Origin of the sequence: Acidovorax sp. SUPP3434, from assembly GCF_030159015.1 — a bacterium.
In the GTDB taxonomy this organism is placed as follows: domain Bacteria; phylum Pseudomonadota; class Gammaproteobacteria; order Burkholderiales; family Burkholderiaceae_C; genus Paracidovorax.
Genome location: NZ_BQXL01000001.1, coordinates 225,203 through 281,339 on the forward strand (window position 1 = coordinate 225,203; position 56,137 = coordinate 281,339).

Consider the following 56,137-nt stretch of genomic DNA (forward strand, 5'->3'; position numbering starts at 1 on the left):
GGCTCGGCGCCTTTGCTCTGCAGCAGGGCCTGCCATTCGGCATCGGTCTTTTTGATGGGAAAGGTCATGATGAGCAGCTGATTTCGATGGAGGAAGCCCAGTCGGGCGGGAAGTCGGCCCAGGCCTCGTGGCCCGGGTGTTCGTCGAACGGTTCGGCCAGCAGGGCCTGCAGGGTGTGCAGCGGCGCGAAGTCGCCTTGCGTGGCCGCGCGGATGGCCTGCTCTCCCAGGTGGTTGCGCAGCACGAATTTCGGATTGCATTTCAGCATCGAATCGGCCATATGCCGGGGATTTGATTGTCCTGTGCGCTCTGAAAATGATAGCAACCACGCCTCCCAGCCCGCCCGGTCGATGAACAGGTCGCGCACGGGTTCGAAGTCCCCGCTGGCCACGGCATGCGACAGGCGGCGCCAGAAGATGGGGTAGTCCACCCCGCCTTGGGCCAGCAGGTTGAGCAGGCCGTCCACCAGCGCGGCGTCGCCGTCGTGGGCGGCCTGCAGCCCGAGCTTGCCGCGCATGCGCTGCAGGAACGTGGCCGGGAACACGGTCTGGTAGGACGCGAGCGCTGCCTGCGCCAGCGCCACGTCCTCGATCAGCGGCAGCAGCGCCTGGCCCAGCCGGAACAGGTTCCAGTAGGCCACGTTGGGCTGGCGGTTGAAGGCGTAGCGGCCCTGCGTGTCGCTGTGGTTGCACACATGGCCCGGCACGAACGCGTCGAGGAACTGGAAGGGCCCGTAGTCGATCGTGAGGCCCAGGATGCTCATGTTGTCCGTGTTCATCACCCCGTGGCAAAAGCCCTGCGCCTGCCAGTGGGCGAGCAGTTCCGCCGTGCGCTCGCTCACCGCCTGGAGGAGGGCGGCGTAGGGGTTGCCGCCCGGCGCATCCGGGCCGCGGCACTCCGGGTAGTAGCGGTCGATGACGTAGTCGGCCAGCGTGCGCAGCTGCGGCAGCAGGTCGCGCGCCGCGAAGTGCTCGAAGTGCCCGAAGCGGATGAAGGCCGGCGCGGTGCGGGTCACGACGGCGGCGGTCTCCACCACCTCGCGCTGCACCGGGGCGGGCGAGCCGGTCAGGGCCAGCGCCCGCGTGGTGGGCACGCCCAGCGCATGCATGGCTTCGCTGCACAAAAATTCGCGGATGCTCGAGCGCAGCACGGCGCGGCCATCGCCCATGCGCGAATACGGCGTGCGCCCGGCGCCCTTGAGTTGCACCTCCTGCCCGCCGGAGGTCTCGCCCAACAGGATGGCGCGGCCATCGCCCAGTTGCCCCGCCCACACCCCGAACTGGTGGCCGCTGTACACCGTGGCCAATGGCCGCATGCCCGACAGCAGCGCGTTGCCGGAGCACACCTGCAGCGCCGCATCGGAGGCCAGCCAGGCCGCGGGCACGCCCAGTTGCTGCGCGGCATCCCCGCTCGTGGCCACCCAGTGCGGGGCGGGCAGGGGCGTGGGGACCAGTTCGGTGAAGAAATCCGGGCCCAGCGCTGCAAAGCCGTTGCGCCATTCGAGGCCGGACGCGGGCGCCGTCGCGGCGGTGGGAAGGGGGGCGTTCATCTGCCGAATTGTCTCCGACCCGCTTTGCCACGCGCGGCGAGGGGGCTTGAGCGCCCGGGGCCGCGCCGGCGGCTGTCAAGCTGGCGACAGATGCGGCCCCGGTGCTTGGCGCCCCCAGGGCGGCAGTGCGCAGGGCGCACGGTAGGATGCCGCGGAACCATTCACAACGACAACCCAAGGAGCCAACATGCTGGGCCTGATGCAGAGTCAACCCTTGCTGATTTCCACGCTGATCGAATTCGCCGAGCGCCATCACGGCGACGTGCAGATCGTGTCGCGCCGCGTCGAGGGCGACATCCACCGCTACACCTACAGCGACATGGCGGTTCGGGCGCGGCGGCTGGCCAATGTGCTGGACGGCATGGGCCTGGCAGCCGGCGACCGCGTGGCCAGCCTGGCCTGGAACGGCTACCGCCACATGGAGATGTACTACGGCGTGAGCGGCTCGGAGCGGGTGATGCACACCATCAACCCCCGCCTGCACCCCGAGCAGATCGCGTGGATCGTCAACCACGCCGAAGACCGGGTGCTGTGCTTCGACATGACCTTCCTGCCCATCGTGCAGGCCGTGCACGCCAAGTGCCCCACGGTGCGCCAGTGGGTGGCGCTGTGCGATGCCGACCAGCTGCCCGCCGACAGCGGCATCCCGGGCCTGCTGAGCTACGAAGCCTGGATCGGCGAAGCCCCCGACACCTACGTGTGGCCCACGTTCGACGAGAACACCGCCTCCAGCATGTGCTACACGAGCGGCACCACCGGGCACCCCAAGGCGGTGCTCTACAGCCACCGCTCGACCCTGTTGCACGCGTATGCCGCCGCGCTGCCGGACGTGATGGGCCTGTCGGCCAGCGATGCGGTGCTGCCCGTGGTGCCGATGTTCCACGTCAATGCCTGGGGGCTACCGTACTCGGCGCCGCTGGTGGGCGCCAAGGTGGTCTTTCCCGGCCCGGCGCTGGACGGCAAATCGGTCTATGAGCTGATGGATGCCGAGGGCGTGACTTTCGCCGCTGGCGTGCCCACCGTGTGGCAGATGCTGCTCAACCACGTGAAGGCGGGCGGCCTGCGCTTCGGCCAACTGAAGCGCACCGTGATCGGCGGCTCGGCCTGCCCGCCGGCCATGATCCAGTCGTTCCAGGACGACTACGGCGTGCGCGTGCTGCACGCGTGGGGCATGACCGAGATGAGCCCGCTGGGCACGCTGTGCTCGCTCAAGAACAAGCACCTGGCGCTGCCGCGCGACGAGCAGATGCAGATCCTCATGAAGCAGGGCCGCGCGATCTACGGCGTGGACATGAAGATCGTGGACGGCGACGGCCACGAACTGCCCTGGGACGGCAAGACCTATGGCGACCTGCTGGTCAAGGGCCCGTGGATCGTGCAGAACTACTACCGCGGCGAGGGCGATCCGCTGGTGCCCGATGCGCAGGGCCGCGGCTGGTTCCCCACGGGCGACGTCGCCACCATCGATGCCGACGGCTACATGCAGATCACCGACCGCAGCAAGGACGTGATCAAGTCCGGCGGCGAGTGGATCAGCTCCATCGACATCGAGAACATCGCCATGGCCCACCCCGGCGTCGCCATGGCCGCGTGCGTGGGCATGCCGCACCCCAAGTGGGATGAGCGGCCCATCGTGGCGGTGGTCAAGCGCCCGGGCGCGGAGGTGACGCGCGAGGAACTGCTGCAGTTCTACGCGGGCAAGACCGCCAAGTGGCAGATCCCGGACGATGTGCTGTTCGTGGACGCGATCCCGATCGGCGCCACGGGCAAGATGCTCAAGGCCAAGCTGCGCGAGCAGCTCAAGGACTACCGCCTGCCGGGCCTGTGACGCACGCCGGTGCGGCGAGGAGGCGGTCGCGAGAGGCCGCCGCCCAGTCGCATGCGGGATAGCGGATAGGGTGAATCCCTGAGCATCTCCTCTGTGGCGTGCCTTACGCTGCGCCCTGTTCCATTCAAGAACCCAAGAGGAGACAAGCGATGAGATTTGCTATCAAGGCTGTAGCTGCATCCGCAATCCTGGTGAGCGCTGGCGGCGCGTTCGCTCAAAAGGGCGACACGGTGAAGATCGCCTGGCTCGACCCGCTGTCCGGCCTCATGGCGGCGGTGGGGACCAACCAGCTCAAGAGCTTCCAGTTCCTCTCGGAGGAGTTCAACAAGAAGAACGCGGCGGGTGTGAAGTTCGAGATCATTGGCATCGACAACAAGCTCAGCCCGCAGGAAACCACCAGCGCCCTGCGCTCGGCCATGGACCAGGGCGCGCGCTACGTGGTGCAGGGCAACGGCTCCGGCCCGGCGCTGGCCATCATCGACGCGCTGGAAAAGCACAACGCGCGCAACCCCGGCAAGGAGGTCATGTACCTCAACTACGCCGCCGTGGACCCCGACCTCACCAACAGCAAGTGCAGCTACTGGCACTTCCGCCTGGATGCCGACACCTCGATGAAGATGGAAGCCATGACCACCTTCATGAAGGACCTGCCCGAGGTCAAGAAGGTGTACCTCATCAACCAGAACTACTCGCATGGCCAGCAGGTCTCCAAGTTCGCCAAGGAGAACCTGGCGCGCAAGCGGCCCGACGTGCAGATCGTGGGCGACGACCTGCACCCGCTGGCCCAGGTGCGCGATTTCGCGCCCTACATCGCCAAGATCAAGCAGTCCGGCGCCGACAGCGTGATCACCGGCAACTGGGGCTCGGACCTGGCCCTGCTCATCAAGGCCGCCAACGATGCGGGGCTGGCCAACGTCAACTTCTACACCTACTACGGCGGCGTGACGGGCAGCCCCACGGCCATGGGCGCGGCGGCGGCGGGGCGCGTGTACATGGTGTCGTACAACCACCTGAACCTGCCCGGCGACATCGGCCGCGTGGTCACCGAATACAAGAAGAAGTTCAACGACGACATGTACACCGGCGCCGTGTACCACGCCTTCGCCATGCTGGATGCCGCCTTCGTGAAGGCCAAGTCCACCGACCCGGTGAAGGTGGCGCCGGTGCTGGAGGGCATGAAGTTCAACAGCTTCAACGGCGAGGTCGAGATGCGCAAGAGCGACCACCAGCTACAGCAGGGCCTGTTCGTCTCCAAATGGGAGAAGGCCGGCGGCAAGTACCCCAATGACGCGGAAAATACCGGCTATACCTTCGTGCCGGTGAAGTACTACGAGCCCTACGTGGCCAGCACGCCCACCTCGTGCCAGATGAAGCGGCCCTCCTGATCCGGGCATCCGATTTCATTGCTGTGAGACCTTGGGCCCGGGGTTCCTCGGGCTCTTTTTTTAACCGTGCGGGCGCTGTTCTTCGATGAATCTTGAGTTTTTCGTGATCTCGCTGCTCAACGGCGTCAGCTACGGGCTGCTGCTGTTCATGCTCAGCTCGGGGCTCACCCTCATCTTCAGCATGATGGGCGTGCTCAACTTCGCCCACACCAGCTTCTACATGCTGGGGGCCTACATCGCCTACACGCTCTCCGGGCTGGTGGGATTCTGGGTCGCGCTCTTCATCGCGCCGCTGCTCGTGGGGGCCTTGGGCGCGGCCTTCGAGCGCTTCGCGCTGCGCCGCGTGCACCAGTACGGCCACGTGCCCGAGCTGCTCGTCACCTTCGGCCTGTCGTACCTGGTCCTGGAGCTGGTGCAACTCGTCTGGGGCCGCTCCACCGTGCCCTACGGCCTGCCCGCGCAGTTGCAGGGACCGCTGTTCACGCTGTATGGCACGCAGTTCCCGAAGTCGCGTTCGTTCGTCATGCTGGTGGCGCTGCTGATGCTGCTGTCCGTGTGGCTGCTGCTCACCCGCACGCGCATCGGCCTGGTGATCCAGGCCGCGCTCAAGCACCCCGACATGGTCGAGGCGCTGGGCCACAACGTGCCGCGCGTGTTCATGCTGGTGTTCGGCGGCGGCTGCGCGCTCGCCGGGCTGGCGGGCGTGATCGGCGGCAACACCTACGTCACCGAGCCGGCCATGGCCGCCTCGGTGGGCTCGATCATCTTCGTTGTCGTCGTCGTGGGGGGCATGGGGTCGCTGGCCGGGGCCTTCCTTGCCTCGCTGCTGATCGGCGTGCTGCAGACCTTCGCGGTGGCGCTGGACTATTCGCTGGCGCATGCACTGCGCGCGGTCGGCATGGCGGTGACCGAGCAGACCTTCGGCTGGCCGCTGCTCAAGCTCACCGTGTCGCAGGTGGCGCCGATCCTGCCGTACCTGCTGCTGGTGCTGATCCTCATCTTCCGGCCCAAGGGCCTGCTCGGCACGCGGGAGGACTGAACCCATGCGCTCCCACACCCCCTCGCCGCCGGCCTACCGGTTCAAGCCGCTCAACATCGGGCGCATTGTCATCTGGGGCCTGTTCGCGGCCGCGCTCATCGTGGCGCCCATGCTGTTCACCAGCAGCCTGGCGCTCACCATGCTGTCGCAGATCGGCTACCTCATCGTCATCTGCCTCTCATACAACATGCTGCTGGGGCAGGGCGGCATGCTGAGCTTCGGCCATGCCGTGTACACCGGCCTGGGCTCGTTCATCGCCATCCATGCGATGAACCTGGCCGGCAAGGGCGCGGTGCCCATTCCGTTGGTCTTCATCCCGCTCGTGGGCGGGCTGGCGGGGCTGTTCTTCGCCGTGCTGCTGGGCTTCGTCACCACCAAGAAGTCGGGCACCACCTTCGCCATGATCACCCTGGGCATCGGCGAGCTGGTGGCGTCTATGGCGCTGATGTTCCCCGAATTCTTCGGGGGCGAGGGCGGCATCACGACCGACCGGGTGTACGGCAAGGGGTTCATGGGCATCACCTTCGGCCCGGCCATCCAGGTGTACTACCTGATCGCGGCCTACTGCTTCGTGTGCACCGCGCTCATGTTCGCCTTCACCGGCACGCCGCTGGGCCGCATCCTGAACGCGGTGCGCGACAACCCCGAGCGGGTGGAGTTCATCGGCTACAACACGCAGCGCGTGCGCTACTTCGCCTTCATCATCGCGGGCTTCTTCGCGGGCGTGGGCGGGGGGCTGGCGGCGATCAACTTCGAGATCGTCACCGGCGCCGACAGCGTGAGCGTGCTGCGCTCGGGCGGCTATCTGCTGTTCACCTTCCTGGGCGGGGCCACCTTCTTCTTCGGGCCCATCATCGGCGCGGTGCTGCTGGTGTTCGCGTCGGTGCTGCTGTCCGAGCTGTCCAAGGCCTGGCTGCTGTACCTGGGCCTCGTGTTCCTGTTCATGGTGATGTATGCGCCCGGCGGCATCGCCAGCCTGATCATGATGAACCTGCGCGTGGCCAAATACGGCCGGCTGCGCACGCTTTGGGTGTCGTACCTGGCCCTGGGCGGCACGGCCCTGGTGGCGGTGCTGGGCGCGGCCTGCATGGTGGAGATGACCTACCACCTGCAGCTCAATTCGGCGCTCGGGCCGCAGATGAACTTTCTCGGCGCCACGCTGAACGCGCGGGCCCTGTCCAGCTGGTTCGGGGCGGGCTTCGTGCTGCTGGTGGGCCTGGGCCTGTTCGAGACCGTGCGGCGCCAGTTCCTGCAGCAATGGGGCGCCATCCAGGAAGCCATCGAGCAGGACATCAAGCGCGGGGAGGCCGCATGAGCGTGACCCCCGTCAAAACCCCCTATGCGCTGGAGTTGCGCGACCTGCACAAGCGCTTCGGCAAGACCGAGATCATCCGCGGCGCCAACCTGTGCGTGGCCCCGGGCGAGCGCGTGGCCATCATCGGCCCCAACGGCGCCGGAAAGTCCACGCTGTTCAACCTCATCAGCGGACGCTTCGGCGCCACCAGCGGCCAGGTGCTGCTGAACGGCCAGCGCATCGACGGCAAGGCGCCGTACGAGATCAACCGCATGGGGCTGTCGCGCAGCTTCCAGATCACCAACATCTTCCCCAAGCTCAGCGTGTTCGAGAACCTGCGCTGCGGCGTGCTGTGGAGCCTGGGCTACCGCTACACCTTCCTGCGCTTTCTCTCGCGCCTGCACGATGCCAACGAGCGCGCCACGCAGCTCATGGAACAGATCCGCCTGGACAAGAAGCGCGACACGCTGGCCATGAACCTCACCTACGCCGAGCAGCGCGCGCTGGAGATCGGCATCACCATCGCGGGGGGCGCCAACGTCATCCTGCTGGACGAACCCACCGCCGGCATGAGCAAGAGCGAGACCGCGCGCTTCATCCGCCTCATCAAGGAAGTGACGGTGGGCCGCACGCTGCTCACCGTGGAGCACGACATGGGCGTGGTGTTCGGCCTGGCCGACAAGATCGCCGTGGTGGTCTACGGCGAGGTGATCGCCTTCGACACCCCCGAAGCCGTGCGCGCCAACCCGCGCGTGCAGGAGGCCTACCTCGGCTCGGCCGTGGCGGCAGCGCAGCAGGCGGAAGGACACTGAACCATGCTCAAGGTCGACAACCTGCACGCCTACTACGGCAAGAGCCACGTGCTGCATGGCGTCTCGTTCGGCGTGCAGCCGGGCGAGATCGTCGCGCTGCTGGGGCGCAACGGCTCGGGCCGCTCCACCACCGCCAAGGCCATCATGGGCCTGGTGGACTGGGAGGGCACGCTCGAATGGAAGGGCCAGCGCCTGGATGGCAAGAAGGCCTACGAGATCGCGCACCTCGGCCTGGGCTACGTGCCCGAAAGCCGCGACATCTTTCCCAACCTGACCGTGCACCAGAACCTGCTGCTCGGCCAGAAGGGCAAGGGCAAAGGCAGCCGCTGGAGCTTCGACGACATGTACGGCATGTTCCCGCGCCTGAAGGAACGCCAGCACACCGAAGCCGGCGTGATGTCGGGCGGCGAGCAGCAGATGCTCACCCTGTGCCGCACGCTCATGGGCGACCCCGACCTTATCATCATCGACGAGCCCACCGAAGGCCTCGCGCCCAAGATCGTGGAGCTGGTGGGGCAGTACCTCATGGCGATCAAGGCGCGCGGCATCTCGGTGCTGCTCATCGAGCAAAAGCTCACTATTGCCATGACCATCTCCGACCGCGCGCTGGTCATGGGCCACGGCAGCATCGTTTTCGAGGGCACGCCCCAGGGCCTCCGAGAGAACAGCTACGTGCGCAAGGAGTGGCTGGAGGTGTGAGGGGCGGGCCGGGGTTGCTTTTGACGTAACCTGACACCCTGTTCCGCTGAGGGCTCCTCCGGCCGATGGAGGATACCCGCGGGCATTCGCGCGACAAAAGCCACTCAAAACCATCATGGGCAACACGCGGATCGGTGGTTAACAAATAGTTAATATTTGGCATGCATTTTTGGCCCGCGCCGGCCGCTCTGCCTTTAACATCCGCCCCAACAAAAAAGATGAAACGGGGAGGTTTCAATGAGCGCAGAAGGCGCGGCCACGTGCGTGCACGTCAGCGATGCACAGGTCTTGGCCTTGGCCATGGACAAGTTCAGCAGGGCGTGCCCAGGGATGCACACCAACCATGGCCGCAAGACCCAACGCAGCAGTGCATTACAGGGCCCGCGAAATCCTGCAACGCGCCCCCGACCGAGGCGGGTACGGGGCGAGGCGGAACATGCATCGAGCCCCTCTCCCACGCCCCAATGGCTAGCCTTGGCGATGCGTTTGACGCGATGGGCATCTGCCATCTTCTTCCTGGCATTGGTTTCGATGGCCCATGCCCAGCGGCTGAGCCAACCGTCGGATGAAAACCGACAAATCATCCAGAAGATGTTGGAAGCCCCAGAGGCCGACATCGACCTGTCCAGAGCCAAATTGGTCATCGACCGAATGATGGACCCCAGTGTCGATGTCGATGCGACATTGGAACGATTGGATGAGATGGCGCGGGGGATTCGAAAGACGCTGCCCACAGGGGCGTCCAAACGCTTGATCTTGGATGCCTTGCGTTTTCACATCTATCAGCCCAATGAGTGGAACGAGCGGCGGCCATTTCAATACGACCTGGAAGATCCCCTGGGCCGCGCTATCAAAAACAAACTGCTGTCCAACTACCTGAGAAGCAGAAAGGGCAACTGCGTCTCGATGCCGTTGCTTTTCATCTTCTTAGGCCACCGGCTGGGGCTGGACGTCAGCCTAGCGGCCGCCCCCAACCATCTGTTCGTGCAATGGCGAGACAGCGACGGCAAGTTGTACAACCTGGAAACGACCAGCGGCGCCGGTTTCACGCGCGAGGCTTGGCTGCGCCAGCAGTCGCCCATGACCGACATTGCTCTGAAATCAGAGATTTACCTGCGGCCCATGCCCAAAAAAGAGGCCATTGTCGCCATGGCAGAAACGCTCATGGCGTTTTATGAAAAGCAGGATCAGCCTTATCGGCATGCCGCGATGGCTCAATTTTTGTTGAAATACAGTCCCAATGACATTTGCGCGCTTTTGAATCTGTTCGCTGCGAAGCAGGAAATCCGAAAGCGAGAGTTTATTAGAAAATATCCTGGTCCCAGTGATATACCGATGAGTGAGCGCCCACGGCTCCTGATGCTGGATGATCAACTCAAGTCAATTTACGATCGGGCTTATGGGCTGGGTTGGCGGCCGTTGGAAATTTCTGCCAAAAATGGATACGGCGCAAATGCAAAATTTCAAAATTAGGAGAGGGAGAATCGTGATGAAATGGTTCAAATATATATTGCTTGTTAGTTTTTTGAGCTTGGTGGCACAAGGGCCTGCACTAGCACGGTATATACAGGCCGATCCGATCGGGCTGGATGGTGGGTGGAATCGTTTTGTGTATGTGGATGCCGACCCATTGTCCGATTTCGATCCTGATGGGCTCGTTAGAAGATTTCGCGATCCACTCGATCTGATGCCGCTAGAAGGTAATGGGGGAGGTGTGGGTGGTAGCGGCGGAATGAGCGGTGGCCTCACCTCTAACGCAGCGCGTAGAGAGGTTATGACCCGAGCTGGCATACCCACTAGTCAACAACCTGTTTCACAGTCTAGAAATTCTTCAGGCAGAGAATATTCCTATGATGTGCCGTCACCGGGTGGCGGAACTCGAAGAATGTCTGTACAGCAACAAACTCTTGATAGAAGCCATATCAACCAGCATCACTGGGAAGGTGGTCAAGTAAAGATCGATTCATCTACTGGACAGGTCCGCTATAACAACTATGGTTGCCCCGCATTGACGAATAGTAAATTCAAAGTGGATTATTAATCATGTTATCAAATTCTGAAAAAATAAGAAAAAAAATATTCATTTCAAAATATCTTGAAATGCTTTCAAAAATTGTGGGAAAGCCCGTTTTTGAGAAAGATATAGGAAGCATCGCCGATGCGAAGAGGATCCGCGCCCACAGTCAAGTATTCGAAGGGATGTATTCGCAAAAAATTGAATTGAATTTTTCAATACATGAAGCCGATAGGATTAAAAATATATTTAGTTATTTGCGTGCGGTCAATATTTCAAGTGTGTATTTGTGGGTGGAAAATTCCATTGACTGTGGCCTCTTGAAAATAGATTCATTGGCGGATGTCAATGTGGAGTATTTATTGGGTTCTACGGATTGGGAAATAATGGGCCTTTTGTCGGAAGACATGAAAGACTACTTGTTGTTGGAGATCAACGAGTATAGTGATGGATTGAAATTTGGGTTGGACGTCAAGGGGGCTAATTGGAGTGCCATTGATTTCTCGTCTATACTGTAACTGCATGCTCGCCCTTCATTTTTTTCGCTGGCTGCATAAAATTACAGATAATTAAATGAAGATTTTAGAAGGCGAATTGGAAAATTTCCTACATGCTTTCTGTGAATCCAACGCGCATTTGACATTGGTTCAATATTTCCAAAGCTGCCGTACTGGTGTATCGATTTTCAAAATATTTGATCAGTCGAATAAACTGGCCTACAAAATTGCCAGAAGCGATGGTTGTATTTTGTTTTTTGATCCTGATGAGGAAGAGTTTGGGCTGGCCTATCAATCGAAAAATGAAATTGTTTGTGCAGAGTTGATCGGCGAGTTGATGTTCGCCATTCAGGAGATGGATCGTCGGCACGGAAGGAATATGAACCGGTCGTCGACTCAATGATGGAGAGCGTTCCATCGGTTGCCGCGGTCAGAGTGAAAATCCCATAAGACCGCTGTCCTTTTCCCCGCAGAGCGTCCCGTCACCGGGCTGCTGACGACCGTCAATGCACCGGCCGCCCCAGCCATTGGCTCGCCCTGGAGATCGCGTAATTCACCAGGCAGTACAGCGCCGCGACCACCAGGTACACCGGCACCAGCGAGTGGTAGTTGGCGATGAGCACCTTGGCGTTCTGCATGAGTTCGCCATAGGTGACGACGTAGCCGAAGGTGGTGTCCTTGACCACGATGACCAGTTGCGCGACCAGGGCCGGGACGATGTAGCGCAGCGCCTGGGGAAAGACGACGACGGAAAAGACCTGGACCTCGGTCAGCCCCAGGCTTCGCGCGGCATCGGTCTGGCCGCGGGGAACGGCGAGCACGCCCGCGCGGTACACCTCGGCCACGACGGCGGCGGTGCTCAGGCCCACGGGCAAGGTCAGCATCCAGTAGGTGCTGAGCTTGATCCCCGCCGACGGCAGCACCAGAAAGCACACGTAGATGAGCAGCAGCGTCGGCGTGCCACGCAGGAACTCGATGGCTGCGATGCTCGGCCAGCGCACGAGCCGCGACCGCGCCCGGCGGCCCACCATCAGCACGAGGCCGAGGGTCAGCGCAATGAGGGCGGCCATCGCCGCCGAGGCCAGCGTGCCGAGCAGGCCTTTGGCCAGGAAGGCCCAGGTGGTGGGCCACGCGAAGAATTTCCAATATCGCGCGTCGAGCTGCCCGGTGGCGTGAAACCGGTAGACGACCGCCGCCGCCAGCAGGAGCAGCAGGGCCGCGGCGGCGCCGCTCGCCACCCGGGCGAGGGTGCGGGCCCGGGGGCTCGGCGCGCCGAAAAGAATGTCTTCCAGAGGGCGGCTCATCGCAGGATCCGCACTTTCTTTTCCAGGGCGGCGCCGGCCCAGGCGATCAGCAGCCCGGTCGCCACGTACATGGCGGCGGCCACCGCGAACGCGGCCATGCCGGCCGCGGAGTCGTTGGCGATCTTGGACACGAGCGTGGTGAGTTCCCGGCCCGGGAACGGCACCTGCGAGGCCAGCGAGGTGGACAGCATCAGGGCGATGAGCAGCGAGGTCATCGGTTGCACCACCGCGCGCAGCGCCTGCGGCAGCACGATCGCGGAGATGACGCGCATCGGCCGCATGCCCAGGCTGAGGGCGGCCTCGACCTGGCCGCCGGCGACGGTGTTGATGCCCGAGCGCAGGTAGTCCGCGGTGAACGCGGAGCAGACCAGTGTCAACGTCAGGATGACGGCGGGCTCATAGTCGAACAGCACGTTCAGGTCGGGCAGCGCGAACACGATGAAGATCAGCAGAGCGACGCTGGGAATGTTGCGAAAGATCTCGACGTACACGGTCAGGACGGAGCGCAGCGGCGGCAGCGGCAAAAGGCGAAGCACGGTCACGGCCGTGCCCAGCAGGAAGCCCGGCACGAACGACAGGACCGTGAGCTTCCACGTCAGCAAAAGGGCCTGCCCGAAGGCAGGCCCGTGGTCGGCCAGGAGCCGGGAAACCTCGCCCATCGGGGGTCAGGGCAGGGCAGGGGGCGTCGGCACGGCGGTGCTGCCGGTGCGCTGTCCGATGGAAATGGTCCAGAGCTTGGCCCAGGTGCCGTCGGCTTCGATTTTCTTGAGGAAGGCATTGACGAAGGCCACACCGTCCGAGCCCTTGGGCAGTCCGATGCCGTAGGGATCTTGCGCACCGAAGGGGGCGCCGGCCAGTTTGGCGTCGCCGGTTCCCAGGCTCAGGGCGTTGAGCAGCAGCGTGTGGTCGGTCACGTAGGCATCCACGCGTCCCTGGCGCAGGGCGTCCAGGGCTTCCTGGTGGGTCTGAAACTCTTGCACGGCCGCCTTGGGCGCGTACTGCGCCAGGATCGCGGGGCCCGTGGAGCCCGCCTGCGTGGCGACCTTCTTGCCGGCCAGGTCGTCGTGCGACTGGATGGTCTTGTTGTTCGCCTTGACCAGCACGCCGGCCTGCGAGGTGTAGTAGGGCCCGGCGAACGAGATCTTCTCGGCGCGGGCGGGCGTGATGGAATAGGTGGCGAACACCATGTCCACCTGACCGTTGATGAGCACCTGCTCGCGCGTGGCCGAGGTCACCTGCGTGAACTGGACCTTGGCCCCATCGCCCAGGATGTAGCGCGTGATGAGCTGGGCCAGGCCGGCGTCGAAGCCGCGCATCTTGCCGTCCTTCTCGTTGAGCAGCGAGAACAGGTTCGAGGTTTGCGTGCCGCCCAGGCGCAGGGTGCCGGCCTGCTTGATCTTGCTGGCCCAGGTGCTGGATGCGATGGTGGCCGCGTCAGCGACGGGGCCCTGCGCGACCAGCGCGTCGAACGCCGCGGTGTTGATGGGCGTGCCCTGTGCGAAAAGCGACCCGCCGGTGGCGATCGCCAGGGCCGCCACGGTGGATTTCAGAAGGGTTTTGATCGACATGCGTTCCTCTTGAATGGTGTGTTGCGTGAATCCGTGTATAGCACCAGTCGCCGGACTGCGGCGCCACGGGCGCGTGCCAGCGGCGAGCATAGCCCGACTCGCCCTCGACACGCTCCGCCAGCATGTATGCTATTTAATTGATAGCGATATGCCCTAGTAACTATTGTGCTGGAGGCCAATTTGGGTGCAAGTCCCGGTGGGGCTGGAATTGGCTTGCAGCCGAATGGGCGAGCACCGCGTCCACTTCCAACCGCTGCGGCGGCTCGAACGCCGTCACCTGCGGCAACGGCCCCCGCCACAGCGCCACCTCCACCCGGGCGCTCTGCGCCGCGCAGCCCTGCGACAGGCGGGAACTGCCGACATCGGGCGTGACCAGGTTGGGGTTGCCATGCTTGTCCAGGCTGCCGGCCACCTGCGGATCCAGCGGGTCGTACCAGGCGCCCGTGGCGATCTGCGCCACGCCGGGACGCAGGCCGTCGCTCAGCACTGCCCCGGCCAGGAAGGCGCCGTGGGCGTTGAACACGCGCACCACGTCGCCCCCGGCGATGCCGCGGCGCAGCGCGTCGGCACGGTTCAACGTGATCGGCTCGCGGCCCTGCACCTTGGTGGCGCGGCTCACGCGGCCGTGGTCGTACTGGCTGTGCAGCCTCGCCGCTGGCTGGTGCGACAGCAGGTGGATGGGCCAGGCGGATGCCTCGGGCGCGAACCACGTGGCCTGGCCCGGGCAATCGCCGTAGCCGAAGCGGTCGATGGTCTGCGAGAACAGCTCGATGCGCCCCGAGGGCGTGGGCAGCGGGTGCGCGGCCGGGTCTTGTCGAAAGCGTTCCAGCAGCACCACGGGTGCGGCGGGCCGGGGCAGTTCGAGGTGGCCGGCGCTCCAGAACGCGTCGAACGGGGGCAGTGCGATGCCAGCCGTTTCGGCGCGCGGGCGGGCGGCTTCATACAGGTGGCGCAGCCATTGCGCGGTGTCGCGCCCTTCGGTGTAGGCGGCCTCGAAGCCCAGCCGCGCGGCCAGCGCGCGGAAGATGGCGTAGTCGTCCTGGGCCTCGCCCACGGGCGCGATGGCCGCGCGCATGGCGATCATGCGTGGCTCGCTGCCGGCGCTGCCGATGTCGTCGCGCTCCAGCGAGGTGGTGGCGGGTAGCACGATGTCGGAGTATTTGGCCTGCGCCGTCCAAACCTGTTCGTGCGTCACGATGGTCTCGGGCCGTTGCCAGGCCTCGATGGTGCGGTTCAGGTCCTGGTGGTGGTGGAACACGTTGCCGCCGGCCCAGTACAGCAGGCGGGCATGGGGGTAGCGGCGGCGTTCGCCGTTGTAATCGAAGGGCTCGCCGGGCTGCAGCAGCATGTCGGCGATGCGCGCCACGGGGATGAAGGCGCCCACGGGGTTGTGCCCCTGCGGCAGGCGCGCGCCCGAGAAGCTGCCGTGCCCGCTGCCGATGTAGTTCATGCAGCCGTACCCCAGGCCGAAGCCGCCGCCGGGCAGCCCGATCTGGCCCAGCAGCGCGGCCAGGGTGACGGCCATCCAGAACGGTTGCTCGCCGTGCCGCGCGCGCTGCAGCGAGTAGGTGCAGTTGACGAGGGTGCGCTGGCGGGCCATGCGCCGCGCCAGCGCCACGATGCGCTCGGCGGGAATGCCGGTGTGCGCGGCGGCCCACTCGGGTGTCTTGGCGGTGCCGTCGGCACCGTGGCCCAGCAGGGCGTCGCGCACGCGGTCGAAGCCCACGGTGTAGCGCGCGCAGAAGGCGCCGTCGTGCAGGCCTTCGGTGACCAGCACGTGGGCCAGGCCCATCATCAGCGCGGTATCGGTGCCGGGGCGGATCGGCAGCCACTCGGCCCCGGGCACGGCCGCCAGGTCGTCGCGCGCCGGGCTGATGTTGACGAAGGCCGTGCGCCCGCCCGCGGCCATGCGGGCCAGGGCCGGCGCCGCGCCGTGGTCGCTCGCGCCGCCGGGGCTCACCTGCGTGTTGCGCACGGGCAGGCCGCCGAAGGCCACGAACAGCTCGCAGTGCTGCGCCAGCACGTCCCACGCGGTGTGGTGCTGCAGCAGCGCGTCCATGCCATCGACGATGTGCGGCAGCAGCACGCGGCCGGCGCCCAGGCTGTAGCTGTCCTTGCTGGCGATGTAGCCGCCGAAGCCGTTCAGAAAACGGTGCAGCTGGCTCTGCGCGTGGTGAAAGCGCCCCGCGCTCGACCAGCCGTAGCTGCCGCCGAAGAGGGCCTCGTTGCCGTGGGCCGCGCGCACACGGCGCAGTTCGCCGGCCACCAGGTCCAGCGCCTCGTCCCAGGGCAGCTCGACGAAGGGCTCGCGCCCGCGCAGGTGGCCGCTCGCGTGGCGCGTGGCGGGGTCCAAAAAGCTGCGGCGCACGGCGGGCCGGCGCACGCGGGTGGGCGAGTCGATGGCGCCGGGCAGGGACTGGCCGATGGGCGAGGGCGCGGCGTCCCATGGCGCAGGCGCCATGCCGGTGAGCCGGCCGCCTTCGACGATGGGCCGGTACACGCCCCAGTGCGTGGCGGTGAAGGCCGTGCCGGGGGCGGCGTGGGCCAGGGGAGCGGGTGCGGCAGCGGTCACAGCCGAGCCAGATAGTCCTTGACCTGCACCTTCTGCGGCAGGATCTTGCGCTGCGACAGCCAGTCGGCGGCGTTCTGGAATTTCTGGATGAAGGCCGCGTCGTTCACGCCGTGCACCTCCCAGCGGCGCTTGAGCTGCAGCAGCGAGGCGCGCACGGCGTCGCTGTAGTTGGCGTCCTGCTGGTAGAGCGCCTCGGCCTCGGCCGCGTTCTGCGTGGCCCATTGGGCTTCGGCGGCGTAGGCCGCGTTGACGGCGTGCACGATGGCGGTGTTCTCTTCGGCGAATTTCCGGTGGGTGACGTAGGAGTTGAAGTCGATCAGGAAGTCGAGGTCGCGCCCCTCGAAGAACACGTCGTGCGCCTTGTACTCGGTGCGGGCGATGTCCACGCCCGGGCTCCACATCGACCAGGCGTCGATCTTGCCCTGCGCGAAGGCGGGGCCGGCGTCGGGCGGGTTCAGGTACACGAACTTGACCTTGCTGCGGTCGATGCCGTGCTTTTCCAGGGCGGCCACGAGCAGGAATTCGCCCAGGCCCGAGCGGTTGACCGCCACCGACTTGCCCACCAGGTCCTGCACCTTGTCGATGCCCGAGCCGTCCTTGGCGATGATGGCCGTGCTGCGCGGCTCCACGATGGCGAACTGCGTGAACACCAGCGGCGAGCCCGCGATCATGGCCGCCAGCGCGGGCGTGGTGCTGCCGCCGAAACCGAAGTCGCTGCTGCCGCCCGTCACCGCCTGCAGCGACGGTGCGTGGTTGGGAAACGGGCCCACCCATTGCACCTTGATGGCGTCCTGGGCCAGGCGCTTTTCGAACGCGCCCCGCGTCTTGGCCAGGCCGGGCAGGCCGCCGCGGCCCCAGGCCAGGCGCACGGTGTCGGTGTTGCGCGCGGCCGGGTTGGCGGCGAAGGCCGGTGCCTGCAGCGCGGCCAGGCCGCCGGCCAGCAGGCCGGCCTGCAGGAAGCTGCGGCGGGAGGACGATGGGGCGTGGGGGGCGTCGAAAGCGTCGGTCGAAACGGCGGAGGTCATGGTGCGGGAGAAAGAAGAAGTCATTCGGGAAGCCATTCGGAAGGCGGGAATCGGTGCGGGGGCCTCAGGCCTCGGCGGCCACGCCCAGCTCGGCCAGCAGGGCCTCGCGCAGCGCCACGGCGTCGGGGTGGGTGCGCAGGGTCTGCGCCTCGGGCGGCACGGCGTGTTCGCCGGCGATGGCGCCTTCGCGCATTACCAGCACGCGGTCGGCCAGGGCGATGGCCTCGTCCACGTCGTGCGTCACGAGCAGCACGCCGGGCTGGTGGCGGCGCACCAGGGCCTTGACGAGGGCGTGCATGCGGATGCGGGTGAGGGCATCGAGCGCGGCGAATGGTTCGTCCAGCAGCAGCAGGCGCGGCTCGCGCACCAGGGCGCGGGCCAGGGCCACGCGCTGGGCCTGTCCGCCCGAGAGGTTGCGCGGCCAGTCGTGCAGCCGGTCGCCCAGGCCCACTTCGGCCAGGGCCTGCTGGGCCAGGGCTTGCGCGGTGTCGCCCTCCAGGCCCAGCGCCACGTTGCGCCACAGCGGCTCCCAGGGCAGCAGGCGGTGTTCCTGGAACACCACGGCCGGTTGCGGCGGGCCGTCGATGCGGCCGCCGTCGATGGTGTCCAGGCCGGCCAAGGCGCGCAGCAGCGTGGTCTTGCCGCAGCCGCTCTCGCCCAGGAGGGCGACGAACTCGCCGCGTGCGATGGCCAGATCGAGCCCGTCGATCACCGTGCGCTCGCCGTAGCGGCGGCGCAGGCCGTGCACGGCGACGGCGGTGGTGGGGGCGTGCGGCGCGCTCATCGGCCACCCCGCGCGGCGTAGTTGGGGTGCCACGACAGCAGCCGCCGCTCCAGCGCCCGTGCCACCGCGTCCGACGCCACGCCGATGGCGGCATAGACCACGATGGTGAGCACGATCACGTCGGTGCGCAAAAACTCGCGCGCGTCCATGGCCAGAAAGCCGATGCCGGCCTCGGTCGCGATGGTCTCGGCGATCACCAGCGCCAGCCAGGCGACGGCCAGCGCGTAGCGCACGCCCGTCAGGATGGAGGGCAGGGCGCCCGGCAGCACGATGCGGCGGATCAGCGCGGCGGTGGACAGGCCGTTGACCCGGCCCACCTCCACCAGCTTGGGGTCCACCTGCCGGATGCCCAGCACGGTGTTGATGTAGATGGGGAACATCACGCCCAGCGACACCAAAAAGATCTTGCCCGCCTCGTCCACGCCGAACCACACGATGACCAGCGGCAGCATGGCCAGGAACGGCACCGCGCGCACCATCTGCACGCTGCGGTCCAGCAGGGCCTCGGCCAGCCGCGAGAACCCCACCAGCGTGCCCACCGTGAAGCCGATGGTGCCGCCGATGGCGAAGCCCGTGGCCGCGCGCAGCAGGCTCACGCCCAGGTCGCTGATGAGCTGGCCCTGCAGCACCAGCTGCCACGCGGTCTGCGCCACGCGGCTGGGCGCGGGCAGCACCTGGGGAGACAGGGCGCCGGCGCGGGCGAACAGCTCCCACACCAGCACCAGGGCGAGCGGCGCCAGCCATGAAATCAGGGCCAGGCTGCGCGGGCTCCAGGGGCGTGGTGCCCGGCGCGCGGCGGCTTGCACGGGCAGGGCCTTGGAGGCCGCTGCGCCGCGCGCGGCCGGGGCGGCCGGCGCCGTGTGCTGCGTGGCGACGCGCGCCGCGGTGGGAAGGTGCTGTGTCCATTCGCTCATGGGAGGATCCTCTGCGTGCGGGAAAACGGCCGAGGCTACCGGCGCGCCCCGCACGGTGAAACGAAGGAAAACCGACGTGCATATGACGTTTGCGTGCGAGCCCCGCGCCGGCGGGTGTCCCAGAGCGGACACCGGTGGATACCAGGCCGCCGTGCAAGGCCCCTAGAATGGAAAAGCACGATCGTTCGCTAAAGAGCCGCCAAGGCCCGCAGCGTTGTCTTTTCAAACCCGAGGAACAAGCGCATGACCGCTGAGTACCAAGTCCACGGCGATGTGGCCGTGATCACGCTCGACAACCCCCCCGTCAATGGCCTGGGCCATGCCACCCGCCAGGGCGTGGCCGACGGGCTGGCGCGTGCCAACGCCGACGCGGCCGTCCGCGCCATCGTCATCACGGGCGCCGGTGGGGCGTTCTCCGGCGGGGCCGACATCAAGGAGTTCGGCACCGACAAGGCGCTGCAGGAGCCCAACCTGCAATCGGTGATCCTGGCGGTGGAGAACTCGGCCAAGCCCGTGGTGGCGGCCATCCATTCGGTGTGCATGGGCGGCGGGCTGGAGCTGGCGCTGGGGTGCCACTACCGCATCGCCGCGCCGGGCTGCAGCGTGGCTCTGCCCGAGGTCAAGCTGGGCCTGCTGCCCGGCGCCGGCGGCACGCAGCGCCTGCCGCGCGTGCTGGGCGTGGAGGCCGCGCTCAACATGATCGTGAGCGGCGAGACGGTCAAGAGCGAGCTGATCGGCTCCATCCCCGGCCAGAAGCTGTTCGACAAGCTGGTGGCCTCGCCCGAAGCGCTGGCTGCCGAGGCCCTGGCCTTTGCTAAGAGCGTGGCCGACGTGCGCCCCCTGCCGCTGGTGCGCAACCTGCCGTGCAAGCACCCCGAGGGCGATGCGTACTTCCAGTTCGCGCGCAACATGGTCAAGGGCATGGCCAAGAACTTCCCGGCGCCTGAAAAATGCGTGGACGCCGTCGAGGCCGCCACCAAGCGCAAGTTCGCCGATGGCATCGCCTACGAGCGCGAGCTGTTCATCAACCTGATGTGGACGCCCGAGTCCCGCGCGCTGCGCCACCTGTTCATGGCCGAGCGTGCCGCAAGCAAGATCTCCGACGTGCCCTCCAGCACCCCGAAGCGCGACATCCAGAAGGTCGGTGTGATCGGCGCCGGCACCATGGGCGGCGGCATCGCCATGAACTTCCTGAACGCCGGCATTCCCGTGACGATTCTGGAGACCAAGCAGGAGGCGCTGGACCGCGGCATCGCCACGATCAAGAAGAACTACGAGTCGCAGGTCAAGAAGGGCAAGCTCAAGGAAGACAAGTACCAGCAGCGCATGGGGCTGCTCGCCACCACGCTGGACTACGCCGACCTCAAGGACGCCGACCTCATCATCGAAGCGGTGTTCGAAGAGCTGGGCGTGAAGGAGACCGTGTTCAAGCAGCTCGATGCCGTGGCCAAGCCCGGTGCGATCCTGGCGTCCAACACCTCCACGCTGGACGTGGACAAGATCGCCGGCTTCACGAAGCGCCCGCAGGACGTGGTGGGCATGCACTTCTTCAGCCCTGCCAACGTGATGAAGCTGCTGGAAGTGGTGCGCGGCCAGGCCACGGCCAAGGACGTGCTGGCCACGGTGATGGCCCTGGCCAAGAAGATCAAGAAGACCGCCGTGGTCTCGGGCGTGTGCGACGGCTTCATCGGCAACCGCATGATCGAGCAGTACAGCCGCCAGGCGGGCTTCCTGATCGAGGAGGGCGCCACGCCGCAGCAGGTGGACAAGGCGGTGGAGAAGTTCGGCTTCGCCATGGGCCCGTTCCGCATGGGCGACCTGGCCGGCAACGACATCGGCTGGGCGATCCGCAAGCGCCGCTACCAGGAAAAGCCGGACATGAAGTACAGCAAGACCGCTGACCTGCTGTGCGAGATGGGCCGCTACGGCCAGAAGACCGGCGCGGGTTGGTACGACTACCAGGCCGGCAAGCGCGATGCGATCCCGAGCGAGGTGGTCAACCGCATGATCGAGGACCACCGCAAGAGCCTGGGCATCACGCCGCGCAAGATCTCGGACGAAGAGATCGTGCAGCGCCTGGTGTTCTCGCTGGTGAACGAAGGCGCGCACATCCTGGAGGACGGCATCGCCGGCAAGTCGGGCGACATCGACATGGTGTACCTCACCGGCTACGGCTTTCCGATCCACCGCGGCGGCCCCATGCACTACGCCAACGAGGTGGGCCTGTTCAACGTGGTGCAGGCCATGAAGCGCTTCGCGCAGAACCCGCTGGACGACGCGAAGTTCTGGGAGCCCGCGCCGCTGCTGGCCCGGCTCGCCGCGGAAGGCAAGGCCTTCTCCTGACCCGACCGACCGCACCGCACGTGTCCCCCCGAATCCCAAGGAATTGCACATGACCTCCGCAGTGATCGTTTCCACCGCCCGCACGCCGCTCGCCAAGAGCTGGAAGGGCTCGTTCAACATGACCCACGGCGCCACGCTGGGCGGCCATGCCGTGCAGCACGCCATCGCGCGCGCCGGCATCGACGGCGCGCAAGTGGAAGACGTCATCATGGGTTGCGCCAACCCCGAGGGCGCCACCGGCGCCAACATCGCGCGCCAGATCGCGCTGCGCGCCGGCCTGCCGGTCAGCGTGTCGGGCGTGACGGTGAACCGCTTTTGCTCGTCGGGCCTGCAGACCATCGCCCTGGCGGCGCAGCGCATCATCGCCGGCGAGGCCGACGTGTATGTGGCCGGCGGCGTGGAGAGCATCTCCTGCGTGCAGCAGGAGATGAACCTGCACATGCTGCGCGACCTGGCACTGGCCAAGGCCAAGCCCGAGATCTACTGGAGCATGCTGGAGACCGCCGAGCAGGTCGCCAAGCGCTATGGCATCGGCCGCGACGCCATGGACGAATACGGCGCCGCCAGCCAGCAAAAGGCCTGCGCCGCGCAGGCCGCGGGCTTGTTCGACGACGAGATCGCCCCCATCACCGTGACGGCCGGCGTGGCCGACAAGGTGCGCGGCCTCATCACCCAGCAAGTCACAGTCAGCAAGGACGAAGGCACGCGCGAAGGCACCACCAAGGAAGGCATCAGCGGCATCCGCCCGGCCATGCCCGGCGGCGTGATCTCGGCCGGCAATGCCAGCCAGTTCTCCGACGGTGCCGGCGCCTGCGTGCTGGTGAGCGAGGACTACGCCAGCCGCGAGGGCCTGAAGCCCCTGGGCCGCTTCCTGGGCTTCGCGGTGGCGGGCTGCGAGCCCGACGAGATGGGTATCGGCCCCGTGTTCGCCGTGCCCAAGGTGCTCAAGAAGCTGGGCCTCACGGTGAACGACATCGACCTGTGGGAGCTGAACGAGGCCTTCGCCGTGCAGGTGCTGTACTGCCGCGACAAGCTGGGCATTCCCGCCGACCGCCTGAACGTGAACGGCGGCGCCATCGCCCTGGGCCACCCCTACGGCGTGAGCGGCCAGCGCCTCACGGGCCATGCGCTCATCGAAGGCAAGCGCCGCGGCGCCAAGCGCGTGGCGGTGACCATGTGCATCGGCGGCGGCATGGGCGCGGCCGGCATCTTCGAAGTGCTGTAACCGCAAGGGGTACGCCCATGGCCGCGCCACCCGTCACCATGCCGCCCGAGGCCTTCCTGGCCATGGGCCGCGAGGTGCTGGCGGCGCAGCCCTTCAGCGTGCTGCTGGGTGCCGAACTGCATGCGTTCGCCCCGGGCGGGTGCGAGCTGCACCTGCCCATCACCGAGCAGATCCGCCAGCAGCACGGCTTCGTGCACGGCGGGGCGGTGAGCTACCTGGCCGACAACGCGCTCACCTACGCGGGTGGCTCGGCGCTGCGGGTGCCGGTGGTCACCTCGGAGTTCAAGATCAACTACGTGCGGCCCGCCGTGGGCGAGCGCCTGGTGGCGCGCGCCCAGGCCGTGCATGCCGGGACGTCGCAGGCGGTCTGCCGCTGCGACGTGTTCGCGGTGCAGGGCGGGGTGGAAAAGCTCTGCGCCATCGCCCAGGGCACCATCGTGGCCCTGCCGACGCATGCCGCGCCTTCGCCGCCGGCCCCGGCCGGCTGAACGCCGGTGGTGGTTGTTTGCTATTGTTTTTGTAGCTGTATGCCGCCGCATTCATTGCGGTGAAGCCTTATTCGATGCCCCATCATGAGCCTGCGCACCACGGTTGATTTCTTGCTCTACGACTGGCTGGACGCTCCCGCGCTGCAGGCGCGCGAGCGCTTTGCCGACCATTCGCGCGAAACCTTCGATGCGGTGCTGGACACCTGCGAGCGCATCGCCCGCGAAAAATACGCGCCGTTCAACCGCCTGGTGGACACCGAGGAGCCGCGCTTCGACGGCGAGAAGGTGATCCTGCCGCAGGCCACTCACGAGGCGCGCCGCGCCTATGCCGAATCGGGCCTGCTGGGCGCCGCGCAGGACTACGAGCTGGGCGGCATGCAGCTGCCCTACACGGTGGAGGCGGCGGCCAACAGCTTCTTCGCCGCGGCGTCGGTCAGCATCGGCTCCAACCTGCTCACCTCGGGCAACGCCAACCTGCTGATGGCGCACGGCACGCCGGCGCAGCAGCAGGTGTTCGCGCACAACGAATTCAACGGCCGCTGGGCCGGCACCATGTGCCTGTCGGAGCCGCAGGCGGGCTCGTCCCTCTCGGACGTGGCCACGCGCGCCGTGCCGGACGCGGACGGCGATGGTGGCGGCGATGCCTGGCAGCAGGACGCGCTGGGCCCGCGCTACCGCCTCACCGGCAACAAGATGTGGATCTCCTCCGGCGACCACGAGCTGACCGAGAACATCGTGCACCTGGTGCTGGCCAAGATCCCCGGGCCGGACGGCAAGCTGGTGCCGGGTACGCGGGGCATCTCGCTGTTCATCGTGCCCAAGCGGCTCGTCGATGCACAGGGACAGCTCACGGGCGTGCGCAACGATGTGGCGCTGGCGGGGCTCAACCACAAGCTGGGCTGGCGCGGCACGACGAACACGCTGCTCAACTTCGGCGAGGGGCGCTACCCCGTCGAGGGGCGCGCGGGCGCCATCGGCTACTTGGTGGGGCAGCCGGGCGAAGGCCTGAAGTGCATGTTCCACATGATGAACGAGGCGCGCATCGCCATCGGCATGGCCGCGACCATGCTGGGCCTGGCCGGCTACCACGCCAGCCTGGACTATGCGAAGAACCGGCCGCAGGGACGTCTGCTGGGCAAGGCCGGCAAGGACGCGAGCGCCCCCCAGGTGCGCCTGATCGAGCATGCCGACATCAAGCGCATGCTGCTGGCGCAAAAGAGCTACGGCGAGGGCGCGCTGGCGCTCAACCTGTATTGCGCGCGCCTGGTGGACGAGCAGCACACCGGCACCTCGCCCGACGCCGACGAGGCGCGGCTGCTGCTGGAGGTGCTGACGCCGATTGCCAAGAGCTGGCCCAGCGAGTGGTGCCTGGAGGCCAATTCGCTCGCCATCCAGATCCACGGCGGCTACGGCTACACGCGCGACTTTCCCGTGGAGCAGTACTGGCGCGACAACCGGCTGAACATGATCCACGAGGGCACGCACGGCATCCAGGCGCTGGACCTGCTGGGCCGCAAGGTGCTGATGGAAAACGGCCGGGGCCTGCAGCTGCTGGCCGCGCGCATCAACGCCACCGTGGAGCAGGCCATCCAGCAGCCCGCGCTGGCGGCGCACGCCAACGCGCTGGCCCAGGCGCTGCAGCAGGTGGGCGCGGCCACCAAGGCCGCCTGGGCGACGGGCGAGCCCACCGAGGCGCTCGCCAACGCCGTGCCCTACATGCAGGCCTTCGGCCACACGGTGCTGGCCTGGGTGTGGCTGGACGTGGCCCTGGCCACGCTGCGCGCCGATGCCGCGCAGGCCGCGCCAGCGAGCGTGGGCCGCCTGGGCGCGGCGCGCTACTTCTTTCATTACGAGCTGCCCAAGATCGGCGCCTGGCTGAACGTGGTGCGCACGCGCGACGGCACCTGCGCCAGCCTGCCGGAAGACGCGTTCTGACCGTGCCCGGCCATCGCTCCCGGGACACCGCCGGGGCCCGGTCCGCAGCACAATGCACCGGCGCCGCGCGGATCGGGCAACGTTCAGGCAGGCCGCGCCGACCCCCCATCACCACCAACGAGGAGACCCCGACATGACCCGCACCATCCAACAACTGTTCGACCTCTCCGGCAAGACCGCGCTGGTCACCGGCGGCTCGCGCGGGCTGGGGCTGCAGCTGGCGCAGGCGCTGGGCGAGGCCGGCGCGCGCATCGTGCTCAGCTCGCGCAAGGCGTCCGACCTGGAGGAGGCCACGGCCACCTTGCAGCAGGCCGGCGTCGACACGCGCTGGATTGCCGCCGACTGCGCGCAGGAGACCGACATCCGCCGCCTGGCCGACGAGACGCTGCAGCGCGTGGGCGATGTGGACATCCTCGTCAACAACGCCGGCGCCGCCTGGGGCGCCCCGGCCGAGGACCACCCGGTGGAGGCCTGGGACAAGGTGATGAACCTGAACGTGCGCGGCTACTTCATCCTGAGCCAGCAGATCGCCAAGCGCAGCATGATCGGGCGACGCAGCGGCAGCATCATCAATGTGGCCTCCATCGCCGGCCTGGGCGGCAACCCCAGCGGCATGAACACCATCGCTTACAACACCTCCAAGGGCGCCGTGATCAACTTCACCCGTGCGCTGGCCGCCGAGTGGGGCAAGTACAACCTTCGCGTGAACGCCATCTGCCCCGGCTTCTTCCCGAGCCGGATGACGGTGGGCACCCTGAAGGCCATGGGCGAGGAAAAGCTCGCCAACCATGCGCCGCTCGGACGGCTGGGCGACGACGAAGACCTGAAGGGCCTGTGCGTGCTGTATGCCAGCGATGCCGGCAAGCACATCACCGGCCAGTGGCTGGCCGTGGACGGCGGCGTAAGCATCGTCACCGGAGGCTGAGCTTCCGCGTCTGGATGACTTTGCCTGCGGCGGGCCACGCGGTGGCTATGCTCGTCGCTTCCCTCAATTCCTGGAGTGCCCTGTGCTGAGTTTTGGTGTCGAAATTCCTTTTGTCGATGAGCTGGGCTTCACGCTGCACCACATGAAGGGCGGCGCGTCCGAGCTGCACTATGAAGCGCGGCCGGAGCACATGAACTCGTTCGACGTCACGCACGGCGGCGCCTCCATGACGCTGCTGGACGTGGCCATGGCCACGGCGGCACGCAGCGATACGCCCGACTTCGGGGTCGTCACCATCGAGATGAAGACCAGCTTCATGCAGCCCGCGCGCGGCCCGCTGGTGGCGCGGGGGCGGCTCATCCACCGCACCGTGTCCATGGCCTTCACCGAAGGCACGGTCACCGATGCGGAAGGCCGCGTGTGCTGCCATGCCACCGGCACCTTCAAGTACGTGCGGCGCAAGCCCGCTACGCCCGGCGCGCCCGAAGGCGCGGGCGCCACGGAGGGCGCACTGCCCACCGATTGACCCACCCGCCGCCAGCCCGCCAGGGTTCCGAGCCCTATCGCCTGCCAGCGCAATGAAAACGCCGGCATGCTGCTATCAAAAAAATAGTCAACCTAAGGAGTCCAACATGCCCAGCAACGAACAGATCCTGCTCGACAACCGCCCCCAGGGCGAAGCCGCCACCAGCAACTTCAAGCGGGTGACCACCGACACGCCGGCCCTGAAGGACGGCGAGGTGCTGGTGCGCCACCACTACCTCAGCCTGGACCCGTACATGCGCGGCCGCATGAACGACAGCAAGAGCTACGCGGCCAGCCAGCCGCTGGGCGAGGTGATGATCGGCGGCACGGTGGGCGAGGTGGCGGAAAGCCGCCACCCGAAGTTCGCCGTGGGCGACAAGGTCGTCGGCATGGGCGGCTGGCAGCAGTACAGCGTGGTCGACGGCAACGCCCCTGGCATGCTGCGCAAGGTCGATACCACCCACGTGCCGCTGTCGCACTACCTGGGTGCCGTGGGCATGCCGGGCGTGACCGCCTGGTACGGCCTGGTGAAGATCATCGCGCCCAAGGCCGGTGAAACGGTGGTGGTGAGCGCGGCCACCGGCGCGGTGGGCAGTGCCTTCGCCGCGCTGGCCAAGGCCCGCGGCTGCCGCGTGGTCGGCATTGCCGGCGGCCCCGAAAAGTGCAAGTACGCGACCGAGGAACTGGGCTTCGACGCCTGCATCGACCACCGCGAGCACGGCGACCTCAAGGCCATGTCCAAGGCCTTGAAGGAAGCCTGCCCGGACGGCATCGACGGCCACTTCGAGAACGTGGGCGGCTACATCCTCGACGCCGTGCTGCTGCGCGCCAACGCCTTCGCCCGCGTGGCCGTGTGCGGCATGATTGCCGGCTACGACGGCCAGCCGCTGCCGCTGCAGAACCCCGCGCTGATCCTGGTGAACCGCATGAAGATCGAAGGCTTCATCGTGAGCGAGCACATGGAAATCTGGCCCGAGGCGCTCAAGGAACTGGGCACGCTGGTCGGCTCCGGCAAACTGCGCCCGCGCGAGACCATCGCCGAGGGCCTGGCCGCGGCGCCCGAGGCCTTCCTGGGCCTGCTCAAGGGCAAGAACTTCGGCAAGCAGCTCGTCAAGCTCGTCTGACGATGGCGCTGCACTGGACCTGGGCCCGCTTCGACGACATGGGCGTGCACGCGCTGCACGATGCGCTGGCGCTGCGCTGCCGCGTGTTCATCCTGGAGCAGGGCCCCTACCAAGACCCCGACGAAGCCGACAAGACCGCCTGGCACCTGCTGGGCCGCGGCGGCGCGGGCGACCTGCAGGCCTACCTGCGGCTGACCGATCCGGGCGTGAACTACGTGGAGCCCTCCATCGGCCGCGTGGTGGTCGCGCCCGAGGCACGGGGCACCGGCATGGGCTGGGCCCTGGTGCGCGAGGGCCTGGCGCGCGCGCAGGCCACCTGGCCGGACCGTGCGGTGCGCATCAGCGCGCAGGCGCATCTGCAGCGCTTCTACGGCGAGATGGGCTTCGTGGCCGTCTCGGCGGAGTACCTCGAAGACAACATCCCCCACATCGAAATGCTGTGGAGCCCCGCCTGAGGGCCCGGCGGCCCGCACGCAGCAGCAGCAGCCACTGGCCAGGAGATCGTTCATGTCCGCGCTGATCCTTCACCACTACCCCTCGTCGCCGTTCTCCGAAAAGATCCGCGCGGTGCTGGGCTTCAAGCAACTGGCCTGGAAGTCGGTCATCGTGCCCAGCGTCGCGCCCAAGCCCGACGTGCTGGCGCTCACGGGCGGCTACCGCCGCACGCCCTTCCTGCAGGTGGGGGCCGACATCTACTGCGACACCGCGCTGATCTGCGACGTGCTGGAGCACGCCCAGCCCGAGCCGGTGCTGTACCCGCCGCACCTCAAGGGCGTCTCGCGGGTGTTCGCGCAGTGGGCCGACACCACGCTGTTCTGGGCCGCCATGGCCTACAACCTGCAGCCGCGCGGCGCGGCCGTGCTGTTCGCCAACCTGCCGCCCGCGGCCGCCCAGGCCTTCGGCGAGGACCGCAAAGCCATGAGCGCCGGCATGAACCGCCTGCGCCCGCACGATGCCACGGCGGCCTACCGCTCCTACCTGCGCCGCATCGCACACATGGCCGAGGAGCATGAGTTCCTGTTCGGCGCCGAGCCGTGCGTGGCCGACTTCGCCGCCTACCACCCGCTGTGGTTCACGCGCACCTGCGTGCCGGTGATGGCCGAGATTTTTGCCGCCACGCCGGCGGTCACCGAGTGGATGGACCGCATCGCCGCCCTGGGCCACGGCCGCATGGAGAAATTCAACGCGCAGGACGCGATCGCCGTGGCCGCGGCGGCCGAGCCCCTGCCGCTGCCGGCCGAGCCGTTCCAGGACGAGCACGGCATTCCCCTGGGCAGCGCCGTCACCATCGCCGCCGAGACCTTCGGCACCGAGCCGACCGAGGGCACGCTCGTGGCGGCCACGCGCACGCGCTACACGCTGGCCCGCACCGACGCGCGGGCGGGGGCGCTGCACGTGCATTTCCCACGCATCGGCTACGTACTCAAGAAAACGGAGACATCGGCATGATCGAATCGTTCCAGGGCAAGACGGCGGTACTGACCGGCGCGGGATCGGGCTTCGGCCTCGAATGCGCGCGCATCGGCGCACAGCGGGGCATGAACCTCGTGCTGGTGGACGTGCAGCAGGACGCGCTCGATGCCGCCGCGGCCGAGCTGCAGGCCGCAGGCGCCGCCGTGCTGGCCCGGCGCGTGGACGTGGCCGACGCCGCGCAGATGGCGCAGTTGGCCGCCGACGTGCAGCAGCGCTTCGGCGCGCCGCACCTCGTGTTCAACAACGCAGGCGTGGGTGCGGGCGGACTGATCTGGGAAAGCAGCGTTCAGGACTGGGACTGGGTGATGGGCGTGAACCTGATGGGCGTGGTGCACGGCGTGCGCCTGTTCACGCCCATGATGCTGGCCGCCGCGGCGCAGGACCCGCAGTGGCGCGGCCACATCGTCAACACGGCCAGCATGGCCGGCCTGCTCAACGCGCCCAACATGGGCATCTACAACGTGAGCAAGCACGCGGTGGTGAGCCTGTCCGAAACGCTGTACCAGGACCTGGCCCTCGTCACCGACCAGATCGGCGCCAGCGTGCTGTGCCCTTACTTCGTGCCCACGGGCATCACCCGCAGCGAACGCAACCGCCCGGATGTGGCGACCGCGGCGCAGCCCACCAAGAGCCAGCTGATCGGCCAGGCCATGACCGACAAGGCTGTCAGCAGCGGCAAGGTGACGGCGGCCGAGGTGGCCCAGCGCGTGTTCGACGCGGTGGGTGCCGGGCAGTTCTACATCTTCAGCCACCCGCAGGCGCTGGGCAACGTGCAAAGCCGCATGGAGAACATCGTGCGGATGGAGAACCCGCCCGATCCGTTCCTGGCCCGGCCGGACATCGGCCAGCGGCTGCGCGAACAGCTGCGGGGATGAGCCGCCGCGGGCCTGCCGGCACGTGCGGATCGGCAGGCGAGGGCGGCGCTGGCGGCAGAGGCGCTTTGGATGAAACAGGCCGCCAGCACAGATTCCACTAGGGCATTCTGCTATCGATTAAATAGCAATCGCGCTCAGCGTGGTGCCAGGCGGATCGCGCCGTCCAGGCGGATCACCTCGCCGTTGAGCATGTCGTTCTCGAAAATGTGCTGCACCAGGCGCGCATAGTCTTCGGGCGTGCCCAGGCGGCTCGGGAAGGGCACGCCCGCGGCCAGCGCGTCCTGCACTTCCTGCGGCATGCCGAACAGCATGGGCGTGCCGAAGATGCCGGGCGCGATGGTCATGTTGCGGATGCCGTTGCGCGCCAGGTCGCGCGCGATCGGCAGCGTCATGCCCACGATGCCGCCCTTCGATGCGGCATAGGCCGCCTGGCCGATCTGCCCGTCGTAGGCCGCCACGCTGGCCGTGGAGATGAGCACGCCGCGCTCGCCGGTGGCCTCCGCCTCGTTCCTGGCCATGGCATCGGCAGCCAGGCGGATCATGTTGAAGCTGCCGATCAGGTTCACGGTGACCGCCTTGGCGAACAGGGGCAGGGCGTGCGCGCCGTTCTTGCCCACGGTCTTCTCGGCCGGGGCGATGCCCGCGCAGTTGACCAGGCCCATCAGCTTGCCCAGGGAGACGGCCTTCGCCACCACGGCCTGTCCATCGGCTTCCTGGCTCACGTCGCACTTCACGAAGGCGCCGCCGATGTCGCGGGCGACCGCTTCGCCCCGGTCCGCCTGCAGGTCGGCGATGACGATCTTGCCGCCCTGCGCAGCCAGCCGGCGTGCCGTGCCTTCGCCCAACCCCGACGCGCCGCCGGTGACGATGAATACCTTGCCTTGGATTTCCATGGGGGATGTCTCCTCGATATGACGTTAACGTAAACGTCAATTATGGCCGAAGCCGCGGGCGTGAAAAAGCCCGGCATGCCGGGCTCTTGGTGCAAGGAAAGGACGGTGCGTGGCTTACTGGAAGTTCACGCGGTCCAGCATCTGCTGCACTTTGGTCATGTGCTCGCCCACCGCGCTGATCGGGATGGTCTCGCTCTTGAAGGGCTTGCCGTCCGTCATGGCTTTCAGGGCCGGATTGCCCGGGTCCACGCCCTTGGCGGCGGGCCATTCGTTGTTGCCGTTGGCGAAGTAGTTCTGCGCCTCGGGGCTGGCCAGGTATTCCAGGAACTTGACCGCGTTGGCCTGGTTCTTGGTGTTGCGCGCCACGGCGCCACCGGCGATGTTCATGTGCGTGCCCCACGACTGCTGGTTGGGGAACACCACCGACACCTTGCTGGCGATGGTTTTGTCCTCGGGCTTTTCCGAACGCAGGATGCGGGCCAGGTAGTAGCTGTTGGTCACGGCGATGTCGCACTCGCCGGACGCCACGGCCTTGATCTGGTCGGTGTCGCCGCCCTTCGGAGGACGCGCCAGGTTGCCGGCCACGCCCTTGAGCCAGGCCTCGGCCTTCTGCTCGCCCATGTGCTCGGTCACGGCGCCGAACAGGCTCAGGTTGTAGGGGTGCGAGCCGGAGCGGATGCAGATCTTGCCCTTGTTCTTCGGGTCGCCCAGCTCTTCATAGGTGTCCACGTCTTCCTTGCTGACCTTGTCCTTGTTGTAGACGATCACGCGGGCGCGGGTGGACAGGCCGAACCAGGCGATGCCGCCGTCGGCCGCGGGCTTGGCGCGCAGGTTGGAGGGGATCGTGTCTTCCAGCACCTTGGAGCGGATGGGCAGGAACAGGCCATCGACCTCGCCGCGGTACAGGCGGGCGGCGTCCACCAGCAGGATCACGTCGGCCGGGGAGGCGGTGCCTTCGGCCTTCAGGCGGGCCATGATGCCGGCGTCGTCGGCGTCCACGCGGTTCACCTTGATGCCGGTGGCCTTGGTGAAGCCGGTGTACAGCGCTTCATCGGTGGCGTAGTGGCGGGCGGAGTACAGGTTGACGACCTGGTCCTGGGCGGAGGCGGCGCCAGCGGCGGCCAAAAGGCAGGCCGCCAAAACGGCTTTCATGGACTTCTGCATGGAGAGGGTCTCTTCTCTGGAGGTTGGAAACCGGGCGATGATAGGTCGAACGAGAATGATTCTTAAACAAGACCTGCTGAACCAGAGGTCTTATCGCGGTGGTCCCGCCCGGCCCGCGGCCACTCCAAGCGCCGCGCGCCCATAAAAAAAGCCCGGTCGCAAGACCGGGCTTGAATTGGATCCCTGAAACCCGGTTTCGAGAGATCCAAGGAGACAACGGGTTTTAGCGCTTGCGCTGCTGCACGGCGGCGGCCGACTTGGCGGCGGCGTTGGCAGCGGTGTTGGCCACGGCGTTGAAGTTGGCTTCAGCGACATCGCTGGCTTGCTTCACGGCCTTTTGAACGGATTCGAAGGCGTTGTTGGCGGCAGAGACGGCGCTCTTGAACACGGCCACGCTGGTTTCCGAACCGGCGGGTGCATTCTTGGCGGCGCTGTCCACCAGGTTGCTGAAGTTGCGCTGCACTTCGGACGCCTGGGCTTCGAACGTGCGGCCGAATTCGGCGCTGGTGCTCGAGGCGATGTCGTACAGGTGGCGGTTGTAGGCAGCGGTCTTTTCTGCCAGGGGCTGGAACAGGCTGGCTTGCAGGGACAGCAGTTCTTGCGCATCCTTGGCGCTCAGCACGGCTTGCGTGTGCGTGGCGACTTCGGCCAGGGCAGCGCGGGAGGCGGTGACGTTCAGTTCGACCAGCTTTTCGACGCCTTCGAATGCCTTGTTGGTCAGGCCGAACAGGGTTTCGAGGTGGGCCTTGTGGGATGCGATGAGTTGTTCCGGGGTCAGCGACATGGTGTATCTCCTATTGATGAGTCCTTGAGGGACGGATGGTTGAGACATCTGCGCTGTCGTGACCTGAGAGTCATGTTGCAGTGCAGCATGGGACGGATTCTAGGCGGTTGGGTTCAGGAATCAAGCGATTTTGCTGCGTTGCAACATGATTAGAGTGCATAACCAAAAATGCCCGTCGCCTGAGGCACATCAAAGGGGGCGCCTCCACTGGCAGAATTTGCCGCCATGAATGCACCCAACGTTTCCACGCCGTCCCGCCGCCTGCCGGAGCCGCGCTCCGCGTATTCCGTGTTCCGCACGATTACCACCCGATGGGCGGATAACGACGCGTACGGCCATGTCAATAATGTCGTGTATTACAGCTGGTTCGATACCGCGGTGAATGCCTATCTGATTGAGCGCGGTGCCCTGGATATCCATGCGGGCGAGACGATCGGCCTGGTGGTCGAAACCCAGTGCCATTATTTCGCGCCGCTCGCTTTTCCCCAGACGGTGGAGGCGGGCATCCGCGTGGCGCACGTGGGCCGCTCCAGCGTGCGCTACGAAGTCGGGCTGTTCGCCGAGGGCGCGCCCGAGTCGGCGGCGGGCGGGCACTTCGTGCACGTGTACGTCGGCCGCGAGGACCGCCGGCCCCGGGCCTTGCCGCAGGCGCTGCTGGACGCCCTCGCACCCCTGCGCATCGCAGTCGGCACCTGACCCGGCCCCTTCCATGAAAAAAGCACCGGAGCGCTCGCGCGATCGGTGCTTTCGGAAGGGGGCGCGGCAGGCGGCAGCCCTTCGGCCGGGCCGCCTGGTGCTTCAATGCACGGTCAGGGCTTGTAGGTATCGCCCAGCACCACGCCTTCGCGGCGGGGATCGGCACCGCCCTGCAGCACGCTCTCGCCGTTGCGCTGCACGCGGATGATGGTGCTCGTGCCGCTCGACTGCGCCGAGGTGGACACCGTGTGGCCCAGTGCCCGCAGGCCCGTGATCAGCGGGTCGTTGTTGCCGCCGTTGCTGCTGTCGATGGCCGGGTGTTCGCCGCCCAGCGAGGTCGTGGGGCTGTTGCTGGCGCCGAAGTCCACCAGCGAGGTGGCCTGCTGCGCATCCAGGCCCCAGTCGAGCGCGCCGACGACCGTCTTCACCACGTACTGGATGATGGTGCCGCCACCGGGCGAGCCCGTGCCCATCAGGAAGTCGCCCATGCGGCCGTCCGCGGTCTTCTTGAACACCAGCGTGGGTGCCATCGAGCTGCGGGGACGCTTGCCGGCTTCGACGCGGTTCGCCACCACGGCGCCGGTGCTGTCGGTCGGCGTGGCCGAGAAGTCGGTCAGCTGGTTGTTCAGCAAGAAGCCCTGCGTCATGTGGAACGAACCCATGCCGGCTTCCACCGTCGTGGTCATCACCACGGCATTGCCCTGCTTGTCCACGATGGTGAAGTGCGTCGTGCCCTTCTCGTCGATCAGGCTCACGCCGGCAGGCTTGTTGCTCAGGTCGCCGGCCACGGCCGTGCCCATGCTCTTGGTCATGCTGATCAGGCCCGCGCGGTTGCGCAGGTAGGTCTTGTCCAGCATGGCCGCGGGCGAGCCGCCGGGCAGCGACACGAAGTCGGTGTCGGCGATGTACTTGTCGCGGTCGGCATAGGCCAGGCGCTCGGCCTCGCTCACCAGGTGCACGCCCATCACCGAAGGCTTGCCGCCTTCGATGTCGATGGCCGTGGGCTTGTAGTTCGCGAGGTTGAAGTTCTCCAGGATGCCGAGCGCCGACGCCACGGCGATGCCGCCGGAGGACGGTGGCGACATGCCGCACACCCAGTAGTCGCGGTAGGTCGTGCAGACCGGGTCGCGGCGCTTGGCGCGGTAGTTGGCCAGGTCGCTCATCTCGGTCAGGCCGGGGGTGATCGCCACGGTGGGCGTGCCGCCGCTGGTGACCTTGATCTTGTTCACGATGCCTTGCGCCACGGGACCGGTGTAGAACGCATCGGCGCCGCCGCTGGCGATGGTGTTCAGCGTGGTGGCGTAGGCGGGGTTCTTGATCAGCGTGCCCAGGCCCTTGGGCGTGCCGTCGGCATTGAAGAAGTAGGCGACGGCCTCGGGGTCGCGCGAGAGGCCCGTGGTGGCACCAGCGATGGCGCTGGCCATGCGGCCGCTGATCTGGAAGCCGTCCGAGGCCAGCTTGACCGCGGGCTGGAACAGCTCGCTCCACTTGAGCTTGCCATGGTCCTGGTAGGCCATCTCCAGCATGCGCACGGCGCCGGGCGTGCCGATGGAGCGACCGCTGGCGCGCGCGCCGCCGGGCTGGGGCAGGGTGCGGTCACTGTCGCTCACCCAGCGCAGGTAGTTTTCCGTCGCGGCCGCGGGGGCCGTTTCCCGGCCGTCATAGGCCTGCACTTTCTTGGCCGCTGCGTCGTAATGCAGCATGAACGCGCCGCCGCCCAGGCCCGACGATTGCGGCTCGACCAGGCCCAGCACCATCTGCACCGCCACGGCCGCATCGACCGCGGAGCCGCCCTGGCGCAGCACTTCGCAACCCGCGCGCGAGGCCAGCGGATTGGCCGTGCTCACCATGTATTGTTTGGCATAGACCGCGGTCTTGCCGACCTTGTAGCCGGAGGCGGGCTCCGGAGCTGCGGGATCGCCGGGCAGGCCGGAGCCGACCGTGACGGAGCCGCCATCGCTGACGACCGCGCAGGCCGAGTCCTGTCCAGGGGCCGAAGCGCTGCCACTGCCACCCCCGCCACCGCCGCAGCCGGCAAGGACCAGCAGGGCGGCCGTCAGCGTGGCGGTGTAGCGCCACACAGGGCGCGTGGTGGAGGGTGTGATGGGCGGGCGGGAATGGCGCATTGGAAAAATACCTTTGTTCTTGAGGAAGGAAGTGCCGTCGTCTCTGCGGCGCATCGAGCATACGCGCTGCGCGGGCCCGTTCGGACCGGCCCCATTCCGCCGTGCGACATGTGCGAGATGCGATCGGCGGCGAAGCGGGTGGACACGAGCGCGTGCTCTGCGGGATGCATGCAGGGCGGCGGCAGCGGTGCGGTGCAAGATCCGGACCAGTGTGGTGCCCGGCAATGGGGCGCCCTTGATGACACAATGCCATGCGACGGTGCGCCGCTGCCGTTCACTGCAGATGCCCAGCCGGCCCGCCGCGGCCGCTTCCACCCATGATCATCACCAGCCTGCTCGACACCGATCTCTACAAGTTCACCATGATGCAGGTGGTGCTGCACCAGTTTCCCGGCGCGCAGGTGGAGTACCGCTTTCGCTGCCGCAACCCCGGCGTTCAGCTGGTGCCTTTCGTCAACGAGATCCGCGAGGAGATCCGCTCGCTGTGCAGCCTGCATTTCCAGGATGCCGAGCTGGCCTACCTGCGGTCCATGCGCTTCATCAAGAGCGACTTCGTGGACTTTCTCGGGCTCTTCCGGCTCAACGAAAAGTACATCACCGTCAGCCCGCTGCCCTCGGGCGAGATCGACATCACCATCACCGGGCCGTGGCTGCACACCATCCTGTTCGAGGTGCCGGTGCTGGCCATCGTGAACGAGGTGTACTTCCGCAACACGCAGAAGGTGCCCGACTTTCCCGAAGGCCGCCGCCGGCTCGACGCCAAGATCGCCCTGCTGCAGGCCGATGGCCTGGGCGACCTCAAGATCGCCGACTACGGCACGCGCCGCCGCTTCAGCCGCGCCTGGCACGAAGAGGTGCTGCGCGTGCTGTGCGCGCGCCTGGGCACGGGGGAGCGCCGCACGACAGGCGCGCCTTCGGGGCCGGGGCAGTTCGCCGGCACGAGCAACGTGCTGTATGCCATGAAGCTCGGCGTGACGCCCCTGGGCACCATGGCGCACGAGTACCTGCAGGCCTGCCAGGCGCTGGGCCCGCGCCTGCGCGACAGCCAGATCTTCGGCTTCGAAATGTGGGCCAAGGAGTACCGCGGCGACCTGGGCATCGCGCTGTCGGACGTGTACGGCATGAGCGCCTTCCTGCGCGACTTCGACCTGTATTTCTGCAAGCTCTTCGACGGCGCGCGCCACGACAGCGGCGACCCGTTCGCCTGGGGCGAGCGCCTGCTCGACCACTACCGCCGCAACCGGGTCGATCCGCTGACCAAGACGCTGATCTTCAGCGACGCCCTGACGGTGCCGCGCACCATCGAGCTGTACCAGCAGTTCCGCGGGCGCTGCCAGCTGGCCTTCGGGATCGGCACCAACCTCACTAACGACCTGGGCTGCGAGCCGCTGCAGGTCGTGATCAAGATGACGCGCTGCAACGGCCAGCCCGTGGCCAAGCTGTCCGACACCCCGGGCAAAGGCATGTGCGACGACGAGAAGTACCTGGCCTACCTGCGCCAGGTGTTCGAGATCCCGGCGCCGCAGTGAACGCATCGACCCGCATGCAAAGCACCGGCCGGCCGGCGCGCGCTTCGATGGCAAACCACCACACTGTCCCCACCCTGGAGGCCTCCGACGCCATGCCCCTGTCTTTACCGATGTCCCGCGGCCTGCGTGGCTTGTTGCTGATCGCCACGGGCCTGCTGCCGGGCCTGGCGCGGGCCGCCGAGATCGACGGGAGCGCGCTGTCGGTGCTGTGGGGCGTGCCCTTCGCCGGGCTGTTGCTGTCGATCGCGCTGGTGCCGCTGTTCGCGCCCGTGTTCTGGCACCACCACTTCGGCAAGATCGCCGCCGCGTGGGCGCTGGCGTTCCTGCTGCCGTTCGCGGCGGTCTTCGGGGCCGGTGCGGCGGGCGTGAACCTGGTGCACGCGCTGCTGGCCGAGTACCTGCCGTTCGTCATCCTGCTGGCGGCGCTGTTCACCGTGGCGGGGGGCATCCACATCCGCGGCAACCTGCATGGCGGCCCCGGGCTGAACACGGCCATCCTGGCCATCGGCGCGGTGCTGGCAAGCTTCATGGGGACGACGGGCGCATCGATGCTGCTGATCCGGCCGCTGGTGCGTGCCAACGACCACCGCAAGCACGTGGCGCACATCGTCGTGTTCTTCATCTTCATCGTCTCCAACGCCGGGGGCTCGCTCACGCCGCTGGGGGACCCGCCGCTGTTCCTGGGCTTTTTGAAGGGCGTGGATTTCTTCTGGACGGTCGGGCACATCCACCAGGAGACGCTGTTCCTCGTGGGTTCGCTGCTGGCGATCTTCTACGCGATCGACCGCTGGTTCCATGGCCGGCCGGGCGAGGCGGCACGGCCGGACCCCACGCCCGTCACGCGGTCGATCGGCTTCGACGGCCAGGTCAATTTCTGGCTGCTGGGCGCGGTCATCGCCCTGGTGCTGCTCAGCGGGTTCTGGAAGTCGCCGGTGGTGTGGAGCATCGCCGGCACGCCCGTGGGCCTGCCCGGGCTGGTGCGCGACGTGGGGCTGCTGGCGGTGGTGGGCGCCTCGCTGTGGCTCACGCCGCGCCAGGTGCACGCGGACAACCAGTTCGGCTGGGCCCCCATGCAGGAAGTGGCCAAGCTGTTCGCGGGCATCTTTCTCACCATCATCCCGGTCATCGCGATGCTCAAGGCGGGCACGCAGGGGCCGTTCGGCGCCATCGTCGGCGCGGTGACCCGGCCCGACGGCACCCCCGATCCGGCCATGTACTTCTGGGCCACCGGCCTGCTGAGCGCGTTCCTGGACAACGCGCCGACCTACCTCGTGTTCTTCAACACCGCCGGCGGCGACCCGGCCGTGCTCATGACCACGCTCGCCCCCACGCTGGCCGCGATCTCGGCCGGCGCCGTGTTCATGGGCGCGGGCACCTACATCGGCAATGCGCCCAACCTCATGGTCAAGGCCATTGCCGAAGAGCGCGGCGTGAAGATGCCCAGCTTCTTCGGCTACATGCTCTGGTCGTGCGGCATCCTGCTGCCGCTGCTCGTCGCCATGACATTCCTCTGGTTTCGCTGAAAGGTCCCGTTCCATGTCCAAGCCCCGCATCCTGGTCGCCCGCGCCATCTTTCCCGAGGTGGTCGAGCGGCTCTCGCAGCATTTCGAGGTCGAAGCCAATCCCGCCGATGCGGTCTGGTCGCCGGCCGAACTGGCCGAGCGCCTGCAGGACAAGGACGGCGCCCTGACCACCGGCAGCCAGCGCATCGACGCCGAGCTGCTGGCGCGCTGCCCGCGGCTGCGCATCGTGGCCAACATGGCGGTGGGCTACAACAACTTCGATGTGAACGCGCTCACCGCGGCGGGCGTGCAGGGCACCAACACGCCCGATGTGCTGACCGAGACCACGGCGGATTTCGGCTTCGCGCTGCTCATGGCCACCGCGCGCCGCATGGCCGAGAGCGAACACTATCTGCGGGCCGGCCAGTGGACGAAATGGAGCTACGACATGTTCGCCGGCTCCGACGTGCACGGCAGCACGCTCGGCATCCTGGGCATGGGCCGCATCGGGCAGGGCATCGCCCGGCGCGGCGCGCACGGCTTCGGCATGCAGGTGATCTACCACAACCGCTCCCGCCTCTCGCCAGCACTGGAGGGCGAATGCGGCGCGCGCTACGTCTCCAAGGAGGAGTTGCTGCGCACGGCCGACCACCTCGTGCTGGTGCTGCCCTACACGGCCGAGTCGCACCACGCCATTGGCGCCGCCGAGCTGGCGCAGATGAAGCCGACCGCTACGCTGGTCAACATCGCGCGCGGCGGCATCGTGGACGACGCGGCGCTGGCGGCGGCGCTGCGCGACAAGCGCATCGCAGCGGCCGGGCTGGACGTGTTCGAGGGCGAGCCGCAGGTGCATCCGGACCTGCTCACCGTGCCCAACGTGGTGCTGACCCCGCACATCGCCAGCGCCACCGTGCCCACGCGGCTGGCGATGGCCAACCTGGCGGCGGACAACCTGATCGCGTTCTTCGACGGCCGGGGAGCGCTCACGCCCGTCAACACGCCGGGCGAACGGCCGGTGTGACGGATGCCGCCATGGCGCGGCCGCGCCGCGGTTTCGAGCCGAATCGGCCGCATGCCGGCGGTTTTCATGCCGGTGTAGCTATCAAATAAATAGCAAAAGGAGTGTCGGGTTTTGGAAATGTTCGCTGTCCTGGGTTTGCTGGTGCTGGTCGTCCTGATGCTGGGGGTGCTGCTGCTGCGCAGCCCGCGCGCCGAACTGCCCCCCGAGTGGCTGATGCGCCTGCAGCGCCTGGAGGCCACGGCCCAGGCCACGCAGCTGGCGGTGGCCAAGAACGATGGCGCGCTGGAGGGCATGGCCCAGCAGCTGCGCGGCTTCACGCAGACCATGCAGGGCACGCTGGAGAGCGTGCGCCAGGCCGTGGACGAGCGCTTGGCCCAGGCGGTGCACGAGTCGCGCAGCGGCCGGGCGGAGCTGCTCGCTTCCTTCACCGCCTTCGAAGGCAAGCTGGAGCAGCGCCTGGCGCTGGGCCAGACCGATGCCGTCGCGGCGCGGCAGGAACTGGTGCAGGCGCTGGGCGCTTTCCGGGCCGAACTCACGCAGACCGGCGAAGCCCTGCGCGGCGTGCTCAACGAGCGCCTGTCCGCCATCCAGGCCGACAACGCCGCCAAGCTGGAGGAGATGCGCCGCACCGTGGACGAGAAACTGCACGCCACGCTGGAGCAGCGCCTGGGCGAATCCTTCAAGCTGGTGAGCGACCGGCTGGAGCAGGTCCACAAGGGCCTGGGCGAGATGCAGACGCTGGCCGGCAGTGTGGGCGACCTCAAGCGCGTGATGACCAACGTGAAGACGCGCGGCACCTGGGGCGAGATGCAACTGGGCGCCATCATCGAGAACGTGCTCACCGTGGACCAGTTCGCGCGCAACGTGAAGGTCGTGCCCGGCAGCGACGACCTGGTGGAGTTCGCCATCCGGCTGCCGGGCCGGGGCGACGAGCAACCCGTGTGGCTGCCCATCGACTCCAAGTACCCGGTGGAGCAGTACCAGCGCCTGCTGGACGCGCAGGACCTGGCCGACAAGGCGGCGGTGCTCTCCGCGGGCAACGCCTTCGAGACCTCCATCAAGGCCGAGGCGCGCAAGATCTTCGCCAAGTACGTGTCGCCGCCGCACACCACCGACTTCGCCGTGATGTACCTGCCCACCGAGGGCCTGTTCGCCGAGGTGATTCGCCGGCCCGGGCTGGTGGAGGCGCTGCAGAACGACTGCCGCGTGATGATCACCGGGCCCGCCAATCTGGCGGCCATGCTCAGCAGCCTGCAGATGGGCTTCAAGACGCTGGCGATCGAAAAGCGCTCGTCCGAGGTGTGGGGCCTGCTCGGCGCGGTGAAGACGGAGTTCTCCAAGTTCGGCGACGTGGTCGAGGCTACGCGCAAATCCATCGACGCGGCGGCCCGGCGGTTCGACGAGGTGGGCGTGCGCACGCGCGCGATCCAGCGCCAGCTGCGCGAAGTGCAGGCCCTGCCGGCCCCGGGGGCGGCGGTGCCCCTGGCGGGTGCGGGTGCCACGGGTGGCGGCCTGCCGCCCACCACCGAAGACGAGGCCGTTTGACATGAACACCGCCCTTGCCCGCCTGATCGCCGGACAGATCTGCATCCACGCCTGCATGGCCGGCATGCGGCTGGCCGCGCCGCTGCTGGCCCTGCGCGAGGGCTACAGCGCGGCGGCGGTCGGCATCCTGCTCGCGCTGTTCGCGCTCACGCAGGTGTTCCTGGCGCTGCCGGCGGGCCGCTATGCCGACCGCCACGGCCTCAAGCGCCCGGTCGGCTATGCCGTGGTCGTGGCGGTGGTCGGGGCGGCCGGGGCGCTGGTGTGGCCGGCGTTTCCCATGCTGTGCCTGGCCGCGCTCATGACGGGCGGCGCCACGGGGGCCGCCACCATCGCGCTGCAGCGCCATGTGGGGCGCGCGGCGCACGACTCCACGCAACTGCGCCAGGTGTTCAGCTGGCTGGCCATCGGCCCGGCCGTGTCCAACTTCGTCGGGCCGTTCTGCGCCGGCCTGCTCATCGACCATGCCGGTCCCATGGCCGGCAGCACCGAAGGCTACCGCGCCGCCTTCGCACTGATGGCCGTGCTGCCCATTGCCACCTGGTTCTGGGTGCGCGCCACCGTGGAACTGCCGCCCGTGATCGCGGCGGCCGGCGGCGTGCGCCCCCGGGCCTGGGACCTGCTGGCCGAGCCCGGCTTTCGCCGCCTGCTCATCGTGAACTGGCTGCTGTCGTCGTGCTGGGACGTGCACACCTTCGTGGTGCCGCTCCTGGGCCACGAGCGGGGCCTGTCGGCGTCGGTGATCGGCACCATCCTGGGTGCGTTCGCCATTGCGGCGGCCGTGATCCGCGTGCTCATGCCCCTGGTGGCCGCCCACCTGCGCGAGGCGGTCGTGGTCACTTGGGCGATGGTCACCACGGCGGTGCTGTTCGCGGTGTACCCCTTGCTGCCCAACCCGTGGGCGCTGGGCCTGTGCTCGGTGCTGCTGGGCTTCGCGCTGGGATCGGTGCAGCCGATGATCATGAGCATGCTGCACCAGATCACGCCATCGCATCGCCACGGCGAGGCGCTCGGCCTGCGGCTGATGGCCATCAACGGGTCGAGCGTGCTGATGCCGGTGCTGTTCGGATCGGCAGGGGCGCTGATCGGGGTGGCAGGGCTTTTCTGGGTCGTGGGGGCGGTGGTGGGCGGCGGCTCCCGGCTGGCCGCGCGCCTGGGAGACGCCGACGCGCATTCCGCCGTGCCGCATTGAGGCCGTGGCCGATCCGGCCGCTCCCTTGCCGGCTTCAGTTCGGTCTGGCGCCCCGGGAGTTGGGGCGGTTCGACAGCACAGGCGGATCAGCAGTCACCAGGGCGTGGAGGTTGCGCACCAACTGCGCCGGGACTTCGTTCGCTGCCAGCGCAGCCGCATGGACGGTCCTGGATGCGGACCCCTCTCGCAGGTCCGTGAGGTGATCGACCACCTGGGGCACATGGCGCCCCACCTCCTGTGACAGGTCGTCCGGGTCGTCGGGATCGGGCTCGCCCATGACGAGAACCATATTGAGGGCAGCGACGGCCAGTTCCTGGGAAATTTGGGGCACACGTCCCTCTGCCATGGCGGCTTGCGCCACGGCCTGGAAGAGCTCTGCCATGTCCCGAAGGGCCCCGGGTGCGGCCTGGATGCCCTCCGCGACCCCTTGGACGGCGCCGGGGAGCACACCGAAGAAAGCGCGTGCTGCCATCAACGTGTATCCCGCGGAAGCGATCGCCACCCCTCTCACGGTTTCCACGTCATTGTTGCGCTGGTTGTTGATCAAGGCGTAACTGCTGCCACCCGCCAGCATGGCGATTCCGGTGGTCCGGACAGGATCTGCCAGAAAGGCAGCACCGGCTGCCGCGCCGATGCGTGCGCCGGCATGTGCGATGACCGTGCCGCCATCGACCGCTGCCTGCGCTGTCTGCCGCAAGGCCTGCAGTCCAGTGCGAACGCGTGGCGGTTGCGGAGCGTGCTGCGCGGCGGCATGTGCGTCCGCGCGCTGCTGCTGCAAACCTTCCGGCGCCTGATGGCGTGCACTGGAGCGCCGACGCACATTGGACGGCTCTGCCTCCGTGGGTCGCGATGCGCTGGATGCGGCCTGGGCCGATGGATTGGGAGCGTCGATGCGGGGCATGTTGGTTTGGGGAAAAGCCAAAATGACCATTGTTCGCGCTGCTCCGAAATGCCGCTGCCGCCATGCGATGCGCCGGCCTGGGGTGCGAAACAACGGGTGCACGCACCCTGTTTTCCAGCGCGGTCAGGCCGGATTCAAAGCTTGTAGAACGCCTTGACGATGTTCCAGGCTTCCTGCGGATCGTCCGTGTAATGGAACAGCTTCAGGTCGGCAGCGGAGATGGTCCCTTGTTCCACCAGAGCGTCGAAGTTGACGACCTTTTTCCAGAAGTCGGTGCCGAACAGCACGATGGGCACCGGCTTGGCCTTGCCGGTCTGCACGAGGGTGAGCACTTCGAACAATTCGTCCAGCGTGCCGAAGCCGCCAGGGAATGCCACCAGGGCCTTGGCGCGCATCATGAAGTGCATCTTGCGCAGCGCGAAGTAGTGGAACTTGTAGCTCAGCGAGGGCGAGATGAAGCGGTTGCCGCTTTGCTCGTGGGGCAGGGCGATGTTCAGGCCCACGTTGAGCGCGCCGACGTCGTGCGCGCCGCGGTTGGCGGCCTCCATGATGCCGGGGCCCCCGCCGGTGCACACGTAGATGCGGTCCGCCGGCTGCTGCTGTTCGCTGTGCTCTGCGACCACGCGCGCGAACTGCCGCGCCAGGTCGTAGTAGCGGGCGTTGCGCACGGCGAGCCTGGCGCGTGCGATGCGGCTGTCATCGCCGCTCGCCTCGGCATCGGCCAATTGCTGCTCGGCTTCGTCGGGGGCGATGAAGCGCGCGCTGCCGTACACCACCACGGTGTTCTCGATGCCCTGTGCGGTCTGGCCCAGATCGGGCTTGAGCATTTCGAGCTGGAAGCGGATGCCGCGCGTTTCGCGCCGCAGCAGGAATTCGGGGTCCGCGAACGCCAGCCGGTAGGCATCGGCGTGCAGCGGGTTGCCGTTCACGGCGTGGTTGTTCAATTCGGCCCAGGCATTGGCCAGGCGGCTGTCGTTGAGTTCGGTATTGGAATCCATGGGGTGAGATTGTGGGGGCAAAAAAGAAGGGCCCGTTGCCGGGCCGTCGGTCAGCGGGCCGCCCACCACAGGGCCGTGCGCATGCCGGCCCAGGTGAGGGTGAAGGAGCCGCCCACGTGCAAAAGCAGCGTGGCCAGCGCGATGCCGTAGCGCTGCTGCAGCAGCATGGTGACGACTTCGGCAGAGAAGCTGGAGAAGGTGGTCAGGGTACCGAGAAAGCCGGTGATGATGAGCAGCCGCCAGGCCGGGTCGATGTCCGGCCGCTGGGTGAACACGGCGATGGCGATGCCGATCAGGTAGCCGCCGATGAGGTTCACCGCCAGCGTGCCCCAGGGCAGCAGGCCGCCGGGGTTGAGCCACAGGGCGAAGCCCCAGCGCAGCAGGGCGCCCAGACAGGCGGCCAGGCAGATGACGGCGACGTGAAGCAGCATGCCGCAAAGTATCGCAAAAACCCGGGGCCTCGCCGCCGAGGCGCTGTCATCCGTGGAGTGGCGGCGGCCTGCGGCCCCAGCGGGCGGCGCCTAGCCGCCGTCCTTGCCCATCACCAGGTCCGGCAGCACGGTGACGATCTGCGGGAACACCGTGATGATCGCGATGCACACCACCAGGCACAGGAAGAACGGAATGGCCGCGCGCGCGATCGTGTTGCTGTCCTTGCCGGTCATGTTCTGCAGCACGAAGAGGTTGAAACCCACGGGTGGCGTGACCTCGGCGATCTCCACCAGCAGCACGATGAAGATGCCGAACCAGATCAGGTCGAAGCCGGCCTTCTGGATCATGGGCAGCACCACGGCGCTGGTGAGCACGATCATGCTGATGCCGTCCAGCGCCGTGCCCAGCACGAGGTAGACGATCGTCAGCACGCCGATCAGCGCGAAGGGCGAAAGGTTCATCGCATTGACCCACTCGGCCAGCTCGCGCGGAATGCCGGTGAAGGCCATGGTCTTGGTCAGGAAGGCCGCGCCGGCCAGGATGAACATGATCATGCAGCTGGTGCGCGTGGTGCTCATCAGCCCTTCGGTGAAGTTCTTCCACGTGAGCGAGCGGCTCCACAGCGCCAGCCCGAGCGAGCCCGCCACGCCGTAGGCGGCGCACTCGGTGGCGGTGGCGTAGCCGGCCACCAGCACCCACACGATGAAGACGATCAGGACCGCCACCGGAATCAGGTTGCCGGACTGCCGGATCTTCTGGCGGAAGGTCGTCGGTGCATCGGCCGGCGGCACCTTGTCGGGGTTGCGCAGGCTCCACCAGCCGATGTAGCCCGAAAACAGCAGCATCAGCAGCAGGCCCGGCAGGAAGCCGGCCAGGAAGATGCGGATGATGGAGGCGTCGGCCGCCACCGCATACACCACCATGGTGATCGAGGGGGGAATGAGAATGCCCAGCGTGCCCGCCGTGGCGAGAGAGCCCAGCGCCAGGCGCTCGTCGTAGCCGCGCTTGAGCAGCTCGGGCAGGGCCACCTTGCTGATGGTGGCGCAGGTGGCGGCGGACGAGCCCGACACCGATCCGAAGATGCCACACCCCAGGATGGTGGTGTGCATCAGCCGGCCCGGCACCCGGTTGAGCCAGGGCCGCAGGCCCTCGAACATCTCTTCGCTCAGCTTGGTGCGAAACAGGATCTCGCCCATCCAGATGAACAGCGGCAGCGCCGCCAGCTCCCAGCTGGCATTGCTTTCCCAGAAGGCCGAGAACAAATTCTTGCCCGGCTGCGTGTTCGTGAAGAACGCCTGTCCGACCCAGCCGCAGATCGCCAGCGTCATCGCGATCCAGACGCCGCCCGAGAGCAGCACGATCATCAGCAGCATCAAGATGCCGCCCACCATCAGAATGTCCATGGGATTCTTCTTTCGGGCCCGGCCGGGCCGCAGCGAGGGTTCAGGTCGGGTGGAGGGTCAGATGTCGGAAGAGAAATCGCCGCGCGCGTGCCGGTCCTCGACTTCGCGCACGAAGGTGGGCACGCCGCCGCGCAGCACGATGATGAATTCATCGACCACCGCGACGAACAGCAGCACCGAGCCCAGCGCGAAGCTCATCTGGGGAATCCACATCGGCAGGGGCAGCAGCCCCTGGGCGACGTCGTTGAACTCCCAGCTTTCGTAGGTGAAGAGGCACGCCGACCAGGCCAGGTAAGCCACTGCCACCGAGCCGATGGCCAGCGAGACGATCTCGAACTGCCGGCGCCGGGGCGGCGAGAGCTTTTCCAGCAGCAGCGTGACCCGCACGAAGTCGCCGTGCTTGAAGGCATGCGCCATGGCGAAGAACGCCGCGGCGGCGCAGAACCACGCCACCACGTCGTTGAGCGCCCCGGTGCGCACCCCGACCTCGCGCAGCACGCTCTGGGCGATCATCAGCACGCAGATCAGGGCCACGAAGGTGGCGCCCAGGGCGCCCGCGCCCAGGTACAGGCGGTCCAGGAAGCGGCGCATCACTTGGCTGCCACGGGGGCCGGCTTGCGGTAGGCGGCGATGATGGCCTCGCCATCGGGACCGGCCTTCTTGAGCCAGTCGGCCAGCATGATGTCGCCGACCTGGCGCAGGTCGGCCACCAGCTTCGGTGGGGGCGGGAGGATCTTCATGCCCTTGTCGGTCAGGGCCTTCTTGTACCACTCGTTCTTTTCCGCGCTGACCTTCCAGCCGCGGGCCTCGGCCGCGGCGGCGCTCTTGAGCAGCTCGTACTGCGTGGGCTTGTCGAGCGCGTCGAAGGCCTTCTTGCTCACGATGACCGCGTTCTTGGGCAGCCAGGCCTGGGTGTCGTAGAAGTACTTGATGCTCTCGTAGAGCTTGCTGTCGTAGCCGGTGGAGCCGGACGTCATCATCGATTCGACCGCGCCCGTGGCCGTGGCCTGCGACAGCTCGGCCGCCTGGATGGTGACGGGCTGCGCGCCGATCAGTTCGGCGATCTTGGCCGTGGCCGGGCTGTAGGCGCGCCATTTGATGCCCCGCAGATTGGCCACCGAGCTGATTTCCCGCTTGGAGTAAATGCCCTGCGGCGGCCAGGCCACGGTGTACAGCAGCCGCAGGCCCTGCGCATTGAGCAATTTTTCGAGCACAGGCTTTTGCGCTTCATACAGCCGCTTGGAATCGGCGTACGAGGTGGCCAGGAACGGAATGCCGTCCACGCCGAAGATGGGGTTCTCGTTCTCGAAGTTGGGCAGCAGGATCTCGCCGGCCGGCGCCTGCCCGCCCTGCACGGCGCGCTTGATTTCGTTGGCCTTGAACAGCGATGCGTTGGCATGCACCGTGATCTTGAGCTTGCCACCCGTGGCGACGTCCACGTCCTTGGCGAACTCCGCCAGGTTCTCGGTGTGGAAGTTGGTGGCGGGATAGGCTGCGGCCAGGTCCCATTTGGTCTGCGCGAACGCGGTGGGGGCACACAGTCCGCAAGCCAGGGCGCCGGCGAGGGCCCATGCGGACAGAGGGAGAGCGCTACGCTTCATCGATGAACTCCACAGTGGTAGTGAGACAGGGAAACGAAAGACCGCATTCAATGTAACCGCGTGTTTGCGATCCCACCCTCAGGTGTTTACCTGAACGACCGGCTGGCTGGAGCCCCGCCCTCGGGCCATCGCGATCACCTGGCTGGCCATGCACGGAGCATGCCAAGGGCGGGCTCCTGGGAAAACGGGGCGGTCCGCAAGAAGGGGGCTGCAGTGGCCGCGCGGTGGTGCATCCGGCACGCACCAAGGCAGGGAGGAAGGGGCTCGGCATCGGACCGGCGACCGTCACCAAAGGGCGGCAAGGGGCACGGCGGCGCAGGTGGCCGCGCCGCAGTGGCGCCGCCCCTTCGGCATGAACGACGGACCTAGAACGCGCGCTGCGGCGGATGCGGGAGCCGGACCCGGGCACACAATCCGCCCCCGTTGCGGCCGACCATTTCCAGCGAGCCGCCATGGGCCTCGCAGATGGCGCAGGCAATTGACAGACCCAGCCCGCTGCCGCCCAGGTGGCGGTCGCGCGAGTGCTCGGCCCGCCAGAAGCGCTCGGTCATCCGGGCCAGGGATTCGGCCTCCACGCCCGGGCCCCGGTCGCAGACCGACAGGTGGATATCGCCGTTCGATGCCTGCACGTCAATGGACAGCTGTTGGCCGGACGCGGCGTATCGAATGGCGTTGTCGACCAGGATGAGCAGCACCTGGCCGATCCGGTCGCGGTCGCCGGTCAGCCGGGTGCCTCGGGGGATGGACACCTGCGGTGCGAGTCCCGCGGCGTTCAGCCGCTGCGAAGCCCAGGCCAGCCGCTCCTGGATCAGGTCCTCGAGCAGGAAGTCTTCATGCTCCAGCGACAACTGGCCTGCGCGGGCCAGGGAGAGCAGGTGCAGATCGCCCACCAGCCGGTTGAGCTGCTCCAGCTGGCGATGCACCATCAGCAGTTGCGACTCGTCGCAGGGGAACACCTGGTCCAGCATGCCCTGGAGCCGGCCCATGGCGGCGTTCAGCGGCGTGCGCAATTCGTGCGCGACCATGGCACTCGATTCGCTCACCTCGCGTTCGTAGCGCTGCAGCCGGGCCGTCATGTCGTTGAAATCCACCGCCAGCCCGATGAGTTCCTGCGGAGCGTCGGTCACCACCGTCGCCCGGGCGGAGAAGTCGCCCTCGCTCACGCGGCGTGCCGCGTGAGCGACCATGGTGAACTGCCGCGACAGCGGGCGCGAAGCGTAGAGGCCGCACAGGACGATCACCGGGATGGCACCGATCACCATCGCCGCAAGCAGCCACCAGTCCCGGTTGGCGATGCCTGGCAGGAAATCGACGACGTCGTAGTACTGCGCAAACAGCTGCCACAGCCGCGAGGCATTGCGGTGCGGGTCGGCTCGCAGCTGCAGCATTTCCTGACGGGCTTCGGGCGGCAGTTGGCCGAGCGCCACCGCGTCCGAGATCGCGAATCGAAACCACATCGCGAGCGCGATCGCGATGACGGTCACCACCGCCAACGCACTCATGCGAAAGCCCACCCACCGCCAAAGCGGGGTGTGCCGGGGGCGTGGGGAGAACAGGCCTTTCATTGGAAGCGGTAGCCCACGGCCCGCACCGTGACCAGCACCCCGGTGATGCCGCGCTGCTCCAGCTTGCGGCGCAGGTTGTGGATGTGCGCATCGACCACGCGCTCCAGCGCATCGCTCTCGGGCAGGCACGCTTCCAGCAGCTCGCTGCGGGTGAAGGCCTTGAACGGCGTGCGCAGCAACGACGCCAGCAGGTTGAATTCGGTGGGTGTCAGGTCGAGCGCGACGGGTTGGCCATCGGCGTCGCTCACGGCCGCCACGAAGGCACTGGTGTCCACCGTGAGTCGGCCATGTTTGAGCGCGCCCTCGGGCGAGCGGGCCGCACCGGTGCGGCGCATCACCGCATACACGCGCGCCACCACTTCCTTCGGGCTGTAGGGCTTGACGACGTAATCGTCCGCGCCGTAGCGCAGCGCCCCCAGCTTTTCCGGCTCGTCGCCGATGGCGCTCACCATGATGACGGGCGTATCGCCCGCACGCCGGATGGCGGAGAGCACTTCGGTGCCGCCCAGCTTGGGAAGCATCACATCCAGCAGGACCAGGTCTGGTTTCCACTGGGCATGCCAGGTGACGGCCTGCTCGCCGTCGTTCGCCACGGCCACCAGGAACCCCTCCCGTTTCAAGTAGGCCTCCAGCACGCTGGCGCTGTCGGGATCGTCCTCAACCACCAACACTCGTTTTTGATTCATGGGTTTCGTGCGCCTTAGAAGCACTTGGCAAAACGCGCCGGGCACCGGTGCCCGGCTTTGCCGTGCGAATCGTACTGCCAGCCGCCCGCCGCGCGGTCGAATGCGAGCGGCCATTTTTTTGCGCGCGTCTTGATGAAATCTTGAAGATTCCCGAAAGCAATCTTGATCCCGCCTGGGGACACTGCCCGCCGAGTTGTCACCCACCCATCGACATGATTTCATTGCCCGCACACCCCGTCCGCAGCGGCCTCTCGCTGGCATGCGCCACCTTGGCCTTGCTGGTCGGCGGGTGCTCGTTGACCCCGCCTTTCGAGCGCCCCGTTCCCCGGGTTCCGGCGACCTTCATGGCGGACCCGGCCGGGCGCGGCATGGCTTCCGAAGCGGCGACGGCCGAACTCTCGCAAGACGAGCGCCGGTTTCTTCAAGCGTTCTCGCCTGCACAGGACCTCGCGCCGATGGTGGCCCGCGCGCTGGCCCACAACGCGGATTTCCGCCTGGCTGCGCTGAAGGTCGAACAGGCCCGCGCGCAATATGGGATCGAAGACTCGGCGCGCCTGCCGCAGGTCGGACTCCAGGTGCAGCGCGACCGGCAACGATTCGGTAGCGATGCGCTGCAGGCCCGGTATGGACAGGATCAGGCCTATGCCAGCGTGGGAATTTCCGATTTCGAGATCGATTTCTTCGGCAAGATGAAGGCGCTGTCCGAAGCCGCCCGGCAACGGTACCTGGCATCGGCGCACGGGCAGCAGGCGGCGCGGGGCGCCTTGATCGCCGAGGTGCTGCGGGCCTACAGCCAGAAGCTGGCGGCGGCCCAGGCAGCGGGGCAGATGGCCGCCATCGACAGCGACAGCGCCGCGCTCCTGTCCATCGCCCGACGCCAGCACGAGGTCGGCGCGATCTCGGCGGACGAACTCGATGCCCAGCGCACGCAGGCCGACCGAATTCACGTGCGTGCGCTGCAGGCCGCCGACGACGATGCGGCGGCCCTGCGGGCCCTGCAACTGCTCACCGGCTACAGCACCGGCCGTGCCGAGGGGGACATCGATGGCCTGCTCCCTCGGAACGCCCCGGTGGCGGCGCTGCGCAACCTGGACTCCCAGGTGCTGCTGCAGCGGCCCGACATCCAGCAGGCCGAGGCCGAACTGCGCGCAGGCAATGCGGACATCGGCGCTGCGCGGGCGGCCTTTTTTCCGTCCATTCGCCTCAGCACGTCGGTGGGCGTGGCCAGCGACAGCCTGAGCGGCCTTTTCAATGCCGGCAGCCGCATGTGGACCTTCACGCCGCAACTGGTGTTGCCGATCTTCGACCACGGCCGCAACAGCGCGGGCCTGCAACTGGCCGAAGTGCGCCAACGGGCCGGCATCGCCGAATACGAAAAGGCGGTCCAGTCCGCTTTCCGCGAAGTCGCCGATGCCCTGGGCAGGCAGGCCACGCTGGCCGCTTCCGAAACGCATGCGCGGGACAACGCCATGCGCGAGCGCGCGAGGATTCAGCGCTTGGCGGCCCGCACCGCCCAGGGCCTGCAAAACCGCAGCACCTTGCTGTCCGAACGGGTGCGGGCGAGCCAGTCCGAACTCGACCACCTGGGCATTGCCCGCGACCTCGTGCTGAACCGGATCGCGCTGTTCAGCGCGTTCTACGGCGTTCAGCTTCCGTCTTCCCTTTGACTCGACCACACCTCCCGAACCCATCATGAAACCAACCGCTCTCCGCCTCGCTCCCTGCCTGCTGGCGTCCGTTTTCGTGGCGATGCCCCACGCCGGGCATGCCCAAACGCTCGCGGGCTGGGGCTCCCGCCTGCTCGGGGACACGACCGATTTCATCATCGGCGCCGCGGCGAGGGTGACCCCCCGCTATCCGGGGTCCGACGACCACCGCGTGGAGATTCTTCCGGTGCTGTCTGTCCAGCGAGGCATCTTCTTTGCCGATACCAGCCGCGGCATCGGCCTGCAATGGCAGTCCGAGAGCGGTTTCTACGCATCGCAATCGGTGTTCTACGACTTCGGCCGCGTGCAGCGCAACAGTCCGTTCCGCCCGGGCTCCAGAAAGCTGGCGGGTCTGGGCGACGTGCCGGACTCGGTCACCACCCGCACCTTGCTCATGCAGCAGTTCACTCCCGATTTCTCGGTCAGCGCCGAAGCGGAATTCGCCCTGGAAAGCGGTGCGCGCCGCAACCGGTACCGCCTGGGGGCCGAATACAACCTGCTGAAAACCTCGGCCGATACCGTCTCGCTCAGTGCCGACGTCCATGCGGGCGACCGGCGATACAACCAGGCCTATTTCGGCGTCACGCCGCAGCAGGCTTCGCGCACGCGCTTCGCCGCATTCAACGCCGGCTCCGGTGTGTACGGATATGCCATCGGCGCGAGCTGGAGCCACGCCCTGGCCCCGCACTGGACCACTTCCCTGCAGGTGTCTGCCTTGCGGTATGTCGACAACGCGGAGCACAGCCCGCTGGTCGTGCGCCGCACCTCCGTCACCGGCGGCGCCGCAGTGACCTACACCTACTGACGCATCGATGAACAGGAAGGCCACTGCCGTGAAATCCGTTCCTTGTCTTTTTCTCCTCCTTTGCGGATGGGCTTCCATGCTGCTGCTGACTGGCTGCGACGGGCAGGCCGCCCCTGCCGACACGGTCCCCCGGGCCGTCAAACTGGAAACCGTGGGGGCGGCCGCATCGGTCGAAACCCGGTTCACCGCCGTGGTCCGCCAGGAGCAGCGCGCCCAACTGGGGTTCGAGGGCGGCGGCCGCATTGCCGAGGTCCGCGTGGACGTCGGTGATCGCGTGCGCAAGGACCAGCTCCTGGCCCGCCTCGATCCGCAGCCGGCGCGGCTGAAGTGGGAGCAGGCCGACGCCAGCGTCCAGGCCGCCGTGGCGGATCTGGACGAGCGCAGAAGCCAGCTGCGCCAGCAGCAGGCCCTGTTCGAGGATGGGTCCCTTTCCGCCGCGGCATTGATCACCAGCCGGACCGCGTTCGAGGCCGCCCAGTCCAAGGTGCGCGCGGCGGAATCCGACCGCGCCCTGGCCCGGCGCGCCTTGCGGCAGGCGGACATCCGCGCGCCGTTCGCGGGCACCGTGGTCGCGCGCTTGCTGCAACCGCAGTCGGATGCCGCGCCGGGTCAGGCCGTCCTGCAGCTCGATGGCGAGGGCCGTGCGCAGGTGCTGACCATGCTGCCGGCCGATGTGGGTGCCGGCCTGGCCCCGGGTGCCTCGGCGACGGCCTACCGCAGCGGGGAGGGTGACCGTCCGCTCGCACTGCGGCTTCGCAGCGTGTCGGCCCAGGTCGAAGGCGGCGCCACCGTGCAGGCGATTTTCGACCTGCCCGAACAGGAGCGGCTCCCGCGCAGCGGTGAAAGCCTGATGCTGGCGTTGCCCTCCGCGCCGGCTGGTCTGACCATTCCATAGACCGCTGTGGTTCCCGCCGCAGAAAAGGACAAGGCGGCTGTCTTCGTCCACGACGCGCTGACGGGGCATGTGCAGCGTCGCGAAGTGGTGCTGGGCCCTTTGGAGGGCACCCGCTTTCCTGTGCTTCAGGGGCTGGCCCCGGGCGAGCGCATCGTCAGCACGGGCGCCGCCTTCCTGGTCAATGGACAGGCGGTCGCTCTGTTTCGTCCTGAAACCCGCCTGGGTGCCGGTGTGCCGCAATGAACCTCACCCGTGCAGCCCTTTCCTCCAGCCGCCTGACGCTGTTCGCCGCGCTGTTCATTCTTGTCGCTGGCATCGTCGCTTTCTTGGATTTTCCCTCGCAAGAAGAGCCCTCGGTCACGGTGCGCGATGCCCTTGTCTCCGTGGCTTTCCCTGGCATGCCCAGCGAGCAGGTCGAGAACCTGCTGGCCCGTCCGACCGAGGAGCGCCTGCGCGAGATTGCCGGCATCAAGAAGATCGTCACGACGGTGCGCCCGGGCAGCGCGATCATCCAGTTGACGGCCTACGACGATGTCAAGGACCTCGGCGCCCTGTGGCAGCGGGTGCGTGCCAAGAGTCTCGAAGCCGGCACCGGCTTGCCGACAGGCGCGCTGGGCCCCTTCGTGGACGACGATTTCGGCCGCGTCTCGGTCGCCTCGATCGCCATCGTGGCCCCGGGCTTCAGCATGGGCGAGATGCGCGGCCCGCTGCGGCGCATGCGCGAGCAGCTCTATGCCTTGCCAGGGGTCGAGCGGGTGACACTGCACGGCTTGCAGGAAGAGCGCGTGTATGTCGATTTCGACCGGGGCCGCCTTCTCCAGGCGGGCCTCACGCCGGCCGCGGTGATCGCGCAGCTGCGCGCTCAGAACATCGTGGCGCCTGGCGGGCAGATCGCAGTCTCCGGTCTGGCGATGACCGTGGCCGTCTCCGGCGAATTGCGCACCCTCGATGACCTGCGCCAGTGCTTGGTGTCGGTCCCGGCCGGCAGCGGCCCTCGGGAGGTGCCGCTGTCCCAACTCGCCCAGGTGCAGGTCATGCCCGTTGATCCACCGGAGAGCGCCGCCATCTACCAGGGGCAACCCGCGGTGGTGGTGGCGGTGTCGATGGCCCCCGGCAGGAACATTGCCGCGTTCGGGAAGGCGCTGCGCCAGAAGCTCGACGAGACCGCCACCTTGCTGCCTGCGGGCTTCGAGCAGCACATCGTGACCTTCCAGGCCGACGTGGTCGAGCGGGAAATGGACAAGATGCACCACGTCATGGGCGAGACGGTGGCCATCGTCATGGCGGTCGTCATGCTGTTCCTGGGTTGGCGCACCGGCCTGATCGTGGGCGCCATCGTGCCGCTGACCATTCTCGGCGCGCTGGTGGCGATGCGCGCGCTCGGGGTGGAACTGCAGACGGTCTCGATCGCCGCGATCATCCTCGCGCTCGGCCTGCTGGTGGACAACGGCATCGTCATCGCGGAGGACATCGAGCGCCGGCTCGGCATCGGCGAGGACCGCCGGGCCGCCTGCATCGCCGCCGGCCGCACGCTGGCGCTGCCGCTGCTCACGTCGTCGCTGGTGATCGTGCTGGCGTTCTCGCCGTTCTTCCTGGGCCAGACCAGCACCAACGAATACCTGCGGTCGCTCGCGATCGTGCTGGCGACGACGCTGCTGGGCTCGTGGCTGCTCAGCCTCACCGTCACGCCCTTGCTGTGCCTGTATTTCGCGCGGGCGCATGCGGCCGACGCATCGGGGGGCGCGGCCTACGATTCCGCGTTCTACCGGGGCTATCGCCGGGCCATCGAAAGCCTGCTCGCGCACAAGCCCTGGTTCGTCGGGGCGATGCTGGCGCTGCTGGCCGGCGCCATCGCGGTCCTCGCCAGCATTCCGTACGACTTCCTGCCGAAATCGGACCGCCTGCAGTTCCAGATGCCGGTCAACCTGCAGCCCGGCAGCGATTCCCGCCAGACGCTGCGGACCGTGCAGGCGATCAGCCAGTGGTTCGCCGACAAGACGGCGAGCCCGGAAGTGGTGGACAGCATCGGCTACGTCGCTGATGGCGGGCCCCGCATCGTGCTGGGCCTGGCGCCGCCGCTGCCTGCGGCGGGCATGGCCTACTTCACGGTCAGCGTTCGGGCGGGCACCGACATCGACGCGGTCATCGCCCGCACCCGCGCCCATCTTCGCGCGCAGCATCCCGAAGCGCGTGCCGAACCCAAGCGCTTTTCGATGGGATCGACCGAGGCGGGCGTGGCGATCTACCGCGTGATCGGGCCGGACGAGACCGTGCTGCGGGGAGCTGCCGAGGCGATCGCCCAGGCCCTGCGCGCTTTGCCCGGTACCGAGGATGTCTACGACGACTGGAATGCGCGGATTCCCCACTACCAGGTGCGCGTCGACCCACTGAAGGCGCGCCGCGCCGGCGTGACCAGCGAGGGCATCGCCCAGGCGCTGCAGATGCGGTACAGCGGCACGGACGTGTCGATGGTTCGCGACGATGGCGTCAACGTGCCGA

At 67.4% G+C, this 56,137-nt stretch carries 52 protein-coding genes (2 of these 52 cut by a window edge); 31 read left to right on the forward strand and 21 right to left on the reverse strand.

Going from position 1 to position 56,137, the window contains the following annotated elements:
- Positions 1–68, reverse strand: partial view of a peptide-methionine (R)-S-oxide reductase MsrB gene (gene msrB, locus AVKW3434_RS01035; protein ID WP_284403652.1) — the 5' portion only. It extends 346 nt beyond the left edge of the window; 68 of the gene's 414 nt are visible here — the first part of the coding sequence; its start codon is at positions 66–68; its stop codon lies beyond the left edge, outside the window.
- Positions 65–1,549: a protein adenylyltransferase SelO gene (locus tag AVKW3434_RS01040; protein WP_284403654.1), complete on the reverse strand. Its 1,485-nt coding sequence runs from the start codon at positions 1,547–1,549 to the stop codon at positions 65–67. Before AVKW3434_RS01040 ends, msrB begins: the two co-directional genes overlap by 4 nt.
- 187 nt (positions 1,550–1,736) lie before the next feature.
- On the opposite strand from AVKW3434_RS01040, the gene AVKW3434_RS01045 reads away from it, so the two are divergent.
- The 10 genes from AVKW3434_RS01045 to AVKW3434_RS01090 all read left to right on the forward strand — a co-directional run bounded on the left by AVKW3434_RS01045 (position 1,737) and on the right by AVKW3434_RS01090 (position 11,520).
- On the forward strand, positions 1,737–3,377 hold the full coding sequence (locus AVKW3434_RS01045; RefSeq protein WP_284403656.1) for a 3-(methylthio)propionyl-CoA ligase: 1,641 nt from the start codon (positions 1,737–1,739) through the stop codon (positions 3,375–3,377).
- A gap of 149 nt (positions 3,378–3,526) precedes the next feature.
- Entirely contained in the window at positions 3,527–4,762 is a 1,236-nt protein-coding gene (locus AVKW3434_RS01050; RefSeq protein ID WP_284401886.1) for a branched-chain amino acid ABC transporter substrate-binding protein, read from the forward strand.
- 85 nt (positions 4,763–4,847) lie between these two features.
- Positions 4,848–5,801, forward strand: coding sequence for a branched-chain amino acid ABC transporter permease (locus AVKW3434_RS01055; RefSeq protein WP_284403658.1), 954 nt, complete (start codon positions 4,848–4,850; stop codon positions 5,799–5,801).
- Positions 5,802–5,805: 4 nt separating this feature from the next.
- Positions 5,806–7,116, forward strand: coding sequence for a branched-chain amino acid ABC transporter permease (locus AVKW3434_RS01060; protein WP_284403660.1), 1,311 nt, complete (start codon positions 5,806–5,808; stop codon positions 7,114–7,116).
- Positions 7,113–7,907 carry an ABC transporter ATP-binding protein gene (locus AVKW3434_RS01065; RefSeq protein ID WP_284403663.1) on the forward strand — a complete coding sequence of 265 codons (795 nt, stop codon included), beginning with the start codon at positions 7,113–7,115 and terminating at the stop codon, positions 7,905–7,907. The genes AVKW3434_RS01060 and AVKW3434_RS01065 overlap by 4 nt, the downstream gene beginning before the upstream one ends.
- A 3-nt stretch (positions 7,908–7,910) precedes the next feature.
- Positions 7,911–8,606, forward strand: coding sequence for an ABC transporter ATP-binding protein (locus AVKW3434_RS01070; protein ID WP_272563916.1), 696 nt, complete (start codon positions 7,911–7,913; stop codon positions 8,604–8,606).
- Positions 8,607–8,843: 237 nt separating this feature from the next.
- Positions 8,844–10,079, forward strand: coding sequence for a transglutaminase family protein (locus AVKW3434_RS01075; RefSeq protein ID WP_284403666.1), 1,236 nt, complete (start codon positions 8,844–8,846; stop codon positions 10,077–10,079).
- A gap of 16 nt (positions 10,080–10,095) precedes the next feature.
- Positions 10,096–10,647 carry an RHS repeat-associated core domain-containing protein gene (locus AVKW3434_RS01080; protein WP_284403669.1) on the forward strand — a complete coding sequence of 184 codons (552 nt, stop codon included), beginning with the start codon at positions 10,096–10,098 and terminating at the stop codon, positions 10,645–10,647.
- Between the two features lie 2 nt (positions 10,648–10,649).
- Complete coding sequence (locus tag AVKW3434_RS01085; protein WP_284403671.1) at positions 10,650–11,138, forward strand: hypothetical protein; 489 nt, start codon at positions 10,650–10,652, stop codon at positions 11,136–11,138.
- A gap of 55 nt (positions 11,139–11,193) precedes the next feature.
- On the forward strand, positions 11,194–11,520 hold the full coding sequence (locus AVKW3434_RS01090) for a hypothetical protein (RefSeq protein ID WP_284403673.1): 327 nt from the start codon (positions 11,194–11,196) through the stop codon (positions 11,518–11,520).
- A gap of 100 nt (positions 11,521–11,620) precedes the next feature.
- Here AVKW3434_RS01090 and AVKW3434_RS01095 read toward each other — a convergent pair whose 3' ends face one another.
- The 7 genes from AVKW3434_RS01095 to AVKW3434_RS01125 all read right to left on the reverse strand — a co-directional run bounded on the left by AVKW3434_RS01095 (position 11,621) and on the right by AVKW3434_RS01125 (position 19,284).
- Entirely contained in the window at positions 11,621–12,421 is an 801-nt protein-coding gene (locus AVKW3434_RS01095) for an amino acid ABC transporter permease (protein WP_284403675.1), read from the reverse strand.
- Positions 12,418–13,080 carry an ABC transporter permease subunit gene (locus tag AVKW3434_RS01100; protein WP_284403676.1) on the reverse strand — a complete coding sequence of 221 codons (663 nt, stop codon included), beginning with the start codon at positions 13,078–13,080 and terminating at the stop codon, positions 12,418–12,420. Before AVKW3434_RS01100 ends, AVKW3434_RS01095 begins: the two co-directional genes overlap by 4 nt.
- Positions 13,081–13,086: 6 nt before the next feature.
- Positions 13,087–13,989 carry a glutamate ABC transporter substrate-binding protein gene (locus AVKW3434_RS01105; RefSeq protein ID WP_284401109.1) on the reverse strand — a complete coding sequence of 301 codons (903 nt, stop codon included), beginning with the start codon at positions 13,987–13,989 and terminating at the stop codon, positions 13,087–13,089.
- Positions 13,990–14,149: 160 nt separating this feature from the next.
- Positions 14,150–16,561: a molybdopterin-dependent oxidoreductase gene (locus AVKW3434_RS01110; RefSeq protein WP_284403678.1), complete on the reverse strand. Its 2,412-nt coding sequence runs from the start codon at positions 16,559–16,561 to the stop codon at positions 14,150–14,152.
- On the reverse strand, positions 16,558–17,586 hold the full coding sequence (locus AVKW3434_RS01115; protein ID WP_284403680.1) for an NrtA/SsuA/CpmA family ABC transporter substrate-binding protein: 1,029 nt from the start codon (positions 17,584–17,586) through the stop codon (positions 16,558–16,560). The genes AVKW3434_RS01110 and AVKW3434_RS01115 overlap by 4 nt, the downstream gene beginning before the upstream one ends.
- Positions 17,587–17,650: 64 nt before the next feature.
- Complete coding sequence (locus AVKW3434_RS01120; protein ID WP_284403682.1) at positions 17,651–18,370, reverse strand: ABC transporter ATP-binding protein; 720 nt, start codon at positions 18,368–18,370, stop codon at positions 17,651–17,653.
- Entirely contained in the window at positions 18,367–19,284 is a 918-nt protein-coding gene (locus AVKW3434_RS01125; protein WP_284403684.1) for an ABC transporter permease subunit, read from the reverse strand. The genes AVKW3434_RS01120 and AVKW3434_RS01125 overlap by 4 nt, the downstream gene beginning before the upstream one ends.
- 243 nt (positions 19,285–19,527) lie before the next feature.
- On the opposite strand from AVKW3434_RS01125, the gene AVKW3434_RS01130 reads away from it, so the two are divergent.
- The 10 genes from AVKW3434_RS01130 (at position 19,528) to AVKW3434_RS01175 (ending at position 30,197) form a co-directional block, all read left to right on the forward strand.
- The gene (locus AVKW3434_RS01130; RefSeq protein WP_284403686.1) at positions 19,528–21,627 is read left to right on the forward strand and encodes a 3-hydroxyacyl-CoA dehydrogenase NAD-binding domain-containing protein; all 2,100 of its coding nucleotides are present in this window, start codon (positions 19,528–19,530) and stop codon (positions 21,625–21,627) included.
- Between the two features lie 49 nt (positions 21,628–21,676).
- Positions 21,677–22,852, forward strand: a complete 1,176-nt coding sequence (locus AVKW3434_RS01135) for an acetyl-CoA C-acyltransferase (RefSeq protein ID WP_284403688.1) — start codon at positions 21,677–21,679, stop codon at positions 22,850–22,852.
- Between the two features lie 17 nt (positions 22,853–22,869).
- Complete coding sequence (locus AVKW3434_RS01140) at positions 22,870–23,340, forward strand: PaaI family thioesterase (protein WP_284403690.1); 471 nt, start codon at positions 22,870–22,872, stop codon at positions 23,338–23,340.
- An 84-nt stretch (positions 23,341–23,424) separates the two neighbouring features.
- Positions 23,425–25,275, forward strand: a complete 1,851-nt coding sequence (locus tag AVKW3434_RS01145; protein ID WP_284403692.1) for an acyl-CoA dehydrogenase — start codon at positions 23,425–23,427, stop codon at positions 25,273–25,275.
- Between the two features lie 133 nt (positions 25,276–25,408).
- Entirely contained in the window at positions 25,409–26,200 is a 792-nt protein-coding gene (locus AVKW3434_RS01150) for an SDR family oxidoreductase (RefSeq protein ID WP_284403694.1), read from the forward strand.
- Positions 26,201–26,282: 82 nt separating this feature from the next.
- Positions 26,283–26,726 carry a PaaI family thioesterase gene (locus AVKW3434_RS01155; RefSeq protein ID WP_284403696.1) on the forward strand — a complete coding sequence of 148 codons (444 nt, stop codon included), beginning with the start codon at positions 26,283–26,285 and terminating at the stop codon, positions 26,724–26,726.
- Between the two features lie 106 nt (positions 26,727–26,832).
- Complete coding sequence (locus AVKW3434_RS01160) at positions 26,833–27,849, forward strand: NADP-dependent oxidoreductase (RefSeq protein ID WP_284403698.1); 1,017 nt, start codon at positions 26,833–26,835, stop codon at positions 27,847–27,849.
- 2 nt (positions 27,850–27,851) lie between these two features.
- Positions 27,852–28,304, forward strand: coding sequence for a GNAT family N-acetyltransferase (locus AVKW3434_RS01165; RefSeq protein ID WP_272568830.1), 453 nt, complete (start codon positions 27,852–27,854; stop codon positions 28,302–28,304).
- A 52-nt stretch (positions 28,305–28,356) separates the two neighbouring features.
- On the forward strand, positions 28,357–29,298 hold the full coding sequence (locus AVKW3434_RS01170) for a glutathione S-transferase family protein (RefSeq protein ID WP_284403699.1): 942 nt from the start codon (positions 28,357–28,359) through the stop codon (positions 29,296–29,298).
- Positions 29,295–30,197 carry an SDR family oxidoreductase gene (locus AVKW3434_RS01175; RefSeq protein WP_284403701.1) on the forward strand — a complete coding sequence of 301 codons (903 nt, stop codon included), beginning with the start codon at positions 29,295–29,297 and terminating at the stop codon, positions 30,195–30,197. The genes AVKW3434_RS01170 and AVKW3434_RS01175 overlap by 4 nt, the downstream gene beginning before the upstream one ends.
- A 134-nt stretch (positions 30,198–30,331) precedes the next feature.
- Here the strand turns inward: AVKW3434_RS01175 and AVKW3434_RS01180 are convergent, their stop codons facing one another.
- The 3 genes from AVKW3434_RS01180 to AVKW3434_RS01190 form a co-directional block, all read right to left on the reverse strand.
- Complete coding sequence (locus AVKW3434_RS01180) at positions 30,332–31,090, reverse strand: 3-hydroxyacyl-CoA dehydrogenase (protein WP_284403703.1); 759 nt, start codon at positions 31,088–31,090, stop codon at positions 30,332–30,334.
- A 114-nt stretch (positions 31,091–31,204) separates the two neighbouring features.
- Positions 31,205–32,254: an extracellular solute-binding protein gene (locus AVKW3434_RS01185; RefSeq protein ID WP_284403705.1), complete on the reverse strand. Its 1,050-nt coding sequence runs from the start codon at positions 32,252–32,254 to the stop codon at positions 31,205–31,207.
- A gap of 223 nt (positions 32,255–32,477) precedes the next feature.
- Complete coding sequence (locus AVKW3434_RS01190; RefSeq protein WP_272568836.1) at positions 32,478–33,038, reverse strand: phasin family protein; 561 nt, start codon at positions 33,036–33,038, stop codon at positions 32,478–32,480.
- A 225-nt stretch (positions 33,039–33,263) separates the two neighbouring features.
- Between AVKW3434_RS01190 and AVKW3434_RS01195 the strand changes: the two genes are divergently transcribed.
- Positions 33,264–33,734 (forward strand): acyl-CoA thioesterase, encoded by a 471-nt coding sequence (locus tag AVKW3434_RS01195; protein ID WP_284403707.1) that lies wholly within the window; start codon positions 33,264–33,266, stop codon positions 33,732–33,734.
- A gap of 113 nt (positions 33,735–33,847) precedes the next feature.
- Here the strand turns inward: AVKW3434_RS01195 and ggt are convergent, their stop codons facing one another.
- A complete protein-coding gene (gene ggt / locus AVKW3434_RS01200; protein WP_284403709.1) occupies positions 33,848–35,860 on the reverse strand; it encodes a gamma-glutamyltransferase in 2,013 nt (670 codons plus the stop codon).
- Between the two features lie 317 nt (positions 35,861–36,177).
- On the opposite strand from ggt, the gene pncB reads away from it, so the two are divergent.
- The 5 genes from pncB (at position 36,178) to AVKW3434_RS01225 (ending at position 42,646) form a co-directional block, all read left to right on the forward strand.
- Entirely contained in the window at positions 36,178–37,389 is a 1,212-nt protein-coding gene (gene pncB, locus AVKW3434_RS01205) for a nicotinate phosphoribosyltransferase (protein ID WP_272568841.1), read from the forward strand.
- A 110-nt stretch (positions 37,390–37,499) separates the two neighbouring features.
- Positions 37,500–38,912 carry a sodium:proton antiporter gene (locus tag AVKW3434_RS01210; RefSeq protein WP_284404571.1) on the forward strand — a complete coding sequence of 471 codons (1,413 nt, stop codon included), beginning with the start codon at positions 37,500–37,502 and terminating at the stop codon, positions 38,910–38,912.
- Positions 38,913–38,925: 13 nt separating this feature from the next.
- Complete coding sequence (locus AVKW3434_RS01215; protein WP_284403711.1) at positions 38,926–39,912, forward strand: 2-hydroxyacid dehydrogenase; 987 nt, start codon at positions 38,926–38,928, stop codon at positions 39,910–39,912.
- A gap of 117 nt (positions 39,913–40,029) precedes the next feature.
- Positions 40,030–41,457 (forward strand): DNA recombination protein RmuC, encoded by a 1,428-nt coding sequence (locus AVKW3434_RS01220; RefSeq protein ID WP_502869026.1) that lies wholly within the window; start codon positions 40,030–40,032, stop codon positions 41,455–41,457.
- 1 nt (position 41,458) lies between these two features.
- Positions 41,459–42,646, forward strand: coding sequence for an MFS transporter (locus AVKW3434_RS01225; RefSeq protein ID WP_284403712.1), 1,188 nt, complete (start codon positions 41,459–41,461; stop codon positions 42,644–42,646).
- Positions 42,647–42,680: 34 nt separating this feature from the next.
- Here the strand turns inward: AVKW3434_RS01225 and AVKW3434_RS01230 are convergent, their stop codons facing one another.
- The 8 genes from AVKW3434_RS01230 to AVKW3434_RS01265 form a co-directional block, all read right to left on the reverse strand.
- Positions 42,681–43,547 carry a hypothetical protein gene (locus AVKW3434_RS01230; protein ID WP_284403714.1) on the reverse strand — a complete coding sequence of 289 codons (867 nt, stop codon included), beginning with the start codon at positions 43,545–43,547 and terminating at the stop codon, positions 42,681–42,683.
- Between the two features lie 134 nt (positions 43,548–43,681).
- Positions 43,682–44,545, reverse strand: a complete 864-nt coding sequence (locus AVKW3434_RS01235; protein ID WP_272568845.1) for an LOG family protein — start codon at positions 44,543–44,545, stop codon at positions 43,682–43,684.
- Between the two features lie 50 nt (positions 44,546–44,595).
- Positions 44,596–44,976 carry a fluoride efflux transporter CrcB gene (crcB, locus tag AVKW3434_RS01240; protein ID WP_284401062.1) on the reverse strand — a complete coding sequence of 127 codons (381 nt, stop codon included), beginning with the start codon at positions 44,974–44,976 and terminating at the stop codon, positions 44,596–44,598.
- Between the two features lie 90 nt (positions 44,977–45,066).
- On the reverse strand, positions 45,067–46,380 hold the full coding sequence (locus AVKW3434_RS01245) for a TRAP transporter large permease (RefSeq protein ID WP_284403716.1): 1,314 nt from the start codon (positions 46,378–46,380) through the stop codon (positions 45,067–45,069).
- A gap of 57 nt (positions 46,381–46,437) precedes the next feature.
- Positions 46,438–46,971 (reverse strand): TRAP transporter small permease, encoded by a 534-nt coding sequence (locus AVKW3434_RS01250; protein WP_272568849.1) that lies wholly within the window; start codon positions 46,969–46,971, stop codon positions 46,438–46,440.
- Positions 46,971–47,981 (reverse strand): TRAP transporter substrate-binding protein, encoded by a 1,011-nt coding sequence (locus tag AVKW3434_RS01255; protein WP_284401056.1) that lies wholly within the window; start codon positions 47,979–47,981, stop codon positions 46,971–46,973. Before AVKW3434_RS01255 ends, AVKW3434_RS01250 begins: the two co-directional genes overlap by 1 nt.
- Before the next feature lie 365 nt (positions 47,982–48,346).
- A complete protein-coding gene (locus AVKW3434_RS01260) occupies positions 48,347–49,483 on the reverse strand; it encodes a sensor histidine kinase (protein ID WP_284403718.1) in 1,137 nt (378 codons plus the stop codon).
- Positions 49,484–49,542: 59 nt separating this feature from the next.
- The gene (locus AVKW3434_RS01265; protein ID WP_284401052.1) at positions 49,543–50,232 is read right to left on the reverse strand and encodes a response regulator; all 690 of its coding nucleotides are present in this window, start codon (positions 50,230–50,232) and stop codon (positions 49,543–49,545) included.
- A 212-nt stretch (positions 50,233–50,444) separates the two neighbouring features.
- Between AVKW3434_RS01265 and AVKW3434_RS01270 the strand changes: the two genes are divergently transcribed.
- From AVKW3434_RS01270 to AVKW3434_RS01290, 5 genes are all read left to right on the forward strand, one after another.
- On the forward strand, positions 50,445–51,899 hold the full coding sequence (locus tag AVKW3434_RS01270; protein ID WP_284403720.1) for an efflux transporter outer membrane subunit: 1,455 nt from the start codon (positions 50,445–50,447) through the stop codon (positions 51,897–51,899).
- A gap of 25 nt (positions 51,900–51,924) precedes the next feature.
- Entirely contained in the window at positions 51,925–52,743 is an 819-nt protein-coding gene (locus AVKW3434_RS01275) for a MipA/OmpV family protein (protein ID WP_284403722.1), read from the forward strand.
- A 76-nt stretch (positions 52,744–52,819) separates the two neighbouring features.
- A complete protein-coding gene (locus AVKW3434_RS01280) occupies positions 52,820–53,638 on the forward strand; it encodes an efflux RND transporter periplasmic adaptor subunit (protein ID WP_284403724.1) in 819 nt (272 codons plus the stop codon).
- Between the two features lie 6 nt (positions 53,639–53,644).
- On the forward strand, positions 53,645–53,881 hold the full coding sequence (locus AVKW3434_RS01285) for a hypothetical protein (RefSeq protein ID WP_284403726.1): 237 nt from the start codon (positions 53,645–53,647) through the stop codon (positions 53,879–53,881).
- Positions 53,878–56,137, forward strand: partial view of an efflux RND transporter permease subunit gene (locus tag AVKW3434_RS01290; RefSeq protein ID WP_284403728.1) — the 5' portion only. Its footprint extends 833 nt past the window's final position; 2,260 of the gene's 3,093 nt are visible here — the first part of the coding sequence; the start codon lies at positions 53,878–53,880; its stop codon lies off the right edge, out of view. The genes AVKW3434_RS01285 and AVKW3434_RS01290 overlap by 4 nt, the downstream gene beginning before the upstream one ends.

Coding starts and splice junctions, on each gene's coding strand:
- AVKW3434_RS01040 (WP_284403654.1), bottom strand. CDS start 1,549: ATGAACGCCCCCCTTCCCACCGCCGCGACGGCGCCCGCGTCCGGCCTC.
- AVKW3434_RS01045 (WP_284403656.1), top strand. CDS start 1,737: ATGCTGGGCCTGATGCAGAGTCAACCCTTGCTGATTTCCACGCTGATC.
- AVKW3434_RS01050 (WP_284401886.1), top strand. CDS start 3,527: ATGAGATTTGCTATCAAGGCTGTAGCTGCATCCGCAATCCTGGTGAGC.
- AVKW3434_RS01055 (WP_284403658.1), top strand. CDS start 4,848: ATGAATCTTGAGTTTTTCGTGATCTCGCTGCTCAACGGCGTCAGCTAC.
- AVKW3434_RS01060 (WP_284403660.1), top strand. CDS start 5,806: ATGCGCTCCCACACCCCCTCGCCGCCGGCCTACCGGTTCAAGCCGCTC.
- AVKW3434_RS01065 (WP_284403663.1), top strand. CDS start 7,113: ATGAGCGTGACCCCCGTCAAAACCCCCTATGCGCTGGAGTTGCGCGAC.
- AVKW3434_RS01070 (WP_272563916.1), top strand. CDS start 7,911: ATGCTCAAGGTCGACAACCTGCACGCCTACTACGGCAAGAGCCACGTG.
- AVKW3434_RS01075 (WP_284403666.1), top strand. CDS start 8,844: ATGAGCGCAGAAGGCGCGGCCACGTGCGTGCACGTCAGCGATGCACAG.
- AVKW3434_RS01080 (WP_284403669.1), top strand. CDS start 10,096: ATGAAATGGTTCAAATATATATTGCTTGTTAGTTTTTTGAGCTTGGTG.
- AVKW3434_RS01085 (WP_284403671.1), top strand. CDS start 10,650: ATGTTATCAAATTCTGAAAAAATAAGAAAAAAAATATTCATTTCAAAA.
- AVKW3434_RS01090 (WP_284403673.1), top strand. CDS start 11,194: ATGAAGATTTTAGAAGGCGAATTGGAAAATTTCCTACATGCTTTCTGT.
- AVKW3434_RS01095 (WP_284403675.1), bottom strand. CDS start 12,421: ATGAGCCGCCCTCTGGAAGACATTCTTTTCGGCGCGCCGAGCCCCCGG.
- AVKW3434_RS01100 (WP_284403676.1), bottom strand. CDS start 13,080: ATGGGCGAGGTTTCCCGGCTCCTGGCCGACCACGGGCCTGCCTTCGGG.
- AVKW3434_RS01105 (WP_284401109.1), bottom strand. CDS start 13,989: ATGTCGATCAAAACCCTTCTGAAATCCACCGTGGCGGCCCTGGCGATC.
- AVKW3434_RS01115 (WP_284403680.1), bottom strand. CDS start 17,586: ATGACCTCCGCCGTTTCGACCGACGCTTTCGACGCCCCCCACGCCCCA.
- AVKW3434_RS01120 (WP_284403682.1), bottom strand. CDS start 18,370: ATGAGCGCGCCGCACGCCCCCACCACCGCCGTCGCCGTGCACGGCCTG.
- AVKW3434_RS01125 (WP_284403684.1), bottom strand. CDS start 19,284: ATGAGCGAATGGACACAGCACCTTCCCACCGCGGCGCGCGTCGCCACG.
- AVKW3434_RS01130 (WP_284403686.1), top strand. CDS start 19,528: ATGACCGCTGAGTACCAAGTCCACGGCGATGTGGCCGTGATCACGCTC.
- AVKW3434_RS01135 (WP_284403688.1), top strand. CDS start 21,677: ATGACCTCCGCAGTGATCGTTTCCACCGCCCGCACGCCGCTCGCCAAG.
- AVKW3434_RS01140 (WP_284403690.1), top strand. CDS start 22,870: ATGGCCGCGCCACCCGTCACCATGCCGCCCGAGGCCTTCCTGGCCATG.
- AVKW3434_RS01145 (WP_284403692.1), top strand. CDS start 23,425: ATGAGCCTGCGCACCACGGTTGATTTCTTGCTCTACGACTGGCTGGAC.
- AVKW3434_RS01150 (WP_284403694.1), top strand. CDS start 25,409: ATGACCCGCACCATCCAACAACTGTTCGACCTCTCCGGCAAGACCGCG.
- AVKW3434_RS01160 (WP_284403698.1), top strand. CDS start 26,833: ATGCCCAGCAACGAACAGATCCTGCTCGACAACCGCCCCCAGGGCGAA.
- AVKW3434_RS01165 (WP_272568830.1), top strand. CDS start 27,852: ATGGCGCTGCACTGGACCTGGGCCCGCTTCGACGACATGGGCGTGCAC.
- AVKW3434_RS01170 (WP_284403699.1), top strand. CDS start 28,357: ATGTCCGCGCTGATCCTTCACCACTACCCCTCGTCGCCGTTCTCCGAA.
- AVKW3434_RS01175 (WP_284403701.1), top strand. CDS start 29,295: ATGATCGAATCGTTCCAGGGCAAGACGGCGGTACTGACCGGCGCGGGA.
- AVKW3434_RS01180 (WP_284403703.1), bottom strand. CDS start 31,090: ATGGAAATCCAAGGCAAGGTATTCATCGTCACCGGCGGCGCGTCGGGG.
- AVKW3434_RS01185 (WP_284403705.1), bottom strand. CDS start 32,254: ATGCAGAAGTCCATGAAAGCCGTTTTGGCGGCCTGCCTTTTGGCCGCC.
- AVKW3434_RS01190 (WP_272568836.1), bottom strand. CDS start 33,038: ATGTCGCTGACCCCGGAACAACTCATCGCATCCCACAAGGCCCACCTC.
- AVKW3434_RS01195 (WP_284403707.1), top strand. CDS start 33,264: ATGAATGCACCCAACGTTTCCACGCCGTCCCGCCGCCTGCCGGAGCCG.
- ggt (WP_284403709.1), bottom strand. CDS start 35,860: ATGCGCCATTCCCGCCCGCCCATCACACCCTCCACCACGCGCCCTGTG.
- pncB (WP_272568841.1), top strand. CDS start 36,178: ATGATCATCACCAGCCTGCTCGACACCGATCTCTACAAGTTCACCATG.
- AVKW3434_RS01210 (WP_284404571.1), top strand. CDS start 37,500: ATGTCCCGCGGCCTGCGTGGCTTGTTGCTGATCGCCACGGGCCTGCTG.
- AVKW3434_RS01215 (WP_284403711.1), top strand. CDS start 38,926: ATGTCCAAGCCCCGCATCCTGGTCGCCCGCGCCATCTTTCCCGAGGTG.
- AVKW3434_RS01220 (WP_502869026.1), top strand. CDS start 40,030: ATGTTCGCTGTCCTGGGTTTGCTGGTGCTGGTCGTCCTGATGCTGGGG.
- AVKW3434_RS01225 (WP_284403712.1), top strand. CDS start 41,459: ATGAACACCGCCCTTGCCCGCCTGATCGCCGGACAGATCTGCATCCAC.
- AVKW3434_RS01230 (WP_284403714.1), bottom strand. CDS start 43,547: ATGCCCCGCATCGACGCTCCCAATCCATCGGCCCAGGCCGCATCCAGC.
- AVKW3434_RS01235 (WP_272568845.1), bottom strand. CDS start 44,545: ATGGATTCCAATACCGAACTCAACGACAGCCGCCTGGCCAATGCCTGG.
- crcB (WP_284401062.1), bottom strand. CDS start 44,976: ATGCTGCTTCACGTCGCCGTCATCTGCCTGGCCGCCTGTCTGGGCGCC.
- AVKW3434_RS01245 (WP_284403716.1), bottom strand. CDS start 46,380: ATGGACATTCTGATGGTGGGCGGCATCTTGATGCTGCTGATGATCGTG.
- AVKW3434_RS01250 (WP_272568849.1), bottom strand. CDS start 46,971: ATGCGCCGCTTCCTGGACCGCCTGTACCTGGGCGCGGGCGCCCTGGGC.
- AVKW3434_RS01255 (WP_284401056.1), bottom strand. CDS start 47,981: ATGAAGCGTAGCGCTCTCCCTCTGTCCGCATGGGCCCTCGCCGGCGCC.
- AVKW3434_RS01260 (WP_284403718.1), bottom strand. CDS start 49,483: ATGAGTGCGTTGGCGGTGGTGACCGTCATCGCGATCGCGCTCGCGATG.
- AVKW3434_RS01265 (WP_284401052.1), bottom strand. CDS start 50,232: ATGAATCAAAAACGAGTGTTGGTGGTTGAGGACGATCCCGACAGCGCC.
- AVKW3434_RS01270 (WP_284403720.1), top strand. CDS start 50,445: ATGATTTCATTGCCCGCACACCCCGTCCGCAGCGGCCTCTCGCTGGCA.
- AVKW3434_RS01275 (WP_284403722.1), top strand. CDS start 51,925: ATGAAACCAACCGCTCTCCGCCTCGCTCCCTGCCTGCTGGCGTCCGTT.
- AVKW3434_RS01280 (WP_284403724.1), top strand. CDS start 52,820: ATGCTGCTGCTGACTGGCTGCGACGGGCAGGCCGCCCCTGCCGACACG.